Origin of the sequence: Apilactobacillus kunkeei, from assembly GCF_001308195.1 — a bacterium.
Taxonomy (GTDB): Bacteria; Bacillota; Bacilli; order Lactobacillales; family Lactobacillaceae; genus Apilactobacillus; species Apilactobacillus kunkeei_C.
In genome coordinates, this window is the sequence record NZ_JXDF01000025.1 from 1 (window position 1) to 57671 (window position 57671).

At 36.9% G+C, this 57671-nt stretch carries 61 protein-coding genes (1 of these 61 running past the window's edge); 15 read left to right on the plus strand and 46 right to left on the minus strand.

Going from position 1 to position 57671, the window contains the following annotated elements; all coding sequences use genetic code 11:
* Positions 1-115: 115 nt before the first annotated feature.
* Complete coding sequence (locus RZ78_RS05940; protein WP_414827037.1) at positions 116-1516, minus strand: MFS transporter; 1401 nt, start codon at positions 1514-1516, stop codon at positions 116-118.
* A 90-nt stretch (positions 1517-1606) separates the two neighbouring features.
* Positions 1607-2482, minus strand: coding sequence for an alpha/beta hydrolase (locus RZ78_RS05945; RefSeq protein WP_054608423.1), 876 nt, complete (start codon positions 2480-2482; stop codon positions 1607-1609).
* A gap of 151 nt (positions 2483-2633) precedes the next feature.
* Here RZ78_RS05945 and map point away from each other — a divergent pair, with 151 nt between their 5' ends.
* Entirely contained in the window at positions 2634-3428 is a 795-nt protein-coding gene (gene map, locus RZ78_RS05950; RefSeq protein WP_054608424.1) for a type I methionyl aminopeptidase, read from the plus strand.
* A gap of 54 nt (positions 3429-3482) precedes the next feature.
* On the opposite strand, the gene RZ78_RS05955 is transcribed toward map, so the two are convergent.
* The 5 genes from RZ78_RS05955 to RZ78_RS07590 form a co-directional block, all read right to left on the minus strand.
* Positions 3483-4421 carry a phosphoglycerate dehydrogenase gene (locus RZ78_RS05955; RefSeq protein ID WP_034532572.1) on the minus strand — a complete coding sequence of 313 codons (939 nt, stop codon included), beginning with the start codon at positions 4419-4421 and terminating at the stop codon, positions 3483-3485.
* A 97-nt stretch (positions 4422-4518) separates the two neighbouring features.
* Positions 4519-6108: a BCCT family transporter gene (locus RZ78_RS05960; RefSeq protein ID WP_054608425.1), complete on the minus strand. Its 1590-nt coding sequence runs from the start codon at positions 6106-6108 to the stop codon at positions 4519-4521.
* Positions 6109-6341: 233 nt separating this feature from the next.
* Complete coding sequence (locus RZ78_RS05965) at positions 6342-6893, minus strand: sugar O-acetyltransferase (RefSeq protein ID WP_054608426.1); 552 nt, start codon at positions 6891-6893, stop codon at positions 6342-6344.
* A 49-nt stretch (positions 6894-6942) separates the two neighbouring features.
* A complete protein-coding gene (locus RZ78_RS05970; protein WP_081006926.1) occupies positions 6943-7815 on the minus strand; it encodes a ribonuclease H family protein in 873 nt (290 codons plus the stop codon).
* Positions 7816-7868: 53 nt separating this feature from the next.
* A complete protein-coding gene (locus RZ78_RS07590) occupies positions 7869-7991 on the minus strand; it encodes a hypothetical protein (RefSeq protein WP_257719910.1) in 123 nt (40 codons plus the stop codon).
* Positions 7992-8158: 167 nt separating this feature from the next.
* Here RZ78_RS07590 and thiD point away from each other — a divergent pair, with 167 nt between their 5' ends.
* Positions 8159-8959, plus strand: a complete 801-nt coding sequence (gene thiD, locus RZ78_RS05975) for a bifunctional hydroxymethylpyrimidine kinase/phosphomethylpyrimidine kinase (protein WP_034532569.1) — start codon at positions 8159-8161, stop codon at positions 8957-8959.
* Between the two features lie 33 nt (positions 8960-8992).
* On the opposite strand, the gene RZ78_RS05980 is transcribed toward thiD, so the two are convergent.
* Entirely contained in the window at positions 8993-9172 is a 180-nt protein-coding gene (locus tag RZ78_RS05980; RefSeq protein WP_034530555.1) for a hypothetical protein, read from the minus strand.
* Positions 9172-9876 (minus strand): NAD(P)H-dependent oxidoreductase, encoded by a 705-nt coding sequence (locus RZ78_RS05985; protein ID WP_054608427.1) that lies wholly within the window; start codon positions 9874-9876, stop codon positions 9172-9174. The genes RZ78_RS05980 and RZ78_RS05985 overlap by 1 nt, the downstream gene beginning before the upstream one ends.
* A 411-nt stretch (positions 9877-10287) precedes the next feature.
* On the opposite strand from RZ78_RS05985, the gene RZ78_RS05990 reads away from it, so the two are divergent.
* Positions 10288-10485, plus strand: a complete 198-nt coding sequence (locus RZ78_RS05990) for a cold-shock protein (protein WP_034530568.1) — start codon at positions 10288-10290, stop codon at positions 10483-10485.
* A gap of 115 nt (positions 10486-10600) precedes the next feature.
* Here RZ78_RS05990 and RZ78_RS05995 read toward each other — a convergent pair whose 3' ends face one another.
* On the minus strand, positions 10601-11125 hold the full coding sequence (locus RZ78_RS05995) for a TetR/AcrR family transcriptional regulator (RefSeq protein ID WP_034530570.1): 525 nt from the start codon (positions 11123-11125) through the stop codon (positions 10601-10603).
* Positions 11126-11301: 176 nt separating this feature from the next.
* On the opposite strand from RZ78_RS05995, the gene RZ78_RS06000 reads away from it, so the two are divergent.
* The gene (locus tag RZ78_RS06000; protein ID WP_054608453.1) at positions 11302-11529 is read left to right on the plus strand and encodes a hypothetical protein; all 228 of its coding nucleotides are present in this window, start codon (positions 11302-11304) and stop codon (positions 11527-11529) included.
* A 92-nt stretch (positions 11530-11621) separates the two neighbouring features.
* On the opposite strand, the gene RZ78_RS06005 is transcribed toward RZ78_RS06000, so the two are convergent.
* A complete protein-coding gene (locus tag RZ78_RS06005; RefSeq protein ID WP_053792037.1) occupies positions 11622-11933 on the minus strand; it encodes a DUF7671 family protein in 312 nt (103 codons plus the stop codon).
* A gap of 79 nt (positions 11934-12012) precedes the next feature.
* Between RZ78_RS06005 and RZ78_RS06010 the strand changes: the two genes are divergently transcribed.
* Positions 12013-12708, plus strand: a complete 696-nt coding sequence (locus RZ78_RS06010; RefSeq protein ID WP_237756988.1) for a hypothetical protein — start codon at positions 12013-12015, stop codon at positions 12706-12708.
* 15 nt (positions 12709-12723) lie between these two features.
* Here RZ78_RS06010 and RZ78_RS06015 read toward each other — a convergent pair whose 3' ends face one another.
* The 24 genes from RZ78_RS06015 to RZ78_RS06130 all read right to left on the minus strand — a co-directional run bounded on the left by RZ78_RS06015 (position 12724) and on the right by RZ78_RS06130 (position 37139).
* Entirely contained in the window at positions 12724-14463 is a 1740-nt protein-coding gene (locus RZ78_RS06015) for a hypothetical protein (RefSeq protein ID WP_054608428.1), read from the minus strand.
* Between the two features lie 102 nt (positions 14464-14565).
* The gene (locus RZ78_RS06020) at positions 14566-15507 is read right to left on the minus strand and encodes a DMT family transporter (RefSeq protein ID WP_053795802.1); all 942 of its coding nucleotides are present in this window, start codon (positions 15505-15507) and stop codon (positions 14566-14568) included.
* Between the two features lie 152 nt (positions 15508-15659).
* The gene (locus RZ78_RS06025; RefSeq protein WP_081006927.1) at positions 15660-16598 is read right to left on the minus strand and encodes a DMT family transporter; all 939 of its coding nucleotides are present in this window, start codon (positions 16596-16598) and stop codon (positions 15660-15662) included.
* A gap of 40 nt (positions 16599-16638) precedes the next feature.
* Positions 16639-18030, minus strand: coding sequence for an amino acid permease (locus RZ78_RS06030; RefSeq protein WP_054608429.1), 1392 nt, complete (start codon positions 18028-18030; stop codon positions 16639-16641).
* 301 nt (positions 18031-18331) lie between these two features.
* The gene (locus RZ78_RS06035) at positions 18332-19255 is read right to left on the minus strand and encodes a YczE/YyaS/YitT family protein (RefSeq protein WP_081006928.1); all 924 of its coding nucleotides are present in this window, start codon (positions 19253-19255) and stop codon (positions 18332-18334) included.
* Positions 19256-19395: 140 nt separating this feature from the next.
* Positions 19396-22086, minus strand: a complete 2691-nt coding sequence (locus RZ78_RS06040) for an MMPL family transporter (protein ID WP_054608430.1) — start codon at positions 22084-22086, stop codon at positions 19396-19398.
* A 14-nt stretch (positions 22087-22100) separates the two neighbouring features.
* Entirely contained in the window at positions 22101-22712 is a 612-nt protein-coding gene (locus RZ78_RS06045) for a TetR/AcrR family transcriptional regulator (protein WP_034532431.1), read from the minus strand.
* Positions 22713-22814: 102 nt separating this feature from the next.
* Positions 22815-23726 carry a DMT family transporter gene (locus tag RZ78_RS06050; RefSeq protein WP_054608431.1) on the minus strand — a complete coding sequence of 304 codons (912 nt, stop codon included), beginning with the start codon at positions 23724-23726 and terminating at the stop codon, positions 22815-22817.
* A gap of 100 nt (positions 23727-23826) precedes the next feature.
* Positions 23827-24735: an aldo/keto reductase gene (locus RZ78_RS06055; protein ID WP_054608432.1), complete on the minus strand. Its 909-nt coding sequence runs from the start codon at positions 24733-24735 to the stop codon at positions 23827-23829.
* Between the two features lie 102 nt (positions 24736-24837).
* A complete protein-coding gene (gene galE / locus RZ78_RS06060; protein WP_054608433.1) occupies positions 24838-25827 on the minus strand; it encodes a UDP-glucose 4-epimerase GalE in 990 nt (329 codons plus the stop codon).
* Positions 25828-25942: 115 nt separating this feature from the next.
* Positions 25943-27181, minus strand: coding sequence for a beta-ketoacyl-ACP synthase II (gene fabF / locus RZ78_RS06065; protein WP_041153063.1), 1239 nt, complete (start codon positions 27179-27181; stop codon positions 25943-25945).
* A gap of 13 nt (positions 27182-27194) precedes the next feature.
* Positions 27195-27638: a 3-hydroxyacyl-ACP dehydratase FabZ gene (gene fabZ, locus RZ78_RS06070; RefSeq protein WP_034532426.1), complete on the minus strand. Its 444-nt coding sequence runs from the start codon at positions 27636-27638 to the stop codon at positions 27195-27197.
* A gap of 368 nt (positions 27639-28006) precedes the next feature.
* Positions 28007-28597 (minus strand): 4'-phosphopantetheinyl transferase family protein, encoded by a 591-nt coding sequence (locus RZ78_RS06075; RefSeq protein WP_053792965.1) that lies wholly within the window; start codon positions 28595-28597, stop codon positions 28007-28009.
* Positions 28590-29351, minus strand: a complete 762-nt coding sequence (gene fabI / locus RZ78_RS06080) for an enoyl-ACP reductase FabI (protein ID WP_041153065.1) — start codon at positions 29349-29351, stop codon at positions 28590-28592. Before fabI ends, RZ78_RS06075 begins: the two co-directional genes overlap by 8 nt.
* Positions 29352-29393: 42 nt before the next feature.
* Positions 29394-30161 carry a carboxyltransferase subunit alpha gene (accA, locus tag RZ78_RS06085; protein ID WP_054605815.1) on the minus strand — a complete coding sequence of 256 codons (768 nt, stop codon included), beginning with the start codon at positions 30159-30161 and terminating at the stop codon, positions 29394-29396.
* Between the two features lie 15 nt (positions 30162-30176).
* The gene (locus RZ78_RS06090) at positions 30177-30995 is read right to left on the minus strand and encodes an acetyl-CoA carboxylase carboxyltransferase subunit beta (RefSeq protein WP_191978845.1); all 819 of its coding nucleotides are present in this window, start codon (positions 30993-30995) and stop codon (positions 30177-30179) included.
* On the minus strand, positions 30985-32358 hold the full coding sequence (locus tag RZ78_RS06095) for an acetyl-CoA carboxylase biotin carboxylase subunit (RefSeq protein ID WP_054608434.1): 1374 nt from the start codon (positions 32356-32358) through the stop codon (positions 30985-30987). The genes RZ78_RS06090 and RZ78_RS06095 overlap by 11 nt, the downstream gene beginning before the upstream one ends.
* Before the next feature lie 20 nt (positions 32359-32378).
* Positions 32379-32744 carry a 3-hydroxyacyl-ACP dehydratase FabZ family protein gene (locus RZ78_RS06100; RefSeq protein ID WP_051592197.1) on the minus strand — a complete coding sequence of 122 codons (366 nt, stop codon included), beginning with the start codon at positions 32742-32744 and terminating at the stop codon, positions 32379-32381.
* Positions 32745-32794: 50 nt separating this feature from the next.
* Positions 32795-33232, minus strand: coding sequence for an acetyl-CoA carboxylase biotin carboxyl carrier protein (locus RZ78_RS06105; RefSeq protein WP_034532418.1), 438 nt, complete (start codon positions 33230-33232; stop codon positions 32795-32797).
* 46 nt (positions 33233-33278) lie between these two features.
* Entirely contained in the window at positions 33279-34019 is a 741-nt protein-coding gene (locus RZ78_RS06110) for an SDR family oxidoreductase (protein ID WP_034532417.1), read from the minus strand.
* Positions 34020-34021: 2 nt separating this feature from the next.
* Entirely contained in the window at positions 34022-34921 is a 900-nt protein-coding gene (gene fabD, locus RZ78_RS06115; protein WP_054608435.1) for an ACP S-malonyltransferase, read from the minus strand.
* Positions 34922-34954: 33 nt separating this feature from the next.
* Positions 34955-35197 (minus strand): acyl carrier protein, encoded by a 243-nt coding sequence (locus RZ78_RS06120; protein ID WP_034532415.1) that lies wholly within the window; start codon positions 35195-35197, stop codon positions 34955-34957.
* Positions 35198-35235: 38 nt separating this feature from the next.
* The gene (locus RZ78_RS06125; protein WP_054606926.1) at positions 35236-36210 is read right to left on the minus strand and encodes a beta-ketoacyl-ACP synthase III; all 975 of its coding nucleotides are present in this window, start codon (positions 36208-36210) and stop codon (positions 35236-35238) included.
* A gap of 272 nt (positions 36211-36482) precedes the next feature.
* Entirely contained in the window at positions 36483-37139 is a 657-nt protein-coding gene (locus RZ78_RS06130) for an NAD(P)H-dependent oxidoreductase (RefSeq protein ID WP_054608436.1), read from the minus strand.
* Between the two features lie 161 nt (positions 37140-37300).
* On the opposite strand from RZ78_RS06130, the gene RZ78_RS06135 reads away from it, so the two are divergent.
* From RZ78_RS06135 to RZ78_RS06150, 4 genes are all read left to right on the plus strand, one after another.
* The gene (locus tag RZ78_RS06135; RefSeq protein ID WP_054608437.1) at positions 37301-39034 is read left to right on the plus strand and encodes a phospho-sugar mutase; all 1734 of its coding nucleotides are present in this window, start codon (positions 37301-37303) and stop codon (positions 39032-39034) included.
* Between the two features lie 90 nt (positions 39035-39124).
* The gene (locus tag RZ78_RS06140; protein ID WP_054608438.1) at positions 39125-39922 is read left to right on the plus strand and encodes a methylenetetrahydrofolate reductase; all 798 of its coding nucleotides are present in this window, start codon (positions 39125-39127) and stop codon (positions 39920-39922) included.
* 14 nt (positions 39923-39936) lie between these two features.
* On the plus strand, positions 39937-41148 hold the full coding sequence (locus RZ78_RS06145; RefSeq protein WP_054608439.1) for a DUF2075 domain-containing protein: 1212 nt from the start codon (positions 39937-39939) through the stop codon (positions 41146-41148).
* 87 nt (positions 41149-41235) lie between these two features.
* Positions 41236-43041, plus strand: coding sequence for a M3 family oligoendopeptidase (locus tag RZ78_RS06150; RefSeq protein WP_054608440.1), 1806 nt, complete (start codon positions 41236-41238; stop codon positions 43039-43041).
* Positions 43042-43078: 37 nt separating this feature from the next.
* Here RZ78_RS06150 and RZ78_RS06155 read toward each other — a convergent pair whose 3' ends face one another.
* From RZ78_RS06155 to RZ78_RS06190, 8 genes are all read right to left on the minus strand, one after another.
* Positions 43079-43960, minus strand: a complete 882-nt coding sequence (locus tag RZ78_RS06155; protein WP_054608441.1) for a C39 family peptidase — start codon at positions 43958-43960, stop codon at positions 43079-43081.
* A gap of 173 nt (positions 43961-44133) precedes the next feature.
* A complete protein-coding gene (locus RZ78_RS06160) occupies positions 44134-45756 on the minus strand; it encodes an ABC-F family ATP-binding cassette domain-containing protein (protein WP_054608442.1) in 1623 nt (540 codons plus the stop codon).
* 135 nt (positions 45757-45891) lie between these two features.
* Positions 45892-46542 carry an SDR family oxidoreductase gene (locus RZ78_RS06165; RefSeq protein ID WP_054608443.1) on the minus strand — a complete coding sequence of 217 codons (651 nt, stop codon included), beginning with the start codon at positions 46540-46542 and terminating at the stop codon, positions 45892-45894.
* 155 nt (positions 46543-46697) lie between these two features.
* Positions 46698-47042 carry an iron-sulfur cluster biosynthesis family protein gene (locus tag RZ78_RS06170; protein ID WP_034532401.1) on the minus strand — a complete coding sequence of 115 codons (345 nt, stop codon included), beginning with the start codon at positions 47040-47042 and terminating at the stop codon, positions 46698-46700.
* Positions 47043-47145: 103 nt separating this feature from the next.
* On the minus strand, positions 47146-48609 hold the full coding sequence (locus RZ78_RS06175; protein ID WP_081006931.1) for a PH domain-containing protein: 1464 nt from the start codon (positions 48607-48609) through the stop codon (positions 47146-47148).
* Positions 48599-49066 carry a PH domain-containing protein gene (locus tag RZ78_RS06180; RefSeq protein ID WP_054608445.1) on the minus strand — a complete coding sequence of 156 codons (468 nt, stop codon included), beginning with the start codon at positions 49064-49066 and terminating at the stop codon, positions 48599-48601. The genes RZ78_RS06175 and RZ78_RS06180 overlap by 11 nt, the downstream gene beginning before the upstream one ends.
* A gap of 22 nt (positions 49067-49088) precedes the next feature.
* Positions 49089-49577: an MGMT family protein gene (locus tag RZ78_RS06185; RefSeq protein WP_054608446.1), complete on the minus strand. Its 489-nt coding sequence runs from the start codon at positions 49575-49577 to the stop codon at positions 49089-49091.
* Positions 49578-49677: 100 nt separating this feature from the next.
* Positions 49678-50301 (minus strand): C40 family peptidase, encoded by a 624-nt coding sequence (locus RZ78_RS06190; protein ID WP_054608447.1) that lies wholly within the window; start codon positions 50299-50301, stop codon positions 49678-49680.
* Between the two features lie 203 nt (positions 50302-50504).
* On the opposite strand from RZ78_RS06190, the gene RZ78_RS07470 reads away from it, so the two are divergent.
* Positions 50505-51812, plus strand: coding sequence for a DUF3290 family protein (locus tag RZ78_RS07470; RefSeq protein WP_081006932.1), 1308 nt, complete (start codon positions 50505-50507; stop codon positions 51810-51812).
* A 60-nt stretch (positions 51813-51872) separates the two neighbouring features.
* Here the strand turns inward: RZ78_RS07470 and RZ78_RS06200 are convergent, their stop codons facing one another.
* Positions 51873-52475 carry a nitroreductase family protein gene (locus RZ78_RS06200; protein WP_041153080.1) on the minus strand — a complete coding sequence of 201 codons (603 nt, stop codon included), beginning with the start codon at positions 52473-52475 and terminating at the stop codon, positions 51873-51875.
* A gap of 164 nt (positions 52476-52639) precedes the next feature.
* On the opposite strand from RZ78_RS06200, the gene RZ78_RS06205 reads away from it, so the two are divergent.
* The gene (locus tag RZ78_RS06205; protein ID WP_041153081.1) at positions 52640-52963 is read left to right on the plus strand and encodes a DMT family transporter; all 324 of its coding nucleotides are present in this window, start codon (positions 52640-52642) and stop codon (positions 52961-52963) included.
* A gap of 37 nt (positions 52964-53000) precedes the next feature.
* Here the strand turns inward: RZ78_RS06205 and trhA are convergent, their stop codons facing one another.
* Entirely contained in the window at positions 53001-53690 is a 690-nt protein-coding gene (gene trhA / locus RZ78_RS06210; RefSeq protein ID WP_081006933.1) for a PAQR family membrane homeostasis protein TrhA, read from the minus strand.
* Between the two features lie 109 nt (positions 53691-53799).
* Positions 53800-54372 (minus strand): hypothetical protein, encoded by a 573-nt coding sequence (locus RZ78_RS07570; protein ID WP_054608448.1) that lies wholly within the window; start codon positions 54370-54372, stop codon positions 53800-53802.
* 240 nt (positions 54373-54612) lie between these two features.
* Between RZ78_RS07570 and RZ78_RS06220 the strand changes: the two genes are divergently transcribed.
* From RZ78_RS06220 to RZ78_RS06235, 4 genes are all read left to right on the plus strand, one after another.
* Positions 54613-55527, plus strand: coding sequence for an ABC transporter ATP-binding protein (locus RZ78_RS06220; RefSeq protein WP_054608449.1), 915 nt, complete (start codon positions 54613-54615; stop codon positions 55525-55527).
* A complete protein-coding gene (locus RZ78_RS06225) occupies positions 55527-56270 on the plus strand; it encodes an ABC transporter permease (RefSeq protein ID WP_054608450.1) in 744 nt (247 codons plus the stop codon). Before RZ78_RS06220 ends, RZ78_RS06225 begins: the two co-directional genes overlap by 1 nt.
* Positions 56271-56396: 126 nt before the next feature.
* A complete protein-coding gene (locus tag RZ78_RS06230; RefSeq protein ID WP_054608451.1) occupies positions 56397-57212 on the plus strand; it encodes an ABC transporter permease in 816 nt (271 codons plus the stop codon).
* A gap of 156 nt (positions 57213-57368) precedes the next feature.
* A protein-coding gene (locus RZ78_RS06235) for a MarR family winged helix-turn-helix transcriptional regulator (RefSeq protein ID WP_041153085.1) crosses the window boundary here: on the plus strand, positions 57369-57671 show its 5' portion. Its footprint extends 144 nt past the window's final position; only the first 303 of its 447 coding nucleotides appear in the window; the start codon lies at positions 57369-57371; the stop codon falls past the right edge of the window.

A 57671-nucleotide genomic window follows, 5' to 3' on the forward strand; every position in this document is an offset into this window, starting at 1 on the left:
ACCTCCGAATTATGTTATTTTATCAAATAAAAATAATCATTTTATCGAAAGTGCTTTTATTTATCTGTTCAATATTATAACTTCAGTTCCAAAGTCAGGCCTTTTTATTTTGGTTTTATTTCTTAGTGTTCTTAAGCATTAATGCCATTGCTAGACCGAATAGTTCAATCACAAAGAATGTAATGAAGACGACATGGAAACCACCCATTTGGGCGATTGCATGGCTCATTCCCTTAGCAATGTTGTTGTTCATTACGTTAGATAAAATCAAGGTAGCAACCAAGACACCGGTTGATCCAAGAATTTGTCTAAATGTTGAGATAACCGCAGTACCATCTGAGATTAAATCCTTTGGTAATGAGTTAGCACCCATTGTAACGGCCGGCATCATCACAAAGGCGTTTCCACCTTCGATGATTGCAGCAATTACCATCATTGGAACTAGCCCCAATGTGGCACCTGTAATGCTCAATACTAACCATCCGGCTAGAATCATGAACATCCCTGTTAGCATGGTTGATTTGAAACCAATCTTATCTGCTAACTTACCAGTTAGTGGGTTTAATAAACTCAACACAATGGCACCAGGAGCTAGTGCTAGACCAGAAACGGTCTTGCTTACTCCTAATACGTCTTGGTAGTAAAGTGGGAAAATGATTGTTACAACAATCAAAGCGATGTATGAAGCACCGGTTAAACCAACTGATAGGTCGTAGTTAAAGTCCTTCAATACTCTCAATTGTAGTAGTGGTTGATCCATCTTGAATTGACGAATTGCAAACATTGCAACCATTAAAATACTTACAACTAAGATGATAATGGCTTCAGTCAAATCAATGTTGGTCTTACCAATCATGTTAACCACGTATAGGATACCAATCAAACCAACTGATAGGATGACTGATGGGAAGTCTAGGTGACTTTCCTTTTGTGGCATGACATTCTTAATTGCAAATAGTGAAATCACAAATAGAACTGAAATGATAACGGCAAAGACGATAAATAATCCACGCCATGCTGAGAAGTGTAGAACGATTGCTGAAAGAATTGGACCACAAGCAAGTGCTGAACCCATGATTAGGCCAGCAAATCCCATGGTAGTCCCCCTTTTTTCTTCCGGTGTAATGTATAGCAACACTGATTGGTATGATGGGAATAAAATACCCACAGCAATTGCTTCCATTGCACGACCTAACATCATCACTGGGAAGTTAGGTGCAACTACTACAATCAAAGTTCCGATATCAAAAATTGCTAAAATCAATAAGAATAATTGCTTAAACTTAACATTGTTAAGTAACCATGGACTAACCGGCATCATGACACACATGATTAGCATAAATCCGGTAGTTAACCATTGAACAGTCGAAGCATCAATTCCAAATGAGCTCATTAAGGTAGGATAAGCAGTTGAAATTGATGATTGGCTCATTGACATTGTAAAACTACCCAAAAGTAATACAATGACGAACAAAAAACGATTGTATGGCTTACCATTTAAATCGTAATTCTTCAAAACCTTCATCTCCTAATTTAGAATCATTATAATTTAATACTTTTTCTATTTTATCGATTTAGGTTTAATAAGTAAACTATTTTGCTTTGCTTAATTTTCGTCGAACAAGAACCTAGCTATGATGTGATCAACGAAGATGTTGTGGTGCAAACGACTGTGTTGACCATTGACCCCGTTAACTGGGATTTCTTCGTAGTTCTTAGCACGTTTGCCAATCAAGTACTTCAATGATTTAGCTGAAGCAACTGAAACAACACCGTCTGAATCTTGTTTTGAATTATCGTTTCCGTAGATATTTAGTACCGATACATCCTTAGGGAAGTTCTTACAGTCATTTAATAGTGTTTGATATGATGGGAACCACTTGTTTGATTCTGAGTAAATCATTGGTTTACCTTGTGAATCAACATAGTTATCTGTTCCCATACTGCTTAATTTGATGACACCGTCGTATGGTCCGGCGATTGAAACAAACTTTTCTAGTTTTGGCATGTCTTCATCTTTATCGTACTTAGCAGCTGTATCTAAGATAGTAACGGCCCCGGTAGAGTGACCAACAGCGTTGTAGTACTTAAATCCATAGTGATCTCTTAGTCTCAATAGGATTTCGTGTAGCCAGCTAACTTGTTTATCAACTGGTGTGAACTTCTTTTGGAAAATAACTTGAATAATTGGCTTTCTGGTATTTAATTGAAGTTTTCCTTTGTAATCAATTTTTCCGTCCTTATCCACTAGGATGACTAATGAACGGTTACCTCCATCACGTGATGCAATTGTTGCCAAGTGATTGGTAGATCTTCGAGATCCTCCCAAACCGTGGACATACAATGTTGGTGTGTTTTGACCACCTCTAGATGATCGAGACATTAATAGGTTGTCACTTCTAATCGCGAAAAAAACTGCGAAAAATGCAACAATTAATGTCACAATAATCAAAATAATATTGGTCTTAGCTGTTTTACTCAAGATGATTCCCCTCTCTTTTCTTCTACTCTCTATCATACTAGAAAATCACAAAATTTACATCCATAATTATGTGCATTAATTAGCCAAATCTAGTAATTTGTAGTAGATTATAGGTATAGACTAAATATGAACGAATAAAGGAGAATTTATTTTGATTACACTTAAATCACCACGCGAAATCGAAATGATGGCCAAATCCGGTGAAGTCTTAGCTGGCGTTCACCTTGGCTTACGTGACATGATCAAACCAGGTCTAGATACTTGGGAAATCGAAGAATTTGCTGACAAATACATCACCGAACATGGTGCAAAGGCATCAGAAAAAGGTTTTGAAGGCTACAAGTTTGCTACTTGTGTTTCAGTTAACGACGAAGTAGCTCACGGAATTCCACGTAAGGGCCTAAAACTTAAAGATGGTGACATTGTTAAGGTTGATATGACCGTTAACAAGGATGGCTTTGAAAGTGACTCTTGCTGGACTTATGCAGTTGGAAACATTTCAGAAGAAGACCAAAAGCTAATGGACGTATGTAAGGAAGCTCTATACCGTGGTATCGACCAAGCCGTTGTTGGTAACCGTTTAGGTGATATTGGTTTTGCTTGCCAAGACTTCATTGAAAACCAAAACCACATGGGTGACGTTCGTGAACTAATCGGTCACGGAATTCAACCTACTATGCACGAGCAACCAAACGTTCCTGCATACGGTGAACCTGGTAAGGGTCTACGTCTAAAAGAAGGTATGACCATTACCATCGAACCAATGGTTAACCTAGGAACTTGGGAAATCACTGACAGATACGATGCTAAGGACGACTGGACTTACTACGTATCATCAGATGGTACTAACTCAGCTCAATACGAACACACCATTGCCATCACTAAAGATGGTCCAAAGATTCTAACCTCTCAAGGCGACGACATCGACGAAAAGTACAAACTATAATAAACAAAAAAGCCTCGTAAGATGATTCTTACGGGGCTTTTTATTTTGTTTGAATTAGTCCAAACCGTTAACACAGTGTTCAGGCTTTTCACCCTTTAGCACGTGGTTTACTTCACTACTTGCCATGTTGGAAATCTTAGTAAATGATTCTACTGAGAATCCTGAATTATGTGGAGTCATGAAGACGTTTGGTAGTTTTCTTAGTTCACTATCCATTGGAAGTGGTTCTTTTTCGAAGACGTCTAGACCTGCTCCGGCGATTTCACCAGACTTCAAGGCTTCAATCATGTCTTGTTCGTTAATCACTGCACCTCTGGCAAAGTTAACGATAAATGCTGAATTCTTCATCATCTTGAATGTGTCTTTATTAACAGAACCGATAGTTCCCTTCACTGCTGGTAGATGTAGTGAAACGAAATCAGAACGTTTAAATAGTTCATCCCATTCAACGAATTCACCGTATTCTGAAGTCTTAGGGCTTCTGTTCCAGATCAATGTCTTAACACCGAAACCTGAAAGCATCTTGGCAGCTTGTTGACCAATGTTTCCATAACCAACAATCCCAATTGTCTTACCCTTAATATCGTGTGATGGGTGATGGAATGCGTATGAGTCATCACCTTCATGCATTTTTTGAGAAACTGTGTATAGGTTCTTAGATAAAATTAAAATATCGGTAACGGCACATTCAGCAACCGCCACTTCGTTTCCACCAGGTGTATTGGTAACGTAAATTCCACGTTCCTTACAGTGGTTTAAATCGACATTATCGTATCCCACACCAAAACGTGCGATAACCTTTAGGTTAGGCATTTGGTCGATAGTGTCATTGCTTAATGGAGTCGCATTAATTACCATTCCATCAGCATCTTTGTGTTGAAGTAGAGAGTCTGCGTATTGATCTTCTAATTCCACTACTTCAAAGCCATAATCCCTAAGTGGTTCGCCTAAATAATGAGCAAATTCTTTAGGAATAATTACTTTTTTAGCCATTTTCTCTTCAACTCCTCATTTTTTATAACATATAAATATTATCACAAAAAAAGCCACTACATGGATTTTTTATATCCATTAGTGGCTTTTAGCGACTTTAATGTCTATTAATTGTGTTTTTTGGCCATAGGATTAATTTACCCTTAATGGCACTCCTTCGTTCAACAGTAACTGGTTTCTTCCCGCGACGTGGCGTCCATCTTGGATTTCTAATTACGGTAGGATCGTTTTTAATCATCTTAAAGACTGACATAATGATCAAGATGCAGACGAACATCAATGGGAACCCGGCTAAGGTACAGAAAGTTTGAACTGTCTCAAATCCCCCAACGACAACTAAACTGAATGAGAATAGGATAAATACAACTACCCAGGTCATTCTGTTAACACGACTAGGTTCTTTACCAGGACCAAGTGGCAAACTGGTAAATGAAGAAAGCACGAATGCTGATGATGAAATCGTGGTTGCCAAGAAGATGAAACAGGAAATAAAGTAAAATGCAAACATGACATACTTCATAGGTAAGGTTCCAAGAACGGCTGAAATAACAGCGGCTTGGCCTTGCGTATTTAAGATATGTGTTAAATTCAATGTTCCGGTCTTTTGTAGCCATAGTGAGTAACCACCAAAGACGGCATAAAAACTCATGCATCCCAAAGCACCATAGGTAAGCATCCCCATGACGATTTGTCTGATTGTGCGTCCCTTGGAAATCTTAGCAATGAATAGTCCCATGAATGGCATGTATGATAACCACCAACCCCAATAGAAAATGGTTTCTTGTTGGGCAATTCCGGGACGACCGTTTGGCACGGTATTCATACTCATTGGAATGAATTTTTGAATCAATAATCCGACACTGTTTGTTTCTGAATTTAGAATGTATACGGTTGGACCAACTAGCAAGACGATTGCTAGGAAAATAATAGCGGTCCAGATGTGGGCATTACTTAACTTATCAATTCCACCGTTTAGTCCCTTAAAGACGGTTAGTGCAAAGATAATGAATAATACCAAGAATAATCCTAGTTTCATATTTAGATTATCAGGAATTCCGGTTAAAGAACTTAAGACTTTGGAAATGATTGGAATTTCCAAACCTACGGAGGCTCCTACCCCTCCCATGATTCCAAATACTACTAGTAGGTTGACGATTTTTCTGGCAATGTTTTGCCAAAGTTTTTCACCATCTAAGATGGTAATCGCATCACTTAGAGATTGTATTTTGCGTTTCTTGTTATACATCATATAACCAATAGCAATCGTGGGTGCCGCGAACATCAACCAAGCCATTGGACCCCAATCGTATTGACCATACATGTGAGCTAAGTTGTAAGCAGTCACTGAGTATGGTTTAACAGATCCTTCTGGATGTTGAACGTATCTCAATGGGTCCACCATGCTAAGCATTAAAATACTTGCATCGATGGCGGTCGCAAAGACCATTGAACCCCATTGGAAGTTCTTGTACACCGGCTTATCCGTAGGTTCCCCTAAACGAATATTGCCATACTTTGATAACATCAAATATACAAAAAACAAGAAATTGATGATGTAAATCCACATGTAACCCCAACCCATATTGCTGGTTACCCAGTTCAATACGTTGTTTAGAAGTCCTTGTAGTGAAGAACCACCAATTATCAAAAATACTGAAACCCCTAAAAATAATACGACAGTAGGAATAAAGACGAGCTTGTCGATATTTTTACTTTTAAAAATAATAATCCTCCTCTGAGATTAAACACAAAAAGCTGCACAAATAAGTGATTCGTATATAACGAATGACCATCTGCACAGCTTTTCTAAGGTTATACAAATTAAATTCGAATTATTTTTGCATTTCAATTATATTATACACAAATAACAATTTATGTAAAATGTGGCCGCACGGGCGTTTGAAAAGCATATTTTAATTCCTATTTGACCGTTTTAATAACACGAGCTGGATTACCTACAATGACCACATTGTCGCCAAATGATTTGGTAACAACTGATCCAGCACCAACGACAACATTTTCACCCAATGTAACACCGGGCAATACAGTCACATGTCCTCCTAGCCAGCAATTATCACCGATGGTAATTGGTTTTCCCATTTCGACATCGGCCTTTCTTTGGTCTGGGTCCAATGGATGTACCGGTGTGTACAATCCAACGTCTGGACCAAAGTAACAATGATCTCCAATTGTGATTGGGCATGTGTCCAACAATGTTAAGTGGTAGTTGGCATAAAAGTCGTCTCCAACATGGATGTTGTATCCATAGTCGAATTCAACGCCGGTTTCAATCCATAGATTATTACCACTATCGCCAAGCAATTTAGCTAGTCGTTGGTTTTGTTCTTTATTATCTGATAGTGAATTAATGGCGCTTAACTCTTTTCTAACAACACTACGTCTTTGTTGTAACTCTTCGTCATATTGTTGATAAGGTTCTCCTGCCGTCATTTTTTCACGTTCTGTTTTCATATTTTGCCAGCTTTCATAACTTATTCAATTATTATTGTATCATATGAAATTATTTATCAAAAAAACCTAAATCACGAAGGCTCTTCTCAATGTCAGATACTGACTTATCTCTATCGATGTATTCCTTAACCGTTTTTGATTCAGCTGGTTTAACTGTCATATCGGGATTTTTTCCCTTTTTCTCAACGATTTTAGGCTCTTCGGTACGCTTCTTAATTGTTGAATGAACACTTGTCTTGTTTGGTTGATTTAATTTCATATCATCCATTTTTTCATTCAAAAGTTTATCAACAAAATTGTTTCCAGAGTTATCAGCATGACCCTTAGTCCATTTGAAGTTTAAGTGCTTAAATTGGCCTAGTAGTGCTGATAGTTGCATGAATTCATTTTTGTTTTTGATGACTGTTCCATCGCTTTTCTTCCAACCACGACGACGCCAAGAGTTTAGCCATCCCTTAGTGATTGAATCTAAGACGTACTTAGAGTCCAATATAGCGTCAATAGACTCGTTTTGCCATCCCTGGTCTATGATGTACTGCAAGGCGTTAACTAGCCCTAAGACTTCCATTTTATTGTTTGTAGCACCGAATTCACCATCAGAGGCATAATGCTTCTTACCGTCTTTGATAATTAAATATGCCCAGGCAGCCTTGTCGTCATCCTTAACGTGTTGGCCGAGCTTATTTCCATGGTTTCTAGAACCACCGTCACTATATAGTGTGATTGATCCACTCTTGGTCATCTTAGGCACAGACTTCTTAGCTGGTTTTGCTAATCCCATGTAGTCTTTGGCTTCTGATTGGGTCTTAAAACTTTTATATTCGGCGCCAGGAAAACCGTTAACTTGGTTCTTACATTCGTCCCAAGTGCTATATATACCAGGCTTTTTTCCTTTTCTTACTGCATAAAATTTACTAGCCATCTTTTTCTCCTTTTATGTACAAAAAAAGACCCAGAAAATCTGAGTCCAAAAGATTATTTAGCAGGCTTTGACTTCAAGAATTTTTGTAAGTCAGCAACTTCTTTTTGTTTCTTGTTACGCTTGTTGTTGTTGATTGGACGACGTCCTTGAACACCATTTGGATGACAAATTCTCACTAGAGACACCCCTTCCTGTTAACCATAAATTAATTAGTACCATTATAATATAAAGACGGTACCTAACGCAAATTAGAATTATTCACTCATTATTATATCGATATTGTTTACAATTTACAAGTTTGTGTTAAAATAACTTCAATTTAATAATAAGAGGTGGCAATTTTATGACAAATGATTTTCCCCAAGTTTTAACCATTGCAGGTTCAGACAGTGATGGAAGTGCAGGAATGCAAGCCGATTTACATACTTTCTTTATGCATCATACTTACGGTGCTTCCGTAATTACAGCGTGTGTTGCAGGTAACTCATTTGGTATTCATGACAGTGTCTCTATGCCAGTTTCATTCATCAACCAAGAATTCAAAGACTTAGCTGATGACTTTAAGATTTTAGCATCAAAAACAGGAATGTTAGCTGATGCTGAACTTATTCGTACCGTAGTTGAAAACTACAAGAAATACGATTTTGGTCCATTAGTTGTAGATCCTGTTATCATGACTAAACATGGCGCTATGTTACTTGAACAAGCCGCTTACGACACTTTGAAGGAAGAATTAATTCCTTTAGCCACAGTCTTGACCCCTAATTTCTACGAAGCACAAAAGTTAGCTGATATGGAAATTAACTCAGACGAAGACACCAAGGTTGCCGCCAAAAAGCTTCGCGAATTAGGCGCTAAAAACGTTATTATTAAAGGTAAACACGTCGCTGGTGAAACAGACGTCGTTAAAGATTACGTCCTATTAGAATCTGGAGAAGACTTCTGGATTGAAGGACCTTACTACCATACAGAACATAAGAATGGTACTGGTGATTCTCTATCAGCAGCCATCACATCTGAAATTGCTAAAGGCACTTCCATCGCCGATGCTATCAGAATTGCTGACGACTATGTCGACAAGGCAATCAAGAACGAAATTTCAGTCGCTCACAAATTCGGTCCAATTAACCACTGGGCTCAATAAAAAAAGAGGACTCGCATAAGCGAGTCTTTTTTATTACCATTTATCGGGACTCCACATTCTACCGTCCAATTCATCTTGGGCTTGTTGGAGTCTTTTTTGTTGTTCTTTATTAATATCTTTAATCCCATCTAAAAAGGATAATAATTTAAAACTAGTTTCATCTTTTTTTAGTTCTTCGATTTGTTGGTCCAACCATTCGTTTTGACTAGCCATTATTCATCATCCTCCTTCTTGATTAGATCAATTTCCCATTTTAATTCGTCCAATTGGTCGTAGTTGGATTGAAGATAATCGATTAAGATATCCATTCTATTTTGTTTGTCATCATCTAAGGATGCCTTTAAAACGGTTAATTGTTTGATGTACCATTTTTGAAAACTGGCAAAGCTATCAAAGTTATCATTGGTCAAATAACTGCGGTAATCAATTAATAGCTTTTGCTTTTGCGCATCAGTCATGTAGGCAAATTGTGAAATTACAAATGGTTTCAAGAATTTCATTTGACCACCTTGGGCGATTGCTTGGTATGGTTTCAACAATTCAGAGATACTAAAACCTTCCCTGCCACCAACTTGGTAGTCCTTGATTGGGTCACCCAATGTGGTAATGATGCCCATTTCTTTACCCTTCAAAACGCCCTCTTGTTCAAAAGCGATGAAGTTCTTGGTAAAGACATCGTCTTCATACTTCTTCATCAAGGCTGGTGCACTGTACCAATACATTGGAAATTGAAATAAAATGCGATCGTATTGTGCTAATCTTTGTTGTTCTTGTTCTTTATCAAAAGTAAAGTCTGTTTGGATATTATCTAAAACGACCCAATCCACATTTTCAATATCAGACTGACATTGTTTTAAGAATGCTTCGGTCATTGAATTATCATATTCAGGATGTGATACTAACACCAAAGTTTTCATATTCGTTCCCTCGTTTCTTTAATAACACTATTTTAAATGATTTAGCGCAAAATTTACACTATAACGAATTTACGTATATTTCAGATTAAAAGATTGTAATTGTTCGTATATTTTAAAATTATTTTTTAAAAATTTTTTCGTTATTTTTTAAGAATTTAGGGTGTGATAATGCTTAAAAACGCCTTTATATCAATAGTTTATACACGATGTATATTATTAAAAATAAATAAAATTATTATTCTGATATTAGTTGACATCACCCCCTATTTCGGGTATATTATTACCAATGTGTTACATAGTTTCGATTGTTAAGGTTACTTGTTTTATAGTTTTATGAAATGACCCCTTGATTCAGGCTTTTGATACATTAAGATTTTATAACGCACGATATGTGCAAGGAGGTTTCATATTATGAAACAAGGTACTGTTAAATGGTTCAACGCTGATAAAGGTTACGGTTTTATCACTACTGAAGACGGTGACGTATTCGTTCACTTCTCAGCTATCAACAAAGAAGGTTTCAAGACTCTAGAAGAAGGCGAAAAGGTTACATTGGACGTTGAAGACGGCGACCGTGGACCACAAGCTGCTAACGTTACTCCTGCATAAGGATAACCTCTTAGTTAACTTTTAGTTTAAAAAGAGATCAAAAACACCCGAGATTTTCTCGGGTGTTTTTTTATTGTCTCGAAATAAAAAACTCCCTATCGATTACGATAGGAAGTTAGTTAATCTTGAAATGCATGTACTTAGAAACGAAGATTACCAATGATTGAATTGGTTCCTTCATTCCGTCCTCAGTCCAAGTAATAATGATTTCTGTTAATCCACCGGCAATCAATGAAACTAACATCTTGGAAGATTCTTCTCTGGTTTCCAAAACGTTTTCATCAATTAAGTCGGAAATGTAGTATTTTAGTCGTTCTAATAAGATCATGGATAAATCATTTTTCATAATCATTTCCATCATGTCTTGATCCTCTTTGACAAGTTCGAAGAAGATGGTCGCGATATCGGTTAGATTGTGTGACTGACTTGATGCTAAACGTTGGATGAACGTGGTAAATGAGCTATCAAATCTGTAAATAATGATATCTTTTTTATTATGAAAATTTCGATAATACGTCATTCGTGAAACATCAGCTTGTGCACAGATATCTTTCACATTAATTTCATCAAATGGCGTGGTCTTAAGTAGTTCGAACATTCCATTAACAATTTTATTCTTTGTTGCAAATTTATCTCTCATAAACTTTTGCCTCACTTCAGTATATTTATGAATATATACGAAATCGGGTTTAAATGCAAGTTAAGTCGCCCTTCTTTACTTTTGATAAATTATCAAAGCATAATTTTTAACAAATAGAAACATTAGAATTATAATGTAATTGAGCTTTAAAAATAAGGAGGAAATTTATTATGGCAATGACTGCTGAACAAAAAGTAAACGATAGAGAAAGAGTATTGGACACACCAATGAACAAGGAATTCGATTGGTCAGATGATACTACACCTGTTCGTGATGCTTTATGGAATCACTACATGGAAGAAGATGGCAAGGACACCATGGCTACTGAAGCTAAGATGCACCCTTACCTAGACATGTCTAATGATGAAGTAGCAGCAAACGCTGAAAAGATTCTAAAGAAGTAAGCATTTGCTATTAATTTCGACGCTTAACAAAGCTCAACTTACTTATTAATAAGCTCAACTGGTTATAACAACGCCACAAAAAAGACTTGATATTAATCAAGTCTTTTTTTAGCTTCATTTAATTGTTCATCGCTTAGGACTTCACTGGTAAATCTTTGCAATGGTGTAAATTCATGACGATCCTTGAACTTCACAGGTTCGTAGTCGACAACTGCCACTAGCATGTTGTTTTCAGTTAGAAACAACTGACCGACGCCTTTGAATTTACCCTTGGTATGCTTCCCGGTTCGCCAATCGTGAAGTTTAAATTCACCCTTGTCGTCCTTCTTAATTACATATTGGCCTGATTGATCTTCATCAACCACGACACCAATATATCGATTTACTTCATATTTACCCTTCATATCAATCACCTTTCTTATACTTTACCATAATTACACTGCTATATGTGATATCATTAAGTTACTTAATTCACTTTAGGAGATGATCGTTATTCGATCTGTTAATACATTAAAAACAAGAATTATAGCACTAATCTTTGGGCTATTATTAAACGCCTTCGGAAATGCCCTTACAATTGTATCCGGCTGTGGTTCCGGTATCTGGACCGCCGCATGTGTAAACATCCATCAATTGTTTGGCGTCGACGTTGGAATTATGATTTTTACATTTGGAATCATCAATGCTTTGACCAATCAAATCTTGATTAAACACATTGATGTCTTACGTTTTATTGAAGAAGTCATCTTTATCATCTTCTTCAGTTCATTCATTCAAATCTTTACCAACTACTTTGAATCACTAGGTTGGAATCATCTATCACTATTCATTAGGGTGCCAATGGCATTGATTGGGGTTTGCTGCTTCTGTACAGCCATCTCACTATACCAACGTGCCAACATCTTCATGCATCCCAACGATGATACAACCAACATTCTTCGTTTTGATTACTTAAACGGTAGTGCCATCAAGTCTCAACTATTGGACTTCGCACCACCTATCACAATCATTTTAATCTGTGCGATTTTCTTACACCGTATCTACTCTGTAAGCATCGGGACTTTGTTCTCAATCGCATTTAACGGTATCTTGATTCAAACCGCTGACAAGTACGTTTTCCCATCTCTAAAGCATAACGAAAACATTAATACCCAAATTCAAAAACATTTTGAAAAATAAAAAAGAAGCGTTTCTTTACGAAGCGCTTCTTTTTATATGCTTTTTCCATCTTAGAATTAGATAAATCATAATTCCTGCAATCAATCCCATCCAGCTAAATACGGTAACCCATAGTAAAGCTAATAAGATTGGTGTTGCATGATAGTAAATTTCAAGTTTATTATGACCAGGCTTTGAGTTAACGATTACACTACCGATTTGAGTTTGTTTAACATTGCTAATGTGCTTACCGTTTAAAATCAGTTTGGTATCGTCATACTTAAAGATTGGTAATTGCATTGTCTTGTTGTCGTCTGAGTCATTATCCCAAGTTAACAATAAGTGACCATTACGTTTGATTGTCTTTGTGACCTCACCCTTATAGTTGATGATTTGATCACCGTAGTTACCATATGGATGATAATCAAAGTAGTTATAAGCAGTCATCTTGTATTGAACCGGTAAGTAGTCCGGAGTGGCCTTCGTTAACATCTTAAGAACGGCACCAGTATCATGAGATGACAAACTATCTCTGATGGAGTTGGTGTCCGTTGTTTGATAATGAAGGTTGTAGTCATTTTGAACCACCTTAGGTGAGAAGAAGTGATGCACTCCCTTTCTCACTGGTCCACCCGCATTGTAGATAATGAAGAAGGTTAAAATCAACAATGCGTAGTTCTTAAATGCATTGACCCATTGCTTTTTAGAAGTATCATTAATCATGATTCCGGCACAAATTAATAACAAAATAAACGGAATCACAACAAAACGTCGTGGCATTTGAATTAGGTAAGAAATACTTGGAAACTTCTTATCTAGTGGTCCCCATGGAAATAACACTGATGAAATCCACATGAAGAATAATCCGGTAGTAAAGATAATCTTTCTAGATGAGCTAATCTTTTTAAAGTTAATCACAAAGTAAATTGCCACGATAATAAAACCAACTGAATAAATTGGTGGCAATACAAAGACATTCTTGCCAAACAATGCCACCGAATCCTCGTACATATCCAGTTGTGGAGCCACCCCTAATGCATGGTTGGTGAATGAAATTTGCATCATTCCATACCAGACATTGGCGGTCAAACATAATGTTAATAAAACTGACAACATAGCATTCCGCCACATTTTCAGTTTTTCTTTACTATGAATCACACCATATATAAACATTGGAACTAGAGCCAATGCACCAGTTAGACTGCTCAACATGTGTGTTTGCAACAAAATTGACATTGGAATTGCTAGTTTTAATACGTTGATAGATTTGTAATCAATCATGTCAAAACCAGCCGCTAATAGCCAAGGTAATAAAGCAGCTCCCCATCCGGTAAATTGCATTCCTACAACCCATCCCATAATCAAATAAGATGACATGTAAGCAATACCGACAAAGACTGCGTATATTTTCTTAATATTAGTCCTAATTGCAAGGTTATACATTGTCATTCCACTGACGCATAACGTTAACAACGAAGTGACAATCTGGTATCTAACCCAATTGCCAGTAATCAACAAAATTAATCCATTAAAATAAGCCGCTAATGGGCCATATAATGCATTAATAATCCTCCCTGACTGTTGGTATCCGTAAATGGATATGAAGTAACTCAAATGGCCAGTTTTTAGTTGCATTGCCGCATCATAGAACCGATTCATATGAAAAATAGAGTCAACCCCTAAAATATATGATCCGGTTACGATTTGCGGCAACATAATTAACACGGCAACCAGAAAGATTGTCATGTATGGCCAAAACTTAATCGCTTTTTTCATCGATATTCTTCCTTAAAAAATAATTTACAAATTCAATATTAACATATAAAAAAGAAGCGAACCTTAAAATCAGTCCGCTTCTTAGTATAATATCAATATTTTTTAAACTTCGCTATGTTTATCAATCGTTAATTTACGATGTGACTTTTGTAAAATGAAAATTGCTAAAATAACTAATACTGCACCCACAATTTCAATAAAACTAATTGAAATTTGGAAGAAAATAATACTTAGAATAAATGTAACTACTGGTTGAGTTGCATCAACTAAACTAACAACTTCTGATGGTGCGAAATTCAAAGCATGTAGCAATAGCATGAATGGAAGAATCGTTCCAAATAGAATAATTCCACCAACTCCGAAAACGATACCAGTAGTTAAATGTGGCATGTTTATCCAGATTGGTTGTTTTAGGTTAAAGATAATACCCGCAATTAGCGTTCCCCAACCTAGAATTACCATTGGTGAGCTTTGACCAACGATAGGACGTGGTAGCACAACGTAAAGTGCAGCAGTTACACCAGATAAAATCCCCCAAATTAATGATTCAGGCGTAATTGAAAGAGATGAGAAATCACCCTTAGTTAGAGATAGTACAACTCCCGCCAAAGCGATTACGAAAACCATAATATCAATTGGTAATGGCTTTCTGTGTTGGAATACAATTGATCCCAATAGAATAAATAGTGGTGCTAGATATTGCAAAATAGTTGAAGCATTTGCGTTACCGGTTTGTACACTCATGTAGAAAGTGTATAGGTTAGCACCTAGACCAAATATACCGTAAGCAACAATGCAAATAAATGATTTCCATGACTTAAAGACATTGAAAATGTGTCCTTTATAAACAATTGCAGAAATAACTAACAACACAATTCCAGAAATCATGGTTCTAGTTGATAGGAACCAGTTAGCTTCCAAATGTTCTGTTTGAGATACAAATTGCAAAATCGTACCAGAAACACCCCAAAGTGCTGAAGCTAAAAAAGCCCAGAAGATACCTTTCATGACATTAGTCTCTAAAAGGCCTGTTTCGTTTTCCATATTTTCACCCCATATAAAGCTATAATTCCAACAGATGTAAACTCTTCTTACTTGAAACCTATAATAAAAAGATATCACAAGTGAGAAAACTTGAAAATAGAAAAAGACTATTTATACGAAATAATGCGTAAAAATAGTCTTTTTTAGACGTTCTATCTAATATCTGGATCCTTCTTATCTCTCTTTTGATGAGATCTTTGTAAGAAGTAAATTGACACGATAATAATGATTGCACCAAGTGCTTCAATTGGTGTTGGAATTAAGTGGAATACAATCATACTTAGGATGATTGTAACAACTGGTTCAACGGCATCAACAATACTTGACACTTCTGATGGAGCAAACTTTAAACTGTATAGAACAGCAGAGAAAGCAAAGATAGTACCTACTAAGATAACTCCACCGATACCTAAAACAATACCTGGTGTAATCTTAGGAGCATCTGACCAGAATGGGTGATAAGCGTTAAAACCAATACCAGCAATCAAAGTACCCCAACCTAGAACAACAAATGGTGAATTTTCTTTTGTTAGTGGCTTTGGAACTGAGTAGTATACGGCAGCTGAAACAGCTGAAAGTAAACCAAAAATAACGGCAGTCAATGGAACAGATAGTTCACCAATGTGACCGTTAGTAATAATCAAGAACACCCCTACTAAAGCTAACAAGAATGAAATTACATCAGCCTTTAGAGGTTTCTTCTTCATAAAAATCAATCCATATAGCACAATAAAGATTGGTGCTAAGTATTGTAGGATTGTGGCAGTAGCAGCATTACCTTCTTGAATACTTACATAAAATGTTGACATGTTAACTGCTAAACCAAAAATTGCATAGATGAATAATCTAGTGATCGATTCTTTTGACTTCCAAACATCAAAAACATGTTTACCAACGTGAATTGAACCGATAGCTAACAATAAAATACCTGCAAATAATGTACGAACTGAAATGAACCATTGTGTAGGAACTGCTTCGTTTTTAGCGACAAATTGCATGATAACTCCTGAGAAACCCCATAGGGTTGAAGCCATCGCAGACCAGAAAATACCTTTCATGACGTTTTCAGTCGTTGTATGTTGTTTTTCCATTTTTAAAACTCCCCGTTTATTCATAATAACGAAATTGTTATTAAGATTTGTTTGATTGGCTATGGTTAATTCCATAACCGAAATAAATACATAATCCGCCAGCAAACCAAATAATTGCTAAAATCCATGTATCAAGTGGCAATTGAATTAATAAATAAATACATGCTACCGCTGATACAATTGGTAAGACTGGATATAATGGAACTTTGAATCCATCATTTTTTATATCTTTACGTTTTCTTAGATATAATATTCCAATTGACATGAACGTAAAGGCAATCAAAGTCCCAATATTAACTAAACTAGCTAGTTTATCTAGTGAAAAGATCCCACCCATCACTGCTATCACAATCGTTACGAAGATAACACTGTGGACTGGAACATTTTTCTTTGTGTCTATTTTACTCAATTTTTTAGGTAAAAGTCCATCACGACCAATGGAATAAATCAGACGTGAACTACTAAATACCATGTTTACCATCATAGTAAACATACCTGCTAACGCACCCAATGAAATTAAAATTCCAAGTTTGTCCAAGTGAATCATTTGTAGTGCAAATGTTACTGGATCCGAAACGTTTAATTTTGAATAAGGTACAATTCCTGTAAGAATAATTGAGACTAATATGTACAAGATTGTACAAATGATTAATGTACCAATAATACCGATTGGCATTGTCTTTTTAGGGTTCTTTACTTCACCTGCTGAGGCTGCAATAACATCAAAACCTAAGTAAGCAAAGAACACTAAGGAAGCCCCCTTGAAAACCCCACTAACACCAAATGGCATAAATGGATTCCAATTAGTTGGCTTAACAAAAAATGCCCCGGCAACTACAAAGACAATAATGATTGCAATTTTGACTATCACCATTATGTCATTTAAACGTGTGGATGATTTAACACCCCTGGTTAAGATCCATGAAATCAATAACACTATTAGAATCGCTATCAAATTAACATATGTGCCGTGATTCGGATCATAGTTAGCTGATAGTGCCTTTGGCATGTGGAGTCCGAAGTTAGCCAGTAATGATTGCAAATAAGCTGACCAGCTTGATGCAACAGTTGCTACTGAAAGCATGTATTCAAGAATCAAACCCCATCCGATAATCCATCCAGTAATTTCTCCGAAGATAACGTTACCGAATGTGTATGCACTTCCTGCAACCGGTAATGCTGATGAAAATTCAGCATAACACATTGCACAAAGTGAACATACGATTGTCGCAATTACGAATGAGAGGATAATTCCGGGCCCCGCAGTTGTTGCTGCAACTGTTCCTGGTATTACGAAAATTCCAGCACCAATAACAGCACCGATTCCCATCATGATTAAATCTTTAGTGTCGATAGTTCTTTGTAAATTTTGATCCCTATCGATGAACTTAGCCAATGATGTCTTACGATTCACCTTAGACAGAATATTCATAAAAATCCCCCTTTTTACATGAATAAATAAAAACCGCACTAGTTTCCTAACTAGTGCGGTAAAAAAGCACTAGAAAGAATAACTGTTTACCAGCCATTTTTCTAGTGCTTCCGAAGTTTTCATAGCGAAATAATCTCTTCTACGTACTATACTAAACAGCTAGTTCAGATTAAAGAAGAAATTATTATTATCTTGTTTTATTGTCAGAATACAACAAGTAGCCATGATTGAACCTCCAATTTTCATTCGTTCATTTATTTGTAATAATCTTACCGAAAATGTATGAAGAATGCAAGTTTTTTTATTTATTATTAGCTTTTCTTTCCTTTAATTCGGCGTTTAATGATTCCAAACGTTTATTAAGAATCAATTGGACTTGTTGATTTTTTCTCATATTATCGTTAGTCTTCTTAATTAATTCTTCAATCTCAGTATTAGTGTAACCAGACATCTGTTTTTGCATAATATAAGTATCTTGGTAAGCACTGCTTACGATATCGTAACCACGTTTTCCCAAACTAACTAATCCACCAGCTGCATCATGTAGACTAGGTCTTTGACTAAAGTGATCAATATGAGTCATTAGTTCACGACTAACAGTGTTGTTCCAGAAGCTAATCAATGAACCAGCAAAGAATGCTGTAAAGATGGTCATGATTCCAAATGGTCCTGAAACAATAATGGCAACAAGCATAAAGATAATATCTTGAGCACTTCTCACTTTTCTGTACTCAATATGTGTTTTTTCAGAAATGATTGGTGCCAGTGCATCATAAGGAGATACACCTAATTTAGTTGCCATATAGATTGAAGTACCTAATGTAAAAACTAAAATACCAACAATTGCATCGAAAACCATCATAGGAATGCTAATTTTACCAGGAAAAATCATCGAGTAAAAAGTACTGAAATATTCAATTTCATATCCTACTAATACCATGTTAAAAATGGTTCCTAATCCGATTTGTTTTCGATCAAAAATTAAAACAATAACGAATAATGCTAAGTTAGCAAATAATTGAAATGACCCCAATGAAGTCCCCAATTTATTTGCCATCCCTGCATTCATTGCGGTGAATGGGTCAATACCGACATGTCCTGAGCGCATAAAGGCGGCACCTAAAGCAATTAAGGTAACCCCTATTAATGACATAATCGCACGTAAAAAGAAGTCTAGCGGCTTATTAATCACGTTTTTTGAGTTATCGTATGAAATGTTTTCCATAATTTTATACCTTCTTAATGTTTATTATTTCAATTATGATTGCGCTTTCATTATAACTCTTTTATAGTTCCAAATGAAATGATTTATACCAAAAAAGAGACGATGGAAAATCCATCGTCTCTCATTCGTATTATTTTCATCTATTCTTTATCGTCAGATTGACCATAAGTCAATTTGATCAATGCTGAGATTAGCATTGGGATGATAAATACTAGGATGATTAATCCAACAATTACCCCAATAGCAACTTGAATTAGAGTTAATACTCCTGATGGCATTAGAGCCGCAAAAGTACCACCTAAAATGATAGCTGCTGAGATAACTACCGTACCGATAACGGCACAGGCATGTTGAATTTGTTTTTCAGCTGTAGCGTCAACGCTACCGAATTCACGGTATTTCATCATCAAGAAGATACTGTAATCAACACCCAATGCGATTAGCATTACGAATGTGAAGAATGGTGTGTTCCAAGTTAGGAACTTTTCACCTAATACAGCAGAGCTAATTAGCTTAGTGATGCTTAGTGATGAAATGTAAGCAATGATTAGAGTACCTAAGATGTAGAATGGTTGAAGAATTGATCTGGTAATAACCATTAATGCAATCATAATTCCGATTACCATGATAACCGCAGTTCTCAAGAAGTCAGAACTTGCGATGTGGTGAGTATCAGAAGTAGTTGCGGTTTGACCACCAATTGCAACCACACTGTGATCTAATGAGGTACCTGAGATATTGTTGTATACCTTGGTTTGTAGGTTATCAACTTGGTTCATTGCACTTTCAGAGTTAGGGTCTTTATCTAAAACGACAGTGATCTTAGCGGTTTTCTTATCTTCTGATAGATAAGTGTTAACTGAACGCTTGAATGTGTCACTCTTTAGGACGCTTTCTGGAATGTTGAATGAATCAGAAGCTTGTGAGTTTGATAGAGAACTTAGGTAAGAATTAGCACTACCCATTCCCTTTTCGATTTTATCTAGACCAACGCCAGCCTTCTTTAGCTTAGCTTGTGTTTCTTTCAATTGAGCGGCTAATGCCTTGGCATTGTCACCAATACCTTGGGTATTTGAAGCAATGCCTTGTAGTTGTGATTGTAAACCACTCATTAGTGTTTGTTGCTTAGTTGCGCTTTGTTGTAACAATGCACCTACAATTTGTAGTTGTGCTTGGCTTAGTGGTTGACCCACTGAGGCCATCTTTTGTTGTAGTTGAGTCAATACAGCTTGACCATTGGTATTACCAGTTTGACTACTCATTGCTTGAATATTCTTTAGGTATTGACCAATTGTCATTGCTGAAGAACCAATGTCTTCCAATGGAGTAGCGTTGAATGATGAGTTCTTAGTACCTTGTTTGATGGTGCTAATACCCTTCTTAGCTGTCTTCATCTTGGAATTTAGTGTTTCTAGTTGGTCGTTTACGTAAAGTTGGTTAATTGGCATCCCACTTGGTTGAGTGACTGATGCCACAGTCTTTACGCCTGATTGTTTACCCAATTGTTGGGTTAGTCGATCAATTTCATTCAAGTCTTTTTCGTTATTTAGCTTGTGGTCGGACTTAATGTAGATAGTTGAAGGTTCAGCAGTACCCTTTGAGAAGTGCTTTTGAACAGTCAATAGTCCTTGTTTAGCAGGAACATTATTTTGTAGTTCCACACTGTTGTCGTAGTTTAGGTTGTTCTTGTAAGTAGCCATGAATGGAACATTTACAACAAGTACCAAGACGATAGCAGGAATTGCCCACTTGGTTGACTTGTTTGATAAGAAGCTCCATAGCTTGTTTTCACCTTCACCATCGAAGTTCTTTGATGGCCAGAAGATGTTCTTACCTAGAACTGACATGAAGAATGGGTTCAATGTTACCAATACAAGTAGTAATACGGCAACACCGACAGCCACACCAACGGCTGATTGGTAAATTGAGAACTTAGCTAGTGCTAATGTTGCAAAACCAATCAATACTGATGTTCCTGAGTATAGGATGGTCTTTCCGGCAACTTTTCTTGCGTCGATAGTTGCTTGAATTTGATCCTTACCCCTACTCAATTCTTCCTTAAATTGGTTGTATAACAAGATGTTGTAATCAGTACCAATACCGAATAGTACAACCACCATGAATACACGAGTGAAGTTTGAAAGTGGGAAACCGAAGTATTGAACAAGGTTCATCACGATGCTCAATGATACGATGAATGAGACACCCACAGTCAATAGTGATACCAATGGCACAATTGGTGATCTAAATACAATAATCAATACGATTAGGATAAAGACAGCGGCGATAACTTCAGTCTTTTGAATTCCTTCTTGTGTAGAAACTCTAAAGTCATCGTTTAGGATATCCCCACCTGTAACGTAAGTTTTAACTCCTGAGGTCTTAACAGCATCTTTAAGTTGGTTGTTAACACTTTGGATTGAACGCTTCTTGGTTACGTTTAATTGCACAATTTCAGTGGTCTTATCCTTTGAAATTAATTGCTTCTTAGTTGCGTCGTTATCAAATGGCGCTGTTACACCCTTGATACCATATTCGGACTTGTTATCCTTTAATTTTTGAATTGTAGCATCGATTTTCTTTTGGTCACTTGAAGTGATCTTACTATTACCATTATTGAAAACAACAACTGTATCCATGGTATTGCTAATACCATGACCCCAATGCTTTTGAATGGTTTCAGCGACTTGACTTTGTGAAGTAGCCGGAATCTTAGTTTGGCCCTTTTGTGCTACTAAGTTAGACATGTTTGGTAAGAAGACTACACTTAGGATTACTACAACCAGCCATGCAATCAAGCTACCAGTATACTTCTTAATAAACTTTGGCATTTGAATTCTCCTCCTTATTTTTTGATGTTAATTAAATCTTGAGGCGCTGTTCTTTGCGTCGTTTTAATGATTTCAGCGATTTCACTAGGAGACTCTGGATGTTCTTTGCTCATCCAATAAACAACAATACTCATCAACCTATCCAAAATGATTTCCATCACATAATCTTTGGGAATTCCTGGATGGAATTCGATTTCAGAAGGTGCAGCATGAAATGATTCAACAATTACTTCTTTAAACATCTTCTTAATCTTGCCGATTAAATATGGATCACCGTCTGGGCATAGCAATGCAGACAATAACTTGGAATTTTGGTAAAAGTAATCAAGTGTCTTAATTACTAATTCAGATGGAGTATTTTCACTATTTTCAGAAAACGCCTTTAATTCTTCTGGAACAATAGCATTTAAAATATCTTGAATTTCACCTAATAAACGTGTTTCTGTCTTTGACAATAAATCAAACTTATCTAAATAATGAATGTAAAACGTACCACGACCAATTCCGGCTGTTCTGGTTAAGTCAGTAACATTTAAATTATTGAAACCCTTAGTGTGAATCAATTCAATTAAGGCTTCAGTAATTTGGGACTTGGTTTGGATCGTTCTACGATCTTGTTTAACCATACCTTCGTCTCCCCTCAAAAATCACTTTATCTAATAATTCAATTACATTATAAAAACAACGTGCTGAGAAAGTCAACACGTTGTTCATTATCTTTTTTATTTTTATTCGTTTTTATTTCCTAAAGCCAGGATAAACACAGTACTTAGCACCAAAATTCCCCCAATGACTTCTGCACCATTAAATGATGTATTAAGGAAAATGACGGCACCAATGGTTGCTGATAGCGGTTCAAACGTATCTAACATCCCTGCAACAGTAGGTGAAATGAATTTCAAACTGTTGATGAAACAAATAAATGACATCATCGTTCCAAAGAAGACGATAAATCCGACCCCTAATACAGTTCCTAAGGTTAGTTTAGGCACATCCACCCAGAAAGGATGAACGATGGTAAAGATGACTCCACCGACTAGCATTGCCCATCCGACAACGACTAGTGTTGAAAAACGTTTCAATAGGTTTACCGGTAGCATCGTTTGAATGGATCCCGCTAACGCTAACAATAGTCCGGCAGTTAATGCTGGCGTGGAGATTGCTAACTGGGTTAGATGTCCCTTAGTTACCAATAACCATGTTCCGATTAGTGCAACCAACACGGCGGTTGCTTCGTACTTATTAGGCAACTGATGATAAAAGATGGCGGTAAAGATAACAATCAGTACCGTTCCCAAACTTTGTAGCACTGTTGCAGTTCCGGCATTACTTAGGTTAACTGTCACTAGGTATAAGTATTGCACAGCAGCTAGACCAAATACGGCATAGGCGGCAAACACACCCAGATTCTTTGGTTTCTTCCAAAGATCCATTACTGGTTCTTTTTTTACAAAGTTAGTGAATAGTAAAATCACAATTCCTGAAATTCCCATCTTAATTCCCATTAACCATTCAGGTGATAGATGATTATCTTGGAATAAAAATTGTGATACTGGACCTTGAATCCCCCAAAGAATCGCCCCGGTCACGGCAAGAATTCCACCGATTAATCTCTTTTGCGCTTGTGTCTTATTTTCCAATCCAATTCTCCATTTCTCTAGTTGTTTAATACCATTATAGGACAAAAGAAAAAGCGTTGTCATTAAAGACAACGCTTTTTTCTGAATAGTTAGTGTATAACTAGTCTTTGTAGTTAGCAGGAGAATCGTCCCACTTATCAACAGTATCTGTCATTTGTCCGGTAGTGTGCCATTCAAAGTCTGGGTACCATAAACTACGCTTTTGCTTGTCGATACCTTCAATGGTCTTCATGTCATCTTCTGATAACTTGAAGTCAAAGATATCTGAGTTTTGAATAATTCTTTCTTCATGTGATGACTTAGGAATAGTTACTACACCTTTTTGCCAGTCCCAACGAAGAATTACTTGAGCAACTGACTTGTTGTACTTGTCAGCAATCTTCTTGATTTCTTCGTTAGATAAGGCTTCCCCACCACCAAGTGGTGACCATGCTTCTAGTTGAATACCGGCATGATTATTGAATTCTAGGATATCCTTTTCTTGGTTAACTGGATTGAATTCCATTTGGTTAACGGCAGGAACGATATCACTGTGGTCTAGTAGATTTTGCAATCTTTCGTTATCGAAGTTTGAAATACCGATAGCTCTAATCTTACCTTGACGGTAAAGTTCTTCCATTGCCTTCCAAGTATCAATGTACTTGCCATCAACTGGCCAGTGCATTAAGTATAGGTCAATGTAAGTTAAGTCTAGACGTTTTAGTGTACCATTTAAGGCATTGATTGTACTTTCATAACCTTGATCACCGTTGAATAACTTAGTTGTGATAAATAAGTCTTTACGGTTTTGTCCGGTTGCAGCTAAACCTTCTTTAATTCCTTCACCAACACCAGTTTCGTTACCATATTGCTTTGCAGTATCAATTAAATGGTAACCCTTGATGATTGATTCTTTAACTGATTCTTTAGCACTTGTATTATCTGTCTTCCAAACACCTAATCCAAGACGTGGCATTTCAACGCCATTGTTTAGAGTGGTTGTTTCTTCAAGTCCTTCTAATCTGTTCATAGAAAATTCAGCCTCCTATTTCTTAAGTTCAACTTCATGGTAAAGCCCATAGATTTGATTTTCAAGAAAAAAGAAATGATTATAATCAAATATAATTAAATATTAATCTTCATAACCGTGTGGGTGTTTTTGAGTCCAAGTCCATGCACTAGCGATGATGTCTTCAACGTTGTCATGTTGAGGTTTCCATCCTAGTACTTCACGAGCCTTAGTTGAGTCAGCAACTAGTGTACTTGGGTCACCCGCTCTTCTTGGTGCGTCTTCGGCAGGAATTTCCTTGCCAGTCACCTTACGAGCGGTTTCTAGCATTTCTCTGTTTGAGAAACCAGTTGATGAACCTAGGTTAAATGCTTCTGAGTCTCCGCCCTTCATCAATCTGTCTAGGGCTAGGATATGAGCATCAGCTAAATCGACAACGTGAACGTAGTCACGGACGTTAGTACCATCTTTGGTTGGATAGTCAGTACCAAAGATTTGTAGCTTATCACGAGTGCCTTGAGCAACTTGTAGAATAATTGGGATTAAGTGCGTTTCTGGACCATGGTCTTCACCAATTGATCCATCCATCTTAGCACCACCAACGTTGAAGTAACGTAGTGCAGTGTACTTGATGCCATAGGCAACGTCAGCCCACTTCATCATCTTTTCCATCATTAGCTTACTTTCACCATAAGGATTGGTAGGTACTTGAGAATCAGTTTCCTTAACTGGAATGCTTTCAGGTTCTCCGTAAGTAGCAGCAGTAGAAGAGAAGATAATGTTGTTAACGTTGTGTCTTTGCATTGCTTCTAGTAGAGTAATCATTCCACCAGTGTTGTTATCGAAATACTTCAATGGTTTTTCCATTGATTCTGGAACGATAGAATTAGCGGCAAAATGGATAATCCCATCAATCTTTTCGTTGTTAAAGATTTTGTCTAGGAAGTCAGCATCTCTGATGTCTCCTTCGTAGAACTTTGCGTTTTTGTTGACACTAGCTAAGTGTCCAGTTGCTAGGTTATCTGCAACGACAACATCGTAGCCTTTTTCAATTAAACGATCTACGGTGTGAGAACCGATGTAGCCGGCTCCACCTGGTACTAAAATTGCCATATAAGAATGCTCCTTTTAAATTACTTATATTATCATTATCAAACAGGAACCTTAAAAATTCAATAAATTCCAGAAAAAAAGACGCGGTATTATACCGCGTCTTTTAATTGTTTTATTAGTCGTTTTCGTACTTCTTGAATACAAGAACTGCGTTGTGACCACCAAAACCAAATGAGTTTGAAATTTCGTAGTTAACTGGTGACTTCTTGTTGTCTTCGTTTACTAGGTCTACTTCAACTTCTGGATCGATGTTCTTAACACCGTAGTTAACTGGCATTTGTTGACGTTGTAATGCACCAACCATGATAACAGCTTCTAGTGAACCGGCAGCACCTAGAGCATGACCAGTCATACCCTTTGTACTACTTACCTTGATGTGGTCGTTGTCAGCAAATACTTTCTTGATAGCTTGTGATTCAGCTGAATCATTAGCATGAGTACTTGTTCCGTGAGCGTTAACGTAGTCAACGTCCTTAGGATCAACGTTAGCATCCTTAAGAGCTAACTTCATAGCATCAACAGCACCTGAACCGTCAGGTCTTGGAGCAGTTAAGTGGTAAGCATCTGAGTTAGTACCGTAACCAACAACTTCGGCTAAGATGTTAGCACCGCGAGCCTTGGCATGTTCTAGTTCTTCAAGAACTAAAGTACCGGCACCTTCACCCATAACGAATCCATTTCTATCCTTATCGAATGGAATTGAACCACCTTCAACAGTTTCTGAAGTTGAAAGTGCTGATAGAGCAGCGAAACCTGCAATACCTAATTCGTTAACTGAGGCTTCTGAACCACCGGTAATCATCATCTTGGCTTTACCAAAACGAATGTAGTCAAATGCATCACCAATAGCGTTAGTACCTGATGAACAAGCAGTAACGATAGCTTGAGAAGTGTTTCTAGCATTTAAGTTAATTGAAATGTTACCAGCAGCCATGTTAATGATTGAGTTAGGAACGAAGAATGGAGATACACGACCTGGACCCTTCTTTGACATCTTAATAGCTTGTTCTTGGATAGTTGTTAAACCACCAATACCTGAACCATAGATAACACCTAATTCATCTGGATCAAATTCGCCTTCTTTTAGGCCAGCTTGTTCCATAGCTTCGTAAGCTGAGTATAAAGCGTAACGTGAGAAGTCATCCATACGTTTTGAAATCTTCTTGTCGATACGTTTTAGTGGATCAAAATCTTTAACTTCGGCAGCTAGAGTAACACCAGTTTCTGAAGCATCAAACTTTGAAATTGGAGCAATACCTGTCTTTGAAGCAAAAATATTGTCTAAGAATGTGTTAGCGTCGTTACCCAAAGGACTAACGGCACCAATACCTGTAATTACAACACGCTTTTCCATAGAGTTATCCTCCTTATTTACGTTTTACGTCTGGAACGATAAATGTTAGTTGAGCTGAACAAGCCTTCTTGTCGCCAACGTAAGCAGTACAGTCAACTTGTCCCATGTTCTTCTTTTGTTTACCCATAGTAACTTCGAAACGTACAACGTCACCAGGTTTAACCATCTTTCTGAACTTAGCACCCTTAATTTCACCAAGGTAAGCAGTCTTATCCTTGTATTGTTCACTCTTCAAAATAAGGATTGAAGCAGTTTGAGCCATAGTTTCAATGATTAAAACACCAGGCATAACTGGGTTTCCAGGGAAGTGACCTTGGAAATAGTTTTCGTTGATAGTAACGTTCTTGGTAGCAACTACCTTTTCACCAGGGATTAATTCATCAACCTTATCGATGTATAGAATTGGGTATCTGTTTGGAATTAAATCCATAATTTCTGTTGTATTTAAAACACTCACAATAAGCACTCCTCATATATAATTCAAAATTTTAACAATTAAACGTCTTTTATTAATCTAATTTATGCTCCTAATCCAATAGGACTATTGATTACCTCTTCATCTAGTTTTGACATCTAGATGAACTAATCAACATAAATAAGTTTAACAATTACCATACTAAGTTACAACGTACAAGACTCTTTTTATTACTTAAAATAAATAAAACGTTGTTATAGCGGTGTTTTACGTATATTTCCTTATGTGACACATGGTTGAATGTATATCTATTTTGCCGTTTTTTCATTAGAGATTATCTAATTTTCATGATTTGATTCGTTTAATGTTTGAACATCCCATTACCCCGGAAAATCATTTAACAGCAGATATTAATCGTCATATGTAGCAAGGGTTCCAACGTAACCATCAGCTACCTCAATATCGGTTAATTTAATTTTACGATCTAATCGTTTAGCAGATTTCTTGGTATCAACATCAATGTCGACACTCTTAACCTTACCGGATAAACCAGTACCGACTAATTTTAATGCTGCTTCCTTGATTGTCCATAACTTAAGGGTTTCATCCCCTTCTACTGATTCGTCTAGATTACTTAGGTAATTTAGTTCGTTATCAGTGAACGCACGAGTAATTCGTTTGTAAGTAAATGGACGCAACTTCTCAATATCTACTCCAACCTCTTGATCTGAAACCGCTAGGATTACTAAATCGTAAGAGTTTGAAATATTGTATTGAAATTGCTTTGACTTTAGAAATGGTTTGCCGTGATCACCGTAGTAAAAAAGGTCACCATGCAATAATTCATCAATACTAATTCCCATGTAATCTGCCAGCATCAAGTTACCGACAATCGCTTGACGTTTATTATACTTAGTAAAATCAACATCAGCCTTCTTGAAGATTTCTTGGTACTTTGGATTTTGAATAGAATCGATAAAAATTTCTGTATTATTAAGCAAGTAAATGAACACCCTTATCAGCGTAAATCAAGTCACCAGTAACACCTGATGATAGGTTACTCATTAGGAAAGTAGCAACGTCACCAACTTGGTGGATGTCAACAGCTTCACCGTCAACAGTTCTTGCTTCTGATTCCTTCAATAGGTCACCGTGGTTCTTGATACCAGTAACAGCTAGAGTCTTGATGGCACCAGCTGAGATAGCGTTAACACGGATCTTCTTAGGACCTAAGTCTGAAGCTAGGTATCTAACGTTAGCTTCTAGAGCAGCCTTAGCAACACCCATCATGTTGTATGAAGGGATAGCACGAGTTGAACCCATGTAAGTTAGAGTAGCAATACTACCTTGTGGGTTCATAACACGACTTGCGTAACGTGATACTGAGATTAGTGAGTAAGCTGAAACGTCTTGAGCTAAGTTGTAACCATCTTTCTTAACATCAATAACGCCACCTTCAAGAGTTTCCTTGTCAGCGTAAGCAATCGCATGAATAACACCATCGATGTTACCAAATTTAGCTTGAATGTCTTGGAAAGTCTTTTCAACGTTTGCATCTTCAGCAACGTCACATTCAATCATTTCAGTTCCTTCTGGAACAAGCTTGTCTAATTGACGCTTTAATCTTTCGTTTTGGTAAGTAATGATAACTTTAGCACCGTTATCCATTAGTGACTTAGCACAACCCCAGGCAATACTACGCTTGTTAGCAACACCCATAACAACAATTGTTTTTCCATCTAATAAGTTTGACATTATGATTTGGCCTCCTAAAATATACAAATCAATTAAATTACATTAGTTGAATTTACGGTAACGTTCGTGACGTTGGGCCAATAATTCTTCTTTAGGTAATTTGTTAAGTTCATTAATTTTTTCAATTAAAGCTTCTTTGAAGTTTTGCATTGATTTTGCATCTTTGACTTCGGGAATAATCTTATCAATGATTTCATTGTCTAATAGTTCCTTTGGTGTAAGTTGCATTTGTTCAGCAGCTTCTGCTGCCTTACTTGAATCTTTCCACAAGATTGTGGCATAGCCTTCAGGTGATAGCACTGAGTAGATACTATCTTCTAAGGCCCAAACGGTGTCACCGACAGCTAGAGCTAAGGCTCCACCGCTTCCCCCTTCACCAATGATGACACTGATGTATGGCACTTTTAACTTAAGTCCTTGCATGATTGATTGAGCAATCATGTAACCTTGACCCTTGTATTCAGCGTCCATACCAGGATATGCACCAGGTGTATTAATCAAGTTAATGATTGGACGGTTAAACTTTTCCGCTTGTTTCATCAAACGTAAAGCTTTTCTGTATCCAGAAGGTTCTGCTGAACCGAAATGTCTTTCGATATTTTCGTCAGTGTCGTTACCCTTTTGGATACTTGTAATGGTAACTGGTTGACCAGCAATAGTTCCGATACCAGCATATACTGCAGGATCATCGCTGTAAGCACGGTCACCGTGTAGTTCCATAAAGTCGTCAGTAATTCCAGCAACTAGGTCTTGGATACTAATCTTATCAGCACTTCTAGCCGCTAAAACACGATCATATGCTTTTCCCATAATACTAATATCCTCCTAATTCCAAGCCAATAACTTGGCTAATACTGATTTCATTTCATCTCTTTTAACAATGGCATCTAAGAAACCATTCTTAAGTAGAGTTTCTGCACGTTGGAAATCCTTTGGTGGACGTTGTTGAATTGTCTTTTCGATAACTCGACGACCAGCAAAACCAATTAATGTGTGTGGTTCAGAGATGTTGATATCTCCTTCCATGGCATAACTAGCAGTAACACCACCGGTAGTAGGATCAGTTAATACAGAAATGTATAGTAATCCTTTTTCGGCGTGATCAGATACCGCTTGTGATACCTTGGCCATTTGCATTAATGAGTGGATTCCTTCTTGCATTCTGGCACCACCAGAACATGAGAAGACAACTACTGGTAAGTTCTTTTCGGTTGCTTGTTCGAATAATCTAGCAAGCTTTTCACCAGTGGCAGTACCTAAACTCCCCATGATGAAACGTGAATCCATCACACCTAGGGCAAATTCAGTATCACCAATCTTGGCGAAACCGGTTTGAACACTTTCGTTTAGGTCAGTGGCCTTCTTTGACTTTTCAAGCTTTCCAGCGTACTTTTCGTCACTTAAGAAACGCTTTGGTGCACTAATTTCAGAATCGATTGGTGTGAATTCGTCCACAGTCATGTTGATTCTTTCTTGTGCGCCAAGTCTAAAACCATAACCACAGTTAGGACATAGCTTGTATTCCCCTAACTTCTTGTTGTAAAAGCTTTCTTCACAAACTGGACATTTGATAAACAAATGATCTGGAACTTTGTCCATTAGAGTTTGTAAATCTTTGGTTTCTTCTGATTTATTATTCTTCAACGTTTTTCAACCACTCTTTCAAGAATGATTTTTCAATGTATAGATTATTGAAATCTGAATCATTGAAATGTTTGTCTTGTAACAAATCATTTAGGAATTGACGGTTAGTCTTTACTCCATCAACCTTAAATTCATTAATTACTCTTCTCATTTTTACGACAGCCTGAGGCTTGTCAGGCATATGTACAATGATTTTAGCAATCATTGAATCATAGAAAGGAGAAATGGTGTCACCTTGTTCAACACCTGAGTCAATACGAACACCCTTAGTTCCGAATGGGAAGTTAACCTTACGAAGAGTACCTGGTGCTGGTAAGAAACCATGTGCAGGGTCTTCGGCGTTAATACGGCATTCGATTGCGTAACTATCTACCTTAATGTCATCTTGTGTGAATGGTAAAGCTTCACCAGCGGCAACTTGGATTTGAGCCTTGATTAATTGAACTCCAGCAACTTCTTCAGAAACTGTATGTTCAACTTGTAATCTAGTGTTCATTTCCATGAAGTAGAAATTGTTGGTCTTTTCATCCAATAGGAATTCGAAAGTACCAGTGTTTTCGTAACCAATTTCCTTGGTTGCTTTGGCAACAAGCTTACCTAGATAATCACGTTGAGATTGAGAAACTTCCATACATGGAGTTTCTTCAATAATCTTTTGATGACCTCTTTGTAGAGAACAGTCACGTTCAGGGAAGTAAACAACATTTCCCTTTTGATCAGCGATAACTTGCATTTCAATATGCTTAGCATCACTTAAATCTTTTTCCATGTACAATGAATCGTCATTGTATGAAATTCTTGCTTCACGCTTGGTAGTGTTAAAGATTTCCTTTAATGCTTCTTCATCGTCACATTCACGAATACCTTTACCACCACCACCGGCAGCAGCTTTAAGCATAACTGGATAACCAATTTCATCCGCTAGTTTTAAAGCATCTTCTAAACTATCAATGGAGCCGTCTGAACCAGGAATGGTTGGTACTCCACTGTTCTTCATCGCTGCCTTGGCATGAGATTTATTTCCCATTAAATCAATTACTTTTGAACTTGGTCCAATGAACTTAATTGAACATTTTTCGCAAAGTTCAGCAAATTCAGCGTTTTCAGATAGAAATCCGTAACCGGGGTGAATAGCTTCTGATCCAGTTAAAATTGCAGCGTCAATCACTGCAGCCATGTTCAAGTATGATTCGTTTGGTTGTGGACCACCAATACATACTGATTCGTCGGCTAATTTAACGAACATGCTATCCTTGTCGGCAGTTGAATAAACGGCAACAGCTTTAATGTCCATCTCATGAAGTGCTCTTATGATTTGCACCGCGATTTCACCACGGTTAGCAATTAATACCTTTTTAAACATTTCACTCATCCTTTATGAACTTATTCAATTGCAAAGATTAAAGTACCTTCACAAATAACTTCGCCATCTCTAGTAACTGTTCCATGACCTTCACCTATGTTTCTCTTTAGCTTTGTCATTTCAACAGCTAGTTCCAACTTGTCGCCTGGTCTAAAGCTGTCTTTGTAAGTAGCTTCCTTGATACCACCAAAGAAAACATTATGTCCTTTGTATTCAGGCATTGATAGTAATGCACAAACTCCAGTTTGAGCTAGCATTTCCATCGCGATTGGTCTTGGCATTCCAAATTCAAGATGTTGTTTTGAGAAGAACCATTCGTTAACAGTTAAAAGCTTTTCAGCCTTTGCACCTTCACCAGGTCTTACTTCAATAATCTTGTCTAACATTTGGAATGGGAATCTTTGAGGAATGAAATCTTGTACGTTATAGTCCAAAATTAGTCCTCCTCAATTTCAAAAATTGGTTGATCGTATTCAACCATGTCACCATTTTCAGCAACCTTCTTAGTAATAGTTCCAGAAACGGGACTCTTAACTTCGTTGATAACCTTCATGGCTTCGATTACACAAACAGTGTCGCCCTTCTTAACGTGATCGCCCACTTTTTTGTAGACTGGTTTTTCAGGACTTGGAGCAAAGTATACGATTCCAACAAGTGGAGCCTTAATCTTTGCACCTGAAGCTGCTGGTTTAGCAGCTGGTTGTTCACTTGCAGTTGCGCCAGCAGCTGGAGCTGGTTGAGCAACGTTTTGAACTGCAGCGTGTTCTAACTTACTGAAGTATAAGTCAGTACCATCATCGGCAGTAATCTTAAATTCTTTCATGCTGGACTTATCGAACTTGTCCATTAACTTTTCAATGTCTTTTTGTTCCATGTTTTTATATCTCCTGTTAATTAAGAATGTTCTTACTTAACTTTGATTACATAGTTAATCCACCGTCAACGGTGATTACTTGTCCATTCATGTATTCGTTCTTGATTAAGAATTCAACAACTTGAGCAACTTCGTCTGGAGTACCAAAACGTTTTGCTGGGATTTTTTCTTCCCAATCAGCGATGTAACTATCGCCTAGTTTAGCTGTCATAGCAGTCTTAATCATACCTGGAGCAACCGCATTACAACGGATTCCACGTAGAGCACCTTCTTGGGCTGTAGTCTTAGTTAAACCTACGATACCGGCCTTAGTAGATGAATAGTTAGCTTGACCTAAGTTACCGTGTAGACCTGCGATACTTGAAAGGTTGATAATGCAACCCTTACGAGCTCTTTGCATCTTCTTCATAGCAAACTTAGTCATGTTAAATACACCAAACAAGTTAGTGTCTAATACTTGTTTGAATGAATCACCCTTCATTCTAGTTAATAGAGTGTCTTGGGTGATACCGGCATTGTTAACCAATACGTCTAGTTTGCCGTATTTTTCAATAACACTGTCAATCATTGCTTTAGCGTCATCTTCTGAAGCAACGTCTCCAACCAATACATCAATTTCTGAATCGAAGTTAGCTTGGAAAGCTTTCAATTCTTCTTCATTCAATTGACGGTGTGAGTTAGCGATTACGATATTATTTTCATCCTTAGCTAGACGAACTGCGTCAGCTAAACCTAATCCCTTAGTAGCACCAGTGATTAGAATTACTTGTTTTTCGTTATTTTCCATAATTATTCTCCTAACTTATCTAATAAGGCATCTAGAGTTTCAACACTTTCTACATTGTATGTATCAGCCTTTAATGTCTTTTTAGCAAGCTTACTTAGCGTATTTCCTGGACCGATTTCGATAAAAGCGTCAATGTTTTTGTCTTCCAATGAAGCAACATCTTGCATGAAGTGTGTAGGATTGATTAGTTGGTTAACTAATGTTTCCTTGATGGTGTCCTTAGCAAATGGTTTTACGGTAGTATTACTGATTACATCTACTTGAGGTTCATCAAATTCAACACTTTCAAGACGTTTAGCTAATTGATCTGATGCAGGTTGCATCAATGGAGTATGTGAAGCGACGGCAACTTGTAGTGGAACTAAACGTTTTGCGCCTTTTTCCTTCAATACTTCCATGGCGTTTTGAACCCCTTCTTTAGTACCACCAATAACAACTTGTGACTTGTTATTGTAGTTAGCTGGGTAAACGTCATCAATTTCATCACAAACGCTCTTCACAAAATCAGGGCTAAGACCCAATACAGCAGCCATAGAACCTGGATTTTGCTTACCTGCTTCATCCATGTAATGTGAGCGATCGTGTACTAGCTTTAGCCCTGATTTAAAAGATAGTGCTTTAGCAGCAACTAAAGCACTATACTCGCCTAAACTCAATCCCATCATTGCAACAGGTTTCTCTATTTTGTCTTCTAAAATACGATGAATAGCTACACTCATCGTCAAAATAGCGATTTGAGTATTATTAGGATTATCAAAAATTTCCGGATCAGCTAAGTTTAAATTCAATGTTTCTGAGGCCTCGTCAATTGTACGTTTATACACAGGGTTTGACTTGTACAAATCCTGTCCCATTTCCTTAAATTGACTACCTTGGCCACTAAATAGATAACAAATATTCAAACTTAAACACTCCTAGTTAATTAAAACTAATTATTATTCTTCAACTTTACCAGCAACGTAGTCAACTAATTGTTGTACAGTTGCGATGTCGTTGTCACTGTCAATTTCGATGTCGTATTCGTCTTCTAGAGCATCGATGATTTCAAATAAGTCTAAACTGTCTAGGTCTAGTTCTTCTTTGAAGTTAGTGTCCATCTTGATGTCTTCAGCCTTAACGTCTGATTGATCTACAACGATTTCTTTTACCTTGTCAAAAATTGCGTTCTTGTCTGCCATAATATAATTCACTCCATATATAAAATTAAAATAATAAATTAATACCTTAAAATAATAGTTCCTGTGGTTAGGCCACCACCGAAACCAGAAAGGGCGATAATATCTCCCTTAGCTATTAAACCATTTTCCATCATTTCTGACAACAAAATAGGTTCACTAGCTGCAGAGGTGTTCCCATAAAGATTAATATTGATAGGGAATTTGTCCTTACTAACGCCTAATTTACGGGCTACTGATTTAATAATTCGAGCGTTAGCTTGATGTAACACAAAGTGATTTATGTCACTTAACTCAATCCCAGCTTTTTCTGCTGCTTCTTTAATTGATAATGGAACATTCTTGGTTGCGAAGTTAAATACTTCTCTACCATCCATATGCAAATAACGATCTGTGTCGTCATCATCTCGTGGTCCAAATGTTTCATTTCCCAATATATGACCAGCAAGAAGAGCTTCTCTTCTATCTCCATAATTCTTCAAGTTACTGGATAATACTTCTCCATCACCTTGGTTCGAAACTAGCATTCCACCAGCACCATCACCGAATAATACGGCGGTGGTTCTGTCTTCCCAGTTAATCAAGTTACTCATTTTTTCTGAACCAATTACCATCCCTAAAGCATTAGGCTTTAGTTCAAATAATGAGTGCATCACATGAGTAGCGAAAACAAATCCAGAGCACGCAGCACTGATATCAAATGCAACAGCATTCTTAGCACCAACAATACCTTGAACTGCAGAAGCAGTTGATGGCATATGGTAGTCTCCAGACATCGTAGCTACAATGATAAAATCAATATCATTCGCATCAACGTTTCCGTTCTTAAGTAATTGCGAAGCAACCTCAGCACTTAAAGAAGTGTTAGTTTCCTTAGTGGCGATTCTACGTTGCTTAATCCCGGTTCTTTTACTGATCCATTCATCAGAAGTATCCATGATTTTAGCTAAATCGTCATTGGTAACTATCTTTTCAGGAACAGCTTTAGCAGTAGCTAAAATTGAAAAACTGCTCATGATATCTCCTCTAAACTGAATTTAGTTTACTTTCTCGATAGTATCTATAAAATACCACTCATTTATTTTTAATTAATTTCCCTTTTTTTTCAACTGATAAAAACTCATATCGACGTCTTGTCAATCGACAAACATTGATATATCAACGGTTTAGCTATACTTTTTATCCATATTTTTAAAAGTTACGCATTATATATTATGTAACTCATTAAATATTGGTGTTTCTTATAAAATTAAAAAGCCACCTATAATAGGTGGCTTTTTGTTTTTGATTATTTGATTACTTTATATACTTCATCCATTGGTTGGCGTTTCTTTGGAGTAATGTCTTGGTCACGGTAACCGAAACCAGCCATCACTGAAACACCCCATTCTTTAGGATCTAAGATACCCTTTTGAGTTAAGATATCTTCAATCTTTGAACGGTTGAATCCTTCAATTGCACAACTATCGATATCTAATTCTGCAGCTGCAGTCATCATGTTAGCTAATGCAATGTAAGTTTGTTTGCATGCCCAGTCAAATCGCTTTCTGTCATCAGTTAAATAAAATTGGGTCTTTTGGAAATCATCAAACTTCTTTGAGAATGGTGAGTCAGGTGCAAAATGGTGTCCACTAACATCTTCAGTAATGTGTTGAACATACTTACTTGTAGCAGTGATGCCCTTCTTAGCTAAAATGATTAAGAAGTGGCTAGCACCGTTTAGACTGTTTTGAGCACCCCATGCATCTTCATAGATGTCTTTTTTAACATCATCATTTTCAATTAAAAGGAACTTCCATGGTGAAAAACCAAAGGCACTAGGTGAAAGTCTACCAACTTCCATGATTGTATCCCAGTCTTTGTCAGAAATCTTCTTGTCAGCGTCGAACTTCTTTGTAGCGTAACGACGGTGAGCAGTTTTAATAATTTCTTCGTTTTTATCCATTATTATCTACCTCTTTTACGTATATAGTAGATGTAACTTAACATAAAGATTTATTTAAGTTCAACAATATACACTTAACAGAAGCGTAATAGAATTGACGCGCTATGCTGATTTAACTATACTTAGAATGTAATTTAAATAAGTTTATTGGAGACTTTATTATGAACGCACAAGACTTATATCAAAAATGGGTTGCTCAACCCAACCTAAATGAATCCGTAAAACATGACCTAGCAAAAATCGCTAATAATAATGAAGAAATTAACGATGCTTTTGGTACTAACATGTCATTTGGTACTGCCGGTATGCGTGGCTTAATTGGTGCTGGTATCAACAGAATGAATATCTACACCGTTAGACAAGCTACCGAGGGTCTAGCATCTTACATGGATACTTTAGATGAAGAATCAAAAAAACGTGGTGTTGCCATTAGTTTTGATTCAAGATATCACTCAAAAGAATTCGCATACGAAACAGCTCGAGTATTAGGCCAACACAACATCAAATCATACGTGTTTGATGACATCCGCCCTACTCCTGAATTATCATTTGCAATTAGACACCTACATACTTTTGCCGGTGTTATGATTACTGCAAGTCATAATCCAATGCAATACAATGGATACAAAATCTACGGCCAAGACGGTGGTCAAATGCCTCCAAAGGCTTCTGACATGATTACCGACTACGTTAGAAAAGCCGATGATGTATTTGCAATCGACGTTGCTGACGTAAAAGACTTAAGAGATAAAGGACTTCTATCAGTCGTTGGTGAAGACGTTGATGATGCATATCTAGCAAACGTCAAGACAGTTAACGTTAACCACGACCTAATTAAAGAAGTTGGTAAGGAACTAAAATTTGTTTACACCCCTCTTCACGGTACAGGTAAGATCATCTGCCGTCGTGCCTTAGATAATGTTGGTTTTAAAAACTACTCATTAGTTAAGGAACAAGCAATTGCTGATCCAGAATTTCCAACTGTGGACTTCCCTAATCCAGAATTCCCAGAAGCATTTAACTACGCTATCAAGTTAGGTAACGAAGAAAACGCAGACGTTTTAATCGCAACCGACCCTGATGCTGACCGTTTGGGTGCTGCCGTAAGACAACCAGATGGTTCATACGAATTAATGACTGGTAATCAAATCGCATCAGTACTATTGGACTACATCCTAACCGCTAAGAAGAACGCTAACGAACTACCAACTGATGGAACAGTTGTTAAATCAATTGTTTCCACTGAACTAGCTACTAAGATTGCTAACAACTATGGTGTTGAAATGCAAAACGTTCTTACTGGATTCAAGTACATCGCTGAAAAGATTAAGGACTTCGAAGAAAACAAGGATCACACATTCCTATTCGGTTTTGAAGAAAGCTTTGGTTACCTAATCAAGCCTTTCGTTCGTGATAAGGATGCTATCCAATCAACTGTATTACTTGCAGAAGTTGCTGCTTATTACAAGCAAAAGGGCCAAACTTTATACGACGGTCTACAATCAATCTACAAGAAATACGGTTATCATGAAGAAAAGACCATCTCAAAGACCTTTAGCGGTATTGAAGGAAAAGAAAAGATGGCTAACATCATGAACGAACTACGTTCAAACCCATTAAACGAATTCAACAATCAAAAAGTCGAATCACTTGAAGACTTCCAAACATCTATCAAGACCAATGCTGATGGTTCTACTGAAACAATCGAACTACCAGAAGCTAATGTATTAAAATACTGGCTTGATGATGGCACATGGTTTGCTATCCGTCCTTCAGGAACAGAACCAAAGATTAAGTTCTACTTAGGAACTGTTGATGATTCTGCTGAAGCTGTTAACAACAAACTAAAGACATATGAAGATGCAGTTGATCAATTGATTGAACAACTAGTCTAATCAAAAGCGTTATTAACATGATGTTAATAATGCTTTTTTTGTGTTTCGTGATAGAATGTTAGTATAAATTCAAGTTGAAAGGACATTTCCATGAGAAAGCAAACATTCTCTGTTGAAATTGAGGCCAATCCCGGCGATTTGCGACAAATGAAGCATTACTTGCATAAATGGAAACCTGATTTTGTTTCAATTAGCAATCTTAGTCGCTATTCATACGAAGAAATGGTCCAATGTGCCAGATACATTCAGACGGATTTACACATCCCCGTTGTCATCCACCTAACTGGATTAACACATACAAAAGAAGAAGTAAAAAAGGCTTTTAATCAGTTAATGGACTTAAATATCCGTAACTTTTTATTAGTTCGTGGGAACATCCATCATAATATGCATATCGAAGATGACTTTAACTACGCTAGCGATTTGATTAAATATGTGAATCAACTAGATACGGATTCAAAAATCAATGTCGTTGCCGGTTGTTATCCTGATATTCACGTACTCGCTGACTCACTTACAGAAGACATCGAGTATTTAAAACAAAAGGTGAATTCTGGAGTCGATAGCCTAATATCATTAATGTGTTTCGATAACAAACGAATCTATAAGTTTCTAGATAAGTCTCGTGAATTCGGCATCAATGTGCCAATCCGTATTGGTATCATGCCAATCACCGATCCGTTTAAAAAAGATTACCTAGCGCATAATGATGTTAAGATGCCCGAATTCTCTAAAGAAGAGGACAATCTACTCGAGGATGGAATTGATTATGCCGTTAATCAAATCAACGATTTGTACGAACACAACGTTAACGGTATTCACCTATATACTCACAATGATTGGATGGTATCCGATCGAGTATTTGAAAACATCAAGCAAAACCTATAAAGGAGCATCATCCAATGGACAACAGTAATGCTGCTGACAATAAGCTTGCACCAACCAAGCAACTTACTGACGAACAATCTCGCCTAGTCGAACAAATCAAACAGTTTGCAATCAATCACTTAAATGATGACACCCACGCTGTCTTCACCATTTACGGTGATGCCGGAACTGGTAAGTCCGTCATTTTAAGTAAGTTATTCTACGACATCCAACAAATGGCGCATGAAAAAAGCAGTCCGTTATATCAAACTAGTAACTATTTCTTGGTTAACCATCCCGAAATCCTAAAGGTTTACAAGAAGATGGCCGGAAGTCAGGATAATGTCTTAAAGAAGAACTTTAATCGTCCTACTTCCTTTATTAACCAAAACGACAAAAACCATCAAAATGTGGATATCACAATTATCGATGAAGCCCACCTATTATTATCACGTGGGGATCACTACAATAATTTCTATTACGATAATCAACTATCTGAAATCATTAAGCGTTCTCAAATCACCATCTTGGTATTTGACCACCGCCAAGTTCTTAGAACTAAATCGTTTTGGAACTTAGACAGATTGCACCACATAATTGATCCATACACCAATGGTGAATATCACCTAACTCATCAATTCAGAATGACCGCCAGTGACTCGTTGGTCAAATGGATTAATACCTTTACTGATGGTAAACTCACCCCGCTTCCTGCTGACGCTAAGAAAGATTACGATTTTCGTATCTTTGATAACGCTGAGGAAATGCGGAAGGCCATCTTTGCTAGAAACCAAGAAGTCGGCCTTTCTCGAATCGTTTCTACTTCTGGATACCCATCAACACTTGATGGTGGCAAACACTATGTCACTGAACCAGACTTCAAGATGCCATGGGATCAATACAACTACACACAAACCCCATGGGCAGAAATTCCAGAAACCGTAAACGAAGTCGGTTCCATGTTTACCTGCCAGGGATTTGACTTGAACTACGTTGGAGTCATCTTAGGACCACCAATCTATCTAGATGGTGATGACGTCCACGTTGAAATGAGTAAGTTCACTGATGTGGAATCACTCAAGAAACGTAAGGACATGGATGATCCAGTCGAGTTTGAAAAGATTAAGGAACAATTGGTATTGAACTCAGCCAACGTCTTACTAAAACGTGGTGTGAAAGGTTTATACATCTTTGTTCATAACCAAGAACTACGCAAACGTCTCTTAGACGACTACAAGAAGTTATAAAAAATGTCACTCAGATAATCATTTCTGGGTGGCTTTTTTGCATAAACTGATATAATTGTTTCAATTAAGTTTTTTGGAGGGGAAAATATGAAATACTCGCTTAACTGGGATTTAGATTCAATCTTTGCCGGGGGATTACATGGTAAGGAATTAACGGATAAACTAGCTGTCATCGGCGAATCCATCGAAACATTTCGCCAAGCCATTAACGACTACGAATTCGACGATGATGACGCGCAATTCTCTAGATTTTCAGAACTAACGGACTTCTTACAAAAAATTCAGGCCGGAATTATTCAAACTTCAATGTACATAAACGGTAAACATTCCGACGATGTAAACAATGAGGAAGTTCCACCAATGATTGATAAGGTTCAATCACTAGATGTTAAAGCCGCCCAAATCGCCCAACTACTTCAAAAGAAGTTAGCCGATTTATCAGATGATCGTTTCAATGAACTAATCAAACAACCTGGTCTAGACACCATTGCCTTTTCTTTGCAGGAAAACAGACATTTTGGAAAAGAACTACTGGATGACACCCAAGAAACCATCATTTCAGAAATGAACCTAGAAGGTTTAAGCTCATGGTCCAACCATTACAGCACACTAATTGCCGGCGTTAACGTCGACTTTAGAGACGAAGACGGTAACCCTAAGACCCTATCAGCTGGACAAGCCGATAACGAAATCTTGGGTAACTCAGATGCCAAATATCGCCAAGACCTAATGCCTAAATGGGAAGCTGCCTTTGAAGAAAAACAAAACCTATTTGCGGACACATTAAACCACCTATCTGGTAGTCGTCTTCTAGACTACAAGTTCCATGGTACTGACGATTTCTTGAAGTACCCTTTGGAACTTAACCGCATGTCAAAGCAAACCCTTGATACAATGTGGAAGGTCGTTGACGACAACAAGGACGTCTTAATTAAGTTCTTAAATCGCAAGGCCCAATTAATCGGCAAGGATAAGATTGGCTGGGAAGACGTCGCTGCCCCAATCAACATTGGAAACGAAAAATCAAAGACATTCACATACGATGAAGCTGCCGAATTCATCATCAAACAATTCAACAGTTTCTCACCTAAGATGGCTAAACTAGCTCAAAAGGCGTTTGACAACAGATGGATTGAAGCAGAAAACCGTCCAGGAAAAGAACCGGGTGGATACATGCAAGACCTACCGGAAACTGGCGAAGCTCGTATCTTTTTAACCTTCACCGGTTCACCAAACGATGCATCAACCATCGCCCACGAACTAGGACATGCCTTCCATAGTAGTGTGATGAATGATCTACCATACTTCCGCCAAGACTACGCAATGAACGTTGCTGAAACCGCATCAACATTCGGTGAACTAATCGTTTCTGACGCCAACGTTAAGGAAGCAAAAACTGATGAGGAAAAAATTAGCCTACTAAACGCCAAGATGGATAACCCGGTAGCAATGTTTTTAAACATCCGTGCTCGTTTCCTATTTGAAACTCGTTTCTACGAAAGAAGACAAGCAGGAGTTCTAACCGCTAACGAAATTAACGACTTAATGGTCCAAGCTCAAAAGGATGCCTACGGTGAATCACTATCTACCTACTCACCTCACTTCTGGGCAAGTAAGATGCATTTCTACATCGACGACATTCCTTTCTACAACTTTCCATACACATTTGGTTACCTATTCAGTCTAGGAATTTACGCTAAGGCGCAAGCTACCGATGACTTCGAAGATCAATACATCTCATTACTAAGAGATACTGCTAACATGACTACCGAAGATTTAGCAAGCAAACACCTAGGTGTTGAATTGACCAAACCAGACTTCTGGGAAGCCGGAGTTCAACTAATCGAAAAAGACGTTGATGAATTCATCAAACTAACAGAAAAATATGTATAAAAAAAGAAGCGCTCATATCGAGTGCTTCTTTTTTTGATTAACGAACTACAACGGCCATCTTACCTTCGTAGTTGTATAGACTCATGAATTGAGAAGTTGAAACCCAGAATACTGGATTACTCTTACCGGTCTTGAATTGGTATCTCCATGATGATGGATCTGCCATCTTGAAGAATCCGTTCTTGTATCCAACAACAACTAAAGTGTGTCCAGTAGGTTTCTTCATACGGTATCCAGTGTATGCGATAACTGAGTTACCGTGTTTGATTTCATTGATGATTTGGTTCTTTGATGCACCACTGAAATTGTAAATTGTCTTTCTGTAAGTACGACCGTACTTAGCTAAAGCTCTTGGGAAGATTGTCCAGTTTTGACTGGTGTTGTTCTTAGCGAATGGATTTCCTACGAAACCGTAGTTTTGATTGGTAGATCTTGGCATTCTATCTAAGAAGTACTTAATTCCCTTGTTTAAACCAATGCTTCTAGTTGAAAGAGCCATCTTTAAGGCAGTCCCTTCACAACCGTTTGGTGCATCGAATGGGAAGTGTTGACTTGTATATACGAAAGGAATTTCGTAGACACTAGTCTTGCTCAAGTCTCTTGAGCTAATCCATCCTTGGTTGATTCCTTGGTAACTAATCTTGTAGTAAACAGATTTTTTTAATTTAGCTACTTGAGTTAGTTGAACAAGTTGGTTTTGAAGATTGATTTTCTTCATCACCTTAACTCCTTCTTTGTAAGGAGAAACGTAAGTATCTACGTTGTTTTTGTTAACGATTCTTGCATTATAGTTTCGCGCTGAACTAATGGTATAGTTCTGACTTTCTGCATTTGATGTATCAGAATGAGCTACGCCCAATGCGACGATAACTACACCTAAAAACATTACCACACCAAGTGCAGATAACATTTTCTTCATTATGTCTCCACTCCATCCATAAATTATTATTTATATTAATAATATAATACAAACGAATTTCAAATTCTTAGAATAAACTATTCTGTAAATAAGTTTTAACATTTTGGTAACATTTTTGATATTTTATTAAAAAAAGACATGATTAATAAAATAATCACGTCTTTTTTACTATATTAGTATAATTCTTCGACTTGTTTTTGAACGTCTGGATGATTTACGAAATCATCGTAGTGGGTGTCGGCTCTTTGAACCATCCCTTTATCAGACACTTCAATGATGTGGTCAGCGATAGTTTGAACAAACTCTCTATCATGAGAAGTAAAGATTAATGATCCGTCGAATGGAATTAAAGCATCGTTTAGTGCGGTAATTGATTCCATGTCCAAGTGGTTGGTAGGATCATCTAGCATCAATACGTTACCCTTTTGTAGCATCATCTTGGATAACATACAACGAACCTTTTCTCCCCCTGATAATACCTTGATTTGTTTTTGAATATTATCACCAGAGAATAGCATTCTACCTAGGAAACTGCGTAAGAATGGATCATCACTTTCTTCTTTAGAAGCGAATTGTCTTAACCAGTCAATGATAGTTAATGAATCGTCTTCGAAATCAGAGTTGATGTTCTTTGGCATGTAGCTAGTACGAGTAGTTTGACCCCATACTACTTCACCTTCGTCTGGTTCCATCTTACCGGCTAGGATTTGCATTAATACAGTAGTAGCAACGTCGTTTCTACTTATGATGGCAGTCTTTTCACCTGGACGTAGAGTAAATGTGATGTTATCTAATATTTTTTTACCATCAATTGTCTTTGAAACACCCTTTACAGAAACTAAGTCGTTTCCTAAATCACGTTCTTTTTCAAACTTGATGAATGGGTATTTACGTGATGATGGTTGGATATCATCTAAAGTAATCTTGTCTAATTGTTTCTTTCTTGAAGTAGCTTGTTTTGACTTAGAAGCGTTAGCAGAGAATCGAGCGATAAATTCTTTCAATTCTTTGATTTGGTCTTCCTTCTTAGCGTTAGCGTCTTGGCGCATCTTAGCTGCTAGTTGACTTGATTTCAACCAGAAGTCGTAGTTACCAACGTATAGTGAAATCTTCTTGAAGTCAACGTCACACATCATGGTACATACTTGGTTCAAGAAGTATCTATCATGGGATACAACAATAGCGATGTTTTCGTAATCAGCCAAGAAGTCTTGTAGCCATTCAATAGTATGATTATCCAAACCATTGGTAGGTTCATCAAGAAGTAGGATATCTGGGTTACCGAATAAAGCTTGAGCTAATAAGACCTTCACCTTTTGTCCTTCAGAAAGTTCACTCATCTTTTCGTAGTGTAGTGATTCATCAATTCCCACGCTTTGTAGTAATTGTGAGGCATCGGCTTCGGCGTTCCATCCGTCCATTTCGGCGAATTCACCTTCTAATTCAGCAGCCTTAACACCATCTTCGTCGGAAAAGTCTTCCTTAGCATACAAGGCATCTTTTTCCTTCATGATTTTGTATAGCTTTTCATGTCCTTGAATTACAGTATCTAGGACTTCACAATCTTCAAAACCATAGTGATCTTGGTTTAAACTAGAAATTCGTTCATTCTTACCGATTGAGATACTACCACTAGTGGGTTCAATCTTTCCTTCTAGCATTTTTAGAAAAGTTGATTTACCAGCACCATTGGCCCCGATAACACCATAACAGTTACCAGGTGTGAATTTTAGGTTTACATCTTCGTATAGTTTTTTACCCGAAAAATGTAATCCCATATTAGTTACAGTTATCATTTCATACCTCCATCCAATCAATTAAGATAAAAAGAGCCCTTGTTTCTCAATTGAATCAAGGGCGTTTTTAATTATTGATTCTATTAATAACTCAGATAACCATATCATATGAAAACTACTTAGACAAGCTAATTATTATAGCACGTCGTTAATATCGCTACTTCCGCTTGTAATTTCATAAATGCGGTTGATGGTTTTGTCGTCATGTAATACAGCAACAACGAAGTTAGCAACATCTTTTCTAGGAATATTCATACCTGATGCTCGTTGTTCGATTACATCGACCTTACCTGTTTCTTCATCGTTTGTTAGAGCTGATGGTCTAACAATAGTGTATTGTAAGCCACTGTTTATTAGTGCAACGTCTGCATAGTGTTTGGCGATGTAGTAGCCATGCAAACCAGAATCAGCCCAGAAGCTTCTATCGTCAGCACCCATGGCACTAACCATGACGTAGCGAGTAATGCCAGCTTGTTTAGCAGCTAGCATTGACTTTACGGCACCGTCTAAATCGATAATCAATGTTTGATCATCTCCGGTAGCACCACCTGAACCTGCTGAGAAAACAATTTTATCAATGGAATTATCGGTGTAAACCTTAGCCATGTCTTCAATTGTGCTATTCAAATCAAAGATAACTGGTGAAACATTTTCTATATCCTTGTATTCGGTGAATTGCTTGTCACTTCTAACTCCGGCAAAAACATTATCCCCGGTTTTGCTTAGCTTTTCTACCATGTGAATACCTACGTGACCATGGGCCCCAATTACTAAAACGTTACTCATTATATTCATCCTTTCCATACTTACTTATTACTAGTAATTCTATCAAGAATGGTAATACTCATAAAACGATTTGCTCAAAAAAAGACGACCATCTGAGATAGTCGTCTTTTACCATAATTGTTTTTTATTAAGCGTTTTGTCTTTAATTAATTTTTTTATTTTCTCTTGTCAATAACTGGAACGTTACCATCAATCATACCTGAGTCACCAGATAGGATTAATGCATTGTACATAACGTCGAATTTCAAGTTTTGTTCTAAAAATGATCCACTGTAGTCTTTGTAGTAGATAGGTCCTAAATCTGAATCCATACTTGCGTTAAAATCTTTGTCTTCTAAATCAGGGTCAACTGCAATCAAGTCAAAAGATGTATCAATCGCACATGAACCTGCGTCAGAGTAGTTTCCAACACCATCATCTAAGCTCAAGAAGAACTTTGCGTCGCCTTGAACTTTGTTTTGAATCTTTTCTTTTGCTGCATCTGTAATAGTTAGTTTCATAAAAATGAACCCCCTTCATTTATATTACAAGTATCCATAATACTCGAATAAAATCTTGTGTCAATAGTTTGTACACGATTTAATTAAAATTTACACTATTTTTTTATTGGCGATACCAATCATAAACCTTTTTAGCACCGTCATAATCAATATAATGAACTTCGGCAGTTTGCGCAGAATTTCCTTTTCTAATCCGGATAACGATGTGAGCTAGGCTATTTCTCTTCATGAATACGCTAGATTCAAAGTGCATACTTTGAATTTCATGCCATCCAACATAGTAGGTTCTTTGTTTGAATAAAAATCCATTGGATACGATTAGGTAATCATCCTTAGTATTTCCTGTTAATCCAATTGAACTAACCCTGTACTTAAAGTATGCATTACCAATAGTGTAAAAGAAAGTAAAAACACCGATAACGACTAACGAATATGTTAATGTTGTCCACCCAACAAAGTAAATCAGAATTGGTATGATGAACAATACCCAGTCAAAATTCCTGAAGAATAACCAAATTGATCGTTTACGGGAATTGAATTTTTCGACTGTTTTTAACGGTATCCACTCAAAGAAATCATTCATCATCTCAACGTACTTATCTGAGTTTAGAATCGGCAAGACCACCGCTTGTGATGATTCATCGTCACTACCATCTGAAGCCATGATAATCTTAACGGTCATAATCTTTAGCAGTTTCCCCATCACATTTTGTTCTATCAAAACACTTTGAATTCTATCGGTGGATAGTCGCACCTTGTTTCTGGTAAATAGTCCCTTTTCGTATTCAAGATACTTACCCTCTTTTACCAGGGTAAAATCATAGAATTGAAACATCGTGTAGATAAACGATAGTAATAAAGCGATTATAATCGCCATGATTGTAAAGGCAATCAAACTAATCATGTTCGAGCCAAATCCCTTTTGGTAGATGCTAATAGCGAAGTCTAAAACTTCACCATGCATGATGTGGACAATCAAGAACATCGTAATGAAGACCCTAAAACTAGTAAAGGTATATAGCGCAATGTCCTTAGTCGAAATCTTGTATTGAGCATAGCCATTATCTTGAGTGTTTGCTTCCTCTTGGTTGCTATCCTCAATCTTTGCAATGTCTGATTGTTCTACTTCATCATTAACATCTTGGTTTTGGTATTGTTTGTGCTTTTCTTCTAAAACCTTACCAACGTATGTCTTCACCGCATCCAATTGGATTTTATCTTTAGAACTGCCCTTGCTTGCGTTGTTAATTTGTAGTTTTTCAACGTCAAATGGTCTAAATAAAAAGTACTGACTGTGTTCAATCGATTGAATTCTAGCGAATGGAACGTGGATGACTTTTTTGAAGATGACACCTTTTTTAATCACAATTTGACTATCTTCAATCGAATAGGTAAAGCAAAGATATGAAAGTATATCCCATACTATCGTAATAATTACGAATATAATCCCTAATTTAAAGCTATCAATGTGTAATGGCTCACCGATAAAGGAAGCTAAAAAAATCGCTATCAAGATGTCTTGAAGACGATTCACTAAGTTTAATGGACTCAGATGTTTATCTTGCATTTCTGGCCTCCATCGCTAATCTCATTACTTGGGTCTTAATGTTTTCTGATTCTTCCTTGGTTACGGCAGCAATTTCATGACTGTCAGCGGAAGTATAAATACTAATCTTATATAGGTTCTTATGTCTTAAAATTGGACCTTGTTCGATATCAACGTTTTGCACACGGGCAATCGGAACGGTGACTTGTTCTCTAAAGATAAAGCCATTTTTAATTTCAACGCGATCTTCATGGATAGCATATTGGTGAAAAGCATACCGGTACGGGATTGAAATCATGTCAACTAGTGCCCAAACCACCAAAATGGTTCCTAAGACCGGTAGGATGTATTCAACATACTTCCAGTCCAGATACTTCACACCAATTGTGGCGAAGGTAAAGATGATGATTTCGACGATAATGGTAATAATGGCTGAATATAGCCATACTGTTTTGACACTCTCAGGTAATTTTTTCATTTATATTCTCTCCTCGATGTTGCTATTTTATTCTCTCTAAATCTAGTAACAAGTTGTTGAAGTCGGCTAACTTACGGTAGCCTTCTGAATAGTCGACATTTAAAATGCGGTGAGTTGGAATAATCAAAATCAATGGATTAGTTACTATTGCATTCCTGACATCGACCTCCTTGAAGTCATATGTATCACAGAACTCTTTGATATCCATGGTGTTGCCATAATCGATATCATTAATCTTTTGGTAGATTTGTTCATTTAATTCGCAAGTTGATAGATTGACTGGTACCTCAAAGTATTTGCGGGTGCCGTCAATGTATTCGCGAAGTTGAATTTTATACTCTTCTGTTTGCCTACGATTAAATACGAATTCCGCATCTAATTTTGGGTAAAAGTTATAAATATTGGAAATTCCTGTATTGGGATTATTAACGAAGCTAATCCCCTTTCTGGTACAGGTAAAATAGATTTTTTGATTTTGGTATTCGACTTGATCCCAGTATAGTTTTTCCATTGGTATCCTTCCTATTTCTAGTATTATTAATATCTTACCATAACTTAGTTTGAGTTTTAGACAAAAAAAGACACGACGCAATGTCGTGTCTTTTAAAGTATTAAGCTACTCGAGCGTAGCCAACTTCATGCCACCAAGGAACATGAATCTTTTCTGTTACAACTCCACGATTTTGTGCATCAATCATTCTGTCATGACCAATGTAAATACCTACGTGGTAAATGTTACTGCGGCTAGTACCAAAGAATACTAGATCACCCTTCTTAACATGCTTTCTACTTACGTGTCTGTTGGTGTTGTATTGCATTTGGGCTGTTCTTGCCAAGTATTTGTGTTTACCATGACGGTAAGCATATTGGGTAAAACCAGAACAATCAAAGCTATATGGACCCACAGCACCGTATACATATGGGTGACCTAACTTACTTGAAGCTGATCTATATAGGCTTGAGAATCCTAACTTACGAGTCTTCTTAACAACCTTATGTGCTTTCTTCTTAGCAGCTGGTTTCTTGTAGGCTACTTTTCTGGCCTTTTTCTTATGCTTAGGCTTCTTTGTGACGTGTCTCTTCTTAGCCTTCTTCTTTTTGTATACCTTATGTGTTCTCTTATGATGAACCTTGCTAGCGCTTGCGTTGGTAACATCTGTTGCAAACAATGTAGCCATCGCCAAAACAGTCAACATTATTAACATGATTGTCTTTTTCGTTTTTGTTTTGTTCATAGCACTTTATTCCCCGCTTTTAAAAATTTTATACTTTCTTAACTTACGACTAAAGTATAGCTACAAAATGCTACATAACAGGAACAAAAGTATTTCAAAAACATGAAAAAATATTACCTAATTGTTACATCCAATGGTTTTATAATATAAATCGTTCTATAATGAGAACTATACTTAATAACTTTTAAGAATAAGGTGATTTCATGGACTTATATTCATATGACTACTTAATCCATCCAAATACTATCGTTACATATTTACTATTAGCATTAGCGGTAATTGTTGGATTAATGATTATTTTTAACGGTTTTAAATACATGCGCGATAGAACCAACTTAAAATATCGTGACATATTTATTACCATGATCGTCATTGCGATATTATCAATTAGTATCGGATTTAGTAATATTTTGCAACAACGCAACTCTTCGTCGCAAAATTCTCAAACTACTGAAATGGTTAAGGCCATTAGTCGAAGCAAACATATTTCAACATCAAAGATTTATGTTAGCTCCCCTCAATTAACTAATGGCATGACTGTAAAGGTTGGCGATAAGTTCTACCAAGCAACTTTCAACTCCAGTTTTAACAGTTACCAACTTCAACCAATCCAATTAATTCCTACCAATATTACTTATCACGACAAACCATCACTTCAAATTGGTGACTTGAACAAGGAATACTTGGTAATCCTATTTAAGTTCTTAATCGGATTCGTCGTATTGGTAATTCAAATTAACATTTCTGGTAAAGGAAACTTGGCTCCTTCTAACGCGGTTGATCAAATTCAAAACTATGTTCTTGGGGGTATCATCGGGGGTATGATTTACAACCAACAAATCAGCACACTACAATTCTTCATCGTATTGTTAATCTGGTCATTGGTTATCTTTACCAGTCGTATCCTTAGTCGTCAGTTCTCGATATTCCATCGGATTTTCAATGGTGAACCACAAAACATCATTACCAACGGTATCGTTAACGTTGATACTGCCCTAAAGAATGGTATGTCAGCTGCTGATTTAGCATTCAAACTAAGAACTAAGGGGATTAGCAACTTCCAAGACGTTAAGTCAGCTGTCCTAGAACAAAACGGACAACTTACTGTTACCACATTCGGTGATGAATCACTAAGCTATCCTATCATTACTGATGGGACAGTTAATGCCGAAGTCCTAGAAAAGATGGGACACGACATGGACTGGATTGAACAATTGGCGAAGGATTCACACAAAGAAATTGCTCAAATCTACCTAGGTCAATATGTTGAGGATCATTTGGTAATCATCCCATATCCTACTCACAAGACTCGTCCTTGGTACTATGAATTGGGTGAACGTGTTGAAAACTTCTCCCACAACCACAAGCTAACACCTGAAAGCATTAAGAATGCAAAGGCATTACAACAACTTAAGGAACTTTCAAAGAAGCGTCATTTAGGTGCTAAGTCAAACAAAGATGACAAGAAGCCTACTAACCAACGTGGTACAAAAGGAACAAAACAACAATAAATAAAGATAGGTCATATGACCTATCTTTTTTATTTATATTTTTATTTATTGGGATTGTTCTTACTTGAATACCTTGAAACGATCTTCGTCGTCCATGTAATCCTTTGATTGTGCAGGTGCTTCGATTGAACCGAATACCATTTCACCACGTAATCTCCAGCTAGCTGGAATATCGAATTCCTTAGCAACGTCTTCGTCGATTAGTGGGTTGTAATGTTGTAGGTTAGCACCTAGGCCGTTTTCAGCTAAACCAGTCCATACAGCGTATTGTGCGTTACCTTGAGCTTGTTCTGACCAGTCGTAGAAGTTGTCAGCGTATGCTGGGAAGTTCTTTTCTAGACCGTGAACAACGTCCATGTCAGTGAAGAATAGGATAGTTGCGTAACCATTCTTGAAACCGTTGATCTTGTCAGTAGTTGCCTTTAGAGCATCGTCATCTTTTAAGTGTGGCTTTAAGTTGTCTAAAGTAATGTCCCATACCTTGTCTTGGTTGTCGTTAAATAGGATAACGGCACGAGTTGATTGGCTGTTGAAAGCTGATGGAGCTTCTTTGATTGAAGCTTTGATGAAGTTTGCTAATTCATCTTGGCTTTGTTCAACGTTACGACCTAAAGCGTAAATAGTACGACGGTTCTTTTGTAAATCTAGTAGTTCTGTTTTCATGTTAAATCTCTCCTTTTGTCATATCTGATTGATTAATTTATATTATATCACTTACTTTTAGTTAGTAAACCTTTTTGTTCAAATTTTTTTAATGAACAAATAAAAAGTTAAGTGATATTATTTAAGTATCAGCATAATATTATTTTTCGATGAGGTAAATTAATATGTTTTATTACTTATTTTTAGCGCTCGCTATTATTGGTGAACTCATTGGTACAAACCTATTAAAGATGTCGATGGGTTTTACTAAGATACTGCCAACAATCGGATCGCTAATTTCATTCGCACTATGTTTTTACTTTTTATCAATTGCAATGGTTAAGATTCCGCTAAACATCGCCTACGCTAACTGGAGTGCATTAGGAATTCTTGCCACCACCGCAATCGCATCTTTAGTTTACAAGGAACAAATTAACGTCATGAGCATGATTGGTATTGTCTTTATCATCATCGGTGTCGTTTTGTTAAACCTATTCAGTGCAAAATAAAAACGCTAAGTTAGAATATCTAACCTAGCGTTATTTTTTATACATAGAAATAAATTGAGAAGTACATTAAGATAGTCCCAATCATTACAAAGACGTGCCAAATGACGTGGCCAAATGGAATTCTTGGGATACTGTATATTAATGCACCCACAGTAAATGCGATTCCACCAAATAGTAGTAATAAGAAACCGTGAATTCCTAGGTAATCATATAGTTTGACGATTCCTAGTAGGCACATCCACCCCATTACAACGTAAATAATAGTAGAAAGTGTCTTTAATTTACCCATCCACAAGGCCTTGTAGATGATTCCTAACACAGTCATAATCCAGATTACAGTTAGGATGACCCAACCTAGCCAACCACCAATAGCGATTAGACAGTATGGTGTGTAGCTTCCAGCAATTAGTAGGTAGATTGCTGAGTGATCAAAGATTTGGAATAGCTTTTCGACACGCGTGAAATACAGACTATGAAACATGGTAGAAGCAATGTAGAAAACTACTAATGTGATTGAGTAAATGACAAAACTAGTAATTCTCATTGCCCCACCAACGTGAACACCATGAATAATCAATGCGACAGCACCAATTATAGCAAGTAGTTCCCCAATTCCGTGGGTGATTGCACTAAAGATTTCGTTTAATAGGTAGTATGTTTTATCCTTAATCCAGTTAAACTTTTGCTTAACTGAATCGGTAGTCTTTTGTTTTAAGTCGTTGTTCATATATAAAGTACCTCTATTAATGTTTATTTAATTATATAACTATGTAATCTAGTTTTCAATACTAGATGTAAAAGACTACAAAAAAGAACCCTCTTTGGGGTTCATTTAATTAGTACCAGTTATGTGATAACCAGAATGCTTTGGCTTTCACCCATGATCCGTAACGACTCTTAACGTAGTTGTTAGCAGTACGTTCTTGGTTCTTATGAGATAAGTTACCACCGTAGTAACTGATTAATAATTGGTATTTACCGTAACATGAACCGTTTGAGGCGGTGTATGAACCACCTGATTCATGGTTAGCAATCCATGCTTTAGCAGCAGCATTTGCTCTTGATAAATGTTTTCTTACTTTGTAAGTTGAATGTTTCTTGATACGTCTAGAACTAACAATCTTTTTTACGGCATGCTTCTTAACACGTTTTACAGTGCGTTTCTTAGCTGCCTTCTTGTGAGTTCTTGCTACTTTATTAGCCTTCTTAGATACTTTCTTGTGTTTGCGTACCTTTTTAACATGTTTAGCAGCTTTCTTCTTAGCGGTTCCTTGAACGGTCTTTGTTTGAGCTGGTGTAGTTGGCGTAGCAACTGAATCAGCTTTTGCGGTTTGTGGTATTAAAAACAATGTCGCAATCAATAATGATACCAATACTGCAAAGGTAATCATCTTATTATTCGAATGCATATAATGTTTTCCCTCCTTAAAATTACTTGAATAAGATAACGAACCAGTTTTACTATCTTGTTAGAGTTATGTTACAGGAATGTTACATTTTATTTCAGTTGTGAAACAAAACTATTCTTAAGTCTGATCTGAAAGCTCTTAAGACTTTCTTAAGTTTCATGAAAAAGAATTGACTTTTAAAAGAAAAATGTATACAGTTAGTTACATAAGTAATTAACTATTATTATAAGGAGATGCACTATGAAAACTCTTGAAGTTCAAAGTTTAAACAAGTTCTTCGGAAGAAAACAAGCTCTATTCGACGTTTCATTTGATATCGAACCTGGTACCATTCTTGGTCTAATCGGACCAAACGGTGCTGGTAAGTCTACTATTATGAAGAGTATCGTTGGTCTAACCGACTACAACTCAGGTAGCATTAAAATTGATGGAAAAGAATTAACTAAAAACAAGCGTAGCAGTCTAGAAAACGTTGGTTCAATGATTGAATCACCTGCTCCATACTTGAATCTAACTGGTCGCCAAAACCTTAAGCTTTTCAATGACGGTTCTACCACCGCAGAAGAAATGCAAGAAATTATGGAAGAAACTCAAATCATTGAATTTGCTGACAGAAAAGCAAAGAAGTACTCATTAGGTATGAAACAACGTTTAGGAATTGCTATTTCATTGCTTAACCACCCTAAGCTACTAATCTTAGATGAACCTATGAACGGTCTAGATCCACAATCAACTCATGATTTACGTGACCTACTTGTAAAATTATCAAAACGTGGCATTAGTATCCTTATCTCAAGTCACTTACTTGATGAACTATCACGTATCGCTGATTACTATGTAGTAATTAACCACGGTAAGGTAATCAAGAAGTCAGACGCTAAGTCATTCCTATCAGAAGGTCCTAAGACTATTAAGTTCGAAGTTAAAGACACTGACGCTGCTAAGAGTGCTCTTGACGCAGCCGGTTTAACTGCCACTATTTACGACAAGACTGTTGAAATCGAAGACAACAACGATTCAACTGCAATGAACGCTGGTCTATCAGCATTGAACCAAGCAGGAATTGAAATTGAAAACGTTTCAAGAAACCAAACTGACCTAGAAGAATCACTATTGAAGCTTCTATCAAGTGATAACAACAAGGAGGCTAAATAATGTTAACTTTAATCAGACAAGAACTATACAAACAATTACACGGTAAGTTTTACATTGGCTGGGGTATCGTTACACTAGCAATGGCACTATTTGCTGGATTTGTATATCACTCATCTAAAGAATTAAGCCAAATCAACGCAAACGGCCCAATCTTCTCATCATCCATCATCGTTGTATTGGTTGCTATGATCGTCTTTGCTAGTTCAATTCTTACTACTGACTTCTCAAACAATACTGTTAAGTACTTGTTTGCTCGTCAATTCTCACGTGGCAAGATTTTCCTATCAAAACTAGTAACAATCGTTGCTATGTACGTCTACCTACTAGTTGTTTCATTTGTTTCAACTTTAATCGCAAATGCATTGTTCAACAAGATGCGTTCAATGCCTTTCGATGTATTTGGTAACAGAATTAGTGGTATGAGTTTCTACCTATTCTTGATGTTATCTCTTGTATTACTAATTAGTTGCCTATTCAAGAGTAACGCTGTAGCAATCGCCATCGGAATTGTTTTCTACTTCGTAGTTAACATCATTAACCCATTCCTAAGCATCTTCATCTACTACCACTCATGGGTTAAGTACGTTCCACTAACATTCCTAAATGTTTACTCACAAACAATCAGCCCAATGATGTCAGAAATGACTAAGCTATCATTGACTCAAATGAGAGTTGGATCAATCATTTGGGGAATTATCTTCCTATTAATTACTTACGTTGTTTACAACCGTCGTAATGTCTAATAATAATATAGTAGAAAAAAGCGACTTAATTATTGGTTAGTCGCTTTTTTTATTGGAATGAACGGCCTAAAAGTGATAAACTCTTGTTATTGATTAATTTCGAATAAAGATTTGGAGGCCAACATATTGGTTGATTTATTAAAACAAGAAATGAACAAGAAAAATCGTCTTATTTTTCTTGCAATGGCAGTTTTCTTAGTTATCGTTACTATCCTAATGGCTGTTATTGGTAAAGACACTAGAACCTTAGATGGTTACAAACTAATGAACTCATTTGGTGGAATTACTCCTGTAATCGAACTACTCGCTACTATCATTACTGCAACCAGATTTGCAGGTGTCGACAGTAACAAACAAGTTCGTAAAAACATGGAAAACCACAGCAAGATTACCATCTTCTTCTCAAAGATTTTTACTTGCATGATTGGATACTTCATCCTACTTGCTCTATCAGTCCTAACCATCATCTTCATGAAGTACCTTGTATTTCCTGAAAGTGCCTTTGCTGGTAAGCTAGCACAAGAATTACAATGGGCTACATTAGGTAACATTGCTTACGTATTCATTTTTGAATCATTCGTAATCATGGTTATCGGTTTTTGTAAGACTTGGTACGGTGCCATCGCTTTCGGTGTTGCATTAAACTACATTACAGAAATCATTGCCGGAATCTTCATGATCTTCATTTACAACAACCGTCAACTAATTTGGAACCCATTCAACTTCTTCTTCGTTGAAAAACAAATTCAAGATGGTATGAAGCACATGATGACCCGTCTAACATTGAACCAAATCATTGCCGGTTCAATTGTTTACGCCGGTATCTTCTTTGTAATTGGATTTATCATCTTTGTCTTTATCAGAAAGTTCAAAACAGATGATGAACTAATCGCAAAACGCCAAGCTAAGAAAAACAAAAAGCAAAAATTACAAACTGCATAATATTCCTTATATATTGCACTCAAATAGGCACCGTGAGTAAAATCACAGTGCCTATTTTGTTGACCAATTTCAATTTAGTGATATTCTTTAATATTGTATACAATATAATCATTTGCTAGACAAAATCCACCGAACGAAAGAAAGGAGTTTTGCATTATGCCAAAAGAAGTAACTCTAAACGATCAAATTTGTTTCCAAATTTCTCGTGCACATCAACTATTCAACAAGTTCTATCAAGAACCTCTAGAAAAATTCAACTTAACATACGTTCAATACATTACACTATTATCACTATGGGAAAACGACGGAGTGACTGTTAACTACCTAAGCCAAAAGCTAGGTCTTTCTAACGGTACTTTGACTCCTCTATTAAAACGTCTTGAAAAAGCTGGCTGGATTACCAGAAACCGTGATAAAGCTGATGAACGTCGCGTCCTAATTCACTTAACACAATTAGGT

Bases quoted from the DNA above. Each gene is read 5' to 3' on its own strand.
- RZ78_RS07570 (WP_054608448.1), bottom strand. From the start codon at position 54,372: ATGCATTCGAATAATAAGATGATTACCTTTGCAGTATTGGTATCATTA.
- RZ78_RS06020 (WP_053795802.1), bottom strand. From the start codon at position 15,507: ATGGAAAACGAAACAGGCCTTTTAGAGACTAATGTCATGAAAGGTATC.
- RZ78_RS06015 (WP_054608428.1), bottom strand. From the start codon at position 14,463: ATGAAAAAAGCGATTAAGTTTTGGCCATACATGACAATCTTTCTGGTT.
- RZ78_RS05985 (WP_054608427.1), bottom strand. From the start codon at position 9,876: ATGAAAACTTTGGTGTTAGTATCACATCCTGAATATGATAATTCAATG.
- galE (WP_054608433.1), bottom strand. From the start codon at position 25,827: ATGGCAATTTTAGTACCAGGTGGAGCCGGCTACATCGGTTCTCACACC.
- RZ78_RS05995 (WP_034530570.1), bottom strand. From the start codon at position 11,125: ATGAGAGATAAATTTGCAACAAAGAATAAAATTGTTAATGGAATGTTC.
- RZ78_RS06095 (WP_054608434.1), bottom strand. From the start codon at position 32,358: ATGTTTAAAAAGGTATTAATTGCTAACCGTGGTGAAATCGCGGTGCAA.
- trhA (WP_081006933.1), bottom strand. From the start codon at position 53,690: ATGAACAACGACTTAAAACAAAAGACTACCGATTCAGTTAAGCAAAAG.
- RZ78_RS06030 (WP_054608429.1), bottom strand. From the start codon at position 18,030: ATGAATATTCTGTCTAAGGTGAATCGTAAGACATCATTGGCTAAGTTC.
- RZ78_RS06140 (WP_054608438.1), top strand. From the start codon at position 39,125: ATGAGAAAGCAAACATTCTCTGTTGAAATTGAGGCCAATCCCGGCGAT.
- RZ78_RS05990 (WP_034530568.1), top strand. From the start codon at position 10,288: ATGAAACAAGGTACTGTTAAATGGTTCAACGCTGATAAAGGTTACGGT.
- RZ78_RS06005 (WP_053792037.1), bottom strand. From the start codon at position 11,933: ATGAAGGGTAAATATGAAGTAAATCGATATATTGGTGTCGTGGTTGAT.
- RZ78_RS06035 (WP_081006928.1), bottom strand. From the start codon at position 19,255: ATGGAAAACATTTCATACGATAACTCAAAAAACGTGATTAATAAGCCG.
- RZ78_RS05980 (WP_034530555.1), bottom strand. From the start codon at position 9,172: ATGGCTAGTCAAAACGAATGGTTGGACCAACAAATCGAAGAACTAAAA.
- RZ78_RS06145 (WP_054608439.1), top strand. From the start codon at position 39,937: ATGGACAACAGTAATGCTGCTGACAATAAGCTTGCACCAACCAAGCAA.
- RZ78_RS06175 (WP_081006931.1), bottom strand. From the start codon at position 48,609: ATGCAAGATAAACATCTGAGTCCATTAAACTTAGTGAATCGTCTTCAA.
- RZ78_RS07470 (WP_081006932.1), top strand. From the start codon at position 50,505: ATGGACTTATATTCATATGACTACTTAATCCATCCAAATACTATCGTT.
- accA (WP_054605815.1), bottom strand. From the start codon at position 30,161: ATGGGAAAAGCATATGATCGTGTTTTAGCGGCTAGAAGTGCTGATAAG.
- RZ78_RS05965 (WP_054608426.1), bottom strand. From the start codon at position 6,893: ATGAAAACAGAACGTGAAAAAATGACGGCAGGAGAACCTTATCAACAA.
- RZ78_RS06185 (WP_054608446.1), bottom strand. From the start codon at position 49,577: ATGGAAAAACTATACTGGGATCAAGTCGAATACCAAAATCAAAAAATC.
- RZ78_RS06100 (WP_051592197.1), bottom strand. From the start codon at position 32,744: ATGTTAGACAAGATTATTGAAGTAAGACCTGGTGAAGGTGCAAAGGCT.
- RZ78_RS06225 (WP_054608450.1), top strand. From the start codon at position 55,527: ATGTTAACTTTAATCAGACAAGAACTATACAAACAATTACACGGTAAG.
- RZ78_RS06010 (WP_237756988.1), top strand. From the start codon at position 12,013: ATGATCGTTATTCGATCTGTTAATACATTAAAAACAAGAATTATAGCA.
- RZ78_RS06205 (WP_041153081.1), top strand. From the start codon at position 52,640: ATGTTTTATTACTTATTTTTAGCGCTCGCTATTATTGGTGAACTCATT.
- RZ78_RS06025 (WP_081006927.1), bottom strand. From the start codon at position 16,598: ATGGAAAAACAACATACAACGACTGAAAACGTCATGAAAGGTATTTTC.
- RZ78_RS06150 (WP_054608440.1), top strand. From the start codon at position 41,236: ATGAAATACTCGCTTAACTGGGATTTAGATTCAATCTTTGCCGGGGGA.
- RZ78_RS06130 (WP_054608436.1), bottom strand. From the start codon at position 37,139: ATGGATAAAAACGAAGAAATTATTAAAACTGCTCACCGTCGTTACGCT.
- RZ78_RS06190 (WP_054608447.1), bottom strand. From the start codon at position 50,301: ATGAACAAAACAAAAACGAAAAAGACAATCATGTTAATAATGTTGACT.
- RZ78_RS06160 (WP_054608442.1), bottom strand. From the start codon at position 45,756: ATGATAACTGTAACTAATATGGGATTACATTTTTCGGGTAAAAAACTA.
- RZ78_RS06165 (WP_054608443.1), bottom strand. From the start codon at position 46,542: ATGAGTAACGTTTTAGTAATTGGGGCCCATGGTCACGTAGGTATTCAC.
- RZ78_RS05970 (WP_081006926.1), bottom strand. From the start codon at position 7,815: ATGGCTAGTAAATTTTATGCAGTAAGAAAAGGAAAAAAGCCTGGTATA.
- RZ78_RS06055 (WP_054608432.1), bottom strand. From the start codon at position 24,735: ATGAACAGATTAGAAGGACTTGAAGAAACAACCACTCTAAACAATGGC.
- RZ78_RS06000 (WP_054608453.1), top strand. From the start codon at position 11,302: ATGACTGCTGAACAAAAAGTAAACGATAGAGAAAGAGTATTGGACACA.
- RZ78_RS06155 (WP_054608441.1), bottom strand. From the start codon at position 43,960: ATGAAGAAAATGTTATCTGCACTTGGTGTGGTAATGTTTTTAGGTGTA.
- RZ78_RS06180 (WP_054608445.1), bottom strand. From the start codon at position 49,066: ATGAAAAAATTACCTGAGAGTGTCAAAACAGTATGGCTATATTCAGCC.
- fabF (WP_041153063.1), bottom strand. From the start codon at position 27,181: ATGGAAAAGCGTGTTGTAATTACAGGTATTGGTGCCGTTAGTCCTTTG.
- RZ78_RS05955 (WP_034532572.1), bottom strand. From the start codon at position 4,421: ATGGCTAAAAAAGTAATTATTCCTAAAGAATTTGCTCATTATTTAGGC.
- RZ78_RS06135 (WP_054608437.1), top strand. From the start codon at position 37,301: ATGAACGCACAAGACTTATATCAAAAATGGGTTGCTCAACCCAACCTA.
- RZ78_RS06220 (WP_054608449.1), top strand. From the start codon at position 54,613: ATGAAAACTCTTGAAGTTCAAAGTTTAAACAAGTTCTTCGGAAGAAAA.
- RZ78_RS06110 (WP_034532417.1), bottom strand. From the start codon at position 34,019: ATGGAAAATAACGAAAAACAAGTAATTCTAATCACTGGTGCTACTAAG.
- RZ78_RS06200 (WP_041153080.1), bottom strand. From the start codon at position 52,475: ATGAAAACAGAACTACTAGATTTACAAAAGAACCGTCGTACTATTTAC.
- RZ78_RS06045 (WP_034532431.1), bottom strand. From the start codon at position 22,712: ATGGTTAAACAAGATCGTAGAACGATCCAAACCAAGTCCCAAATTACT.
- RZ78_RS06120 (WP_034532415.1), bottom strand. From the start codon at position 35,197: ATGGCAGACAAGAACGCAATTTTTGACAAGGTAAAAGAAATCGTTGTA.
- RZ78_RS06105 (WP_034532418.1), bottom strand. From the start codon at position 33,232: ATGGAACAAAAAGACATTGAAAAGTTAATGGACAAGTTCGATAAGTCC.
- RZ78_RS06040 (WP_054608430.1), bottom strand. From the start codon at position 22,086: ATGCCAAAGTTTATTAAGAAGTATACTGGTAGCTTGATTGCATGGCTG.
- thiD (WP_034532569.1), top strand. From the start codon at position 8,159: ATGACAAATGATTTTCCCCAAGTTTTAACCATTGCAGGTTCAGACAGT.
- fabI (WP_041153065.1), bottom strand. From the start codon at position 29,351: ATGTCAAACTTATTAGATGGAAAAACAATTGTTGTTATGGGTGTTGCT.
- RZ78_RS06125 (WP_054606926.1), bottom strand. From the start codon at position 36,210: ATGAGCAGTTTTTCAATTTTAGCTACTGCTAAAGCTGTTCCTGAAAAG.
- RZ78_RS06170 (WP_034532401.1), bottom strand. From the start codon at position 47,042: ATGAAACTAACTATTACAGATGCAGCAAAAGAAAAGATTCAAAACAAA.